Source organism: Actinoplanes sp. NPDC051537, from assembly GCF_055586105.1.
In genome coordinates, this window is record NZ_JBVJIU010000007.1 from 57377 (window position 1) to 111196 (window position 53820).

General features: G+C 73.7%; 59 protein-coding genes and 2 pseudogenes (2 of these 61 only partly in view). 30 read left to right on the top strand and 31 right to left on the bottom strand.

From position 1 onward, the window contains the following. Positions 1-238, bottom strand: partial view of a YciI family protein gene (locus ACZ6TB_RS17955; protein WP_465555622.1) — the 5' end (the start) only. Its footprint begins 287 nt before the window's first position; the window shows 238 of its 525 coding nt (coding positions 1-238); it begins with the start codon at positions 236-238; its stop codon lies beyond the left edge, outside the window. A 25-nt stretch (positions 239-263) separates the two neighbouring features. Beyond that, positions 264-1322, bottom strand: coding sequence for a hypothetical protein (locus tag ACZ6TB_RS17960; protein WP_465555623.1), 1059 nt, complete (start codon positions 1320-1322; stop codon positions 264-266). Positions 1323-1359: 37 nt separating this feature from the next. Between ACZ6TB_RS17960 and ACZ6TB_RS17965 the strand changes: the two genes are divergently transcribed. Together ACZ6TB_RS17965 and ACZ6TB_RS17970 are read left to right on the top strand one after the other, a co-directional pair. Beyond that, positions 1360-1884: a pyridoxamine 5'-phosphate oxidase family protein gene (locus ACZ6TB_RS17965; RefSeq protein WP_465555624.1), complete on the top strand. Its 525-nt coding sequence runs from the start codon at positions 1360-1362 to the stop codon at positions 1882-1884. Between the two features lie 31 nt (positions 1885-1915). Further along, positions 1916-2167 (top strand): hypothetical protein, encoded by a 252-nt coding sequence (locus tag ACZ6TB_RS17970; protein ID WP_465555625.1) that lies wholly within the window; start codon positions 1916-1918, stop codon positions 2165-2167. Here the strand turns inward: ACZ6TB_RS17970 and ACZ6TB_RS17975 are convergent. Next, on the bottom strand, positions 2157-2774 hold the full coding sequence (locus ACZ6TB_RS17975) for a TetR family transcriptional regulator (protein ID WP_465555626.1): 618 nt from the start codon (positions 2772-2774) through the stop codon (positions 2157-2159). The two genes, ACZ6TB_RS17970 and ACZ6TB_RS17975, sit on opposite strands and share 11 nt — an antisense overlap. 61 nt (positions 2775-2835) lie before the next feature. Between ACZ6TB_RS17975 and ACZ6TB_RS17980 the strand changes: the two genes are divergently transcribed. Then, positions 2836-3729, top strand: coding sequence for an oxidoreductase (locus tag ACZ6TB_RS17980; RefSeq protein ID WP_465555627.1), 894 nt, complete (start codon positions 2836-2838; stop codon positions 3727-3729). Here the strand turns inward: ACZ6TB_RS17980 and ACZ6TB_RS17985 are convergent. After that, the gene (locus ACZ6TB_RS17985) at positions 3716-4687 is read right to left on the bottom strand and encodes an aldo/keto reductase (protein WP_465555628.1); all 972 of its coding nucleotides are present in this window, start codon (positions 4685-4687) and stop codon (positions 3716-3718) included. The genes ACZ6TB_RS17980 and ACZ6TB_RS17985 overlap by 14 nt on opposite strands. A gap of 79 nt (positions 4688-4766) precedes the next feature. Between ACZ6TB_RS17985 and ACZ6TB_RS17990 the strand changes: the two genes are divergently transcribed. Beyond that, positions 4767-5648, top strand: a complete 882-nt coding sequence (locus ACZ6TB_RS17990; RefSeq protein ID WP_465555629.1) for a LysR family transcriptional regulator — start codon at positions 4767-4769, stop codon at positions 5646-5648. Here ACZ6TB_RS17990 and ACZ6TB_RS17995 read toward each other — a convergent pair. Together ACZ6TB_RS17995 and ACZ6TB_RS18000 are read right to left on the bottom strand one after the other, a co-directional pair. Beyond that, complete coding sequence (locus tag ACZ6TB_RS17995) at positions 5614-6282, bottom strand: Type 1 glutamine amidotransferase-like domain-containing protein (RefSeq protein ID WP_465555630.1); 669 nt, start codon at positions 6280-6282, stop codon at positions 5614-5616. The two genes, ACZ6TB_RS17990 and ACZ6TB_RS17995, sit on opposite strands and share 35 nt — an antisense overlap. 21 nt (positions 6283-6303) lie before the next feature. Next, a complete protein-coding gene (locus ACZ6TB_RS18000) occupies positions 6304-6762 on the bottom strand; it encodes an SRPBCC family protein (RefSeq protein ID WP_465555631.1) in 459 nt (152 codons plus the stop codon). Between the two features lie 103 nt (positions 6763-6865). Here ACZ6TB_RS18000 and ACZ6TB_RS18005 point away from each other — a divergent pair, with 103 nt between their 5' ends. The 3 genes from ACZ6TB_RS18005 to ACZ6TB_RS18015 all read left to right on the top strand — a co-directional run bounded on the left by ACZ6TB_RS18005 (position 6866) and on the right by ACZ6TB_RS18015 (position 8085). Next, positions 6866-7300 (top strand): hypothetical protein, encoded by a 435-nt coding sequence (locus ACZ6TB_RS18005; protein WP_465555632.1) that lies wholly within the window; start codon positions 6866-6868, stop codon positions 7298-7300. An 81-nt stretch (positions 7301-7381) separates the two neighbouring features. After that, positions 7382-7867, top strand: a complete 486-nt coding sequence (locus ACZ6TB_RS18010) for a DUF2975 domain-containing protein (protein WP_465555633.1) — start codon at positions 7382-7384, stop codon at positions 7865-7867. After that, on the top strand, positions 7867-8085 hold the full coding sequence (locus ACZ6TB_RS18015) for a helix-turn-helix domain-containing protein (RefSeq protein ID WP_465555634.1): 219 nt from the start codon (positions 7867-7869) through the stop codon (positions 8083-8085). Before ACZ6TB_RS18010 ends, ACZ6TB_RS18015 begins: the two co-directional genes overlap by 1 nt. Here ACZ6TB_RS18015 and ACZ6TB_RS18020 read toward each other — a convergent pair. Next, a complete protein-coding gene (locus ACZ6TB_RS18020; RefSeq protein ID WP_465555635.1) occupies positions 8070-8972 on the bottom strand; it encodes a phosphotransferase in 903 nt (300 codons plus the stop codon). The genes ACZ6TB_RS18015 and ACZ6TB_RS18020 overlap by 16 nt on opposite strands. A 65-nt stretch (positions 8973-9037) precedes the next feature. Between ACZ6TB_RS18020 and ACZ6TB_RS18025 the strand changes: the two genes are divergently transcribed. Then, the gene (locus ACZ6TB_RS18025) at positions 9038-9481 is read left to right on the top strand and encodes a hypothetical protein (protein WP_465555636.1); all 444 of its coding nucleotides are present in this window, start codon (positions 9038-9040) and stop codon (positions 9479-9481) included. On the opposite strand, the gene ACZ6TB_RS18030 is transcribed toward ACZ6TB_RS18025, so the two are convergent. The 4 genes from ACZ6TB_RS18030 to ACZ6TB_RS18045 all read right to left on the bottom strand — a co-directional run bounded on the left by ACZ6TB_RS18030 (position 9478) and on the right by ACZ6TB_RS18045 (position 12715). Beyond that, the gene (locus tag ACZ6TB_RS18030) at positions 9478-10263 is read right to left on the bottom strand and encodes a universal stress protein (protein ID WP_465555637.1); all 786 of its coding nucleotides are present in this window, start codon (positions 10261-10263) and stop codon (positions 9478-9480) included. The genes ACZ6TB_RS18025 and ACZ6TB_RS18030 overlap by 4 nt on opposite strands. 66 nt (positions 10264-10329) lie before the next feature. Beyond that, positions 10330-10983 (bottom strand): isochorismatase family protein, encoded by a 654-nt coding sequence (locus ACZ6TB_RS18035; RefSeq protein WP_465555638.1) that lies wholly within the window; start codon positions 10981-10983, stop codon positions 10330-10332. Positions 10984-10988: 5 nt separating this feature from the next. Continuing rightward, positions 10989-12035: an acyl-CoA dehydrogenase family protein gene (locus ACZ6TB_RS18040; protein WP_465555639.1), complete on the bottom strand. Its 1047-nt coding sequence runs from the start codon at positions 12033-12035 to the stop codon at positions 10989-10991. After that, positions 12032-12715 carry an alpha/beta hydrolase gene (locus tag ACZ6TB_RS18045; RefSeq protein WP_465555640.1) on the bottom strand — a complete coding sequence of 228 codons (684 nt, stop codon included), beginning with the start codon at positions 12713-12715 and terminating at the stop codon, positions 12032-12034. The genes ACZ6TB_RS18040 and ACZ6TB_RS18045 overlap by 4 nt, the downstream gene beginning before the upstream one ends. A 121-nt stretch (positions 12716-12836) precedes the next feature. On the opposite strand from ACZ6TB_RS18045, the gene ACZ6TB_RS18050 reads away from it, so the two are divergent. The 6 genes from ACZ6TB_RS18050 to ACZ6TB_RS18075 all read left to right on the top strand — a co-directional run bounded on the left by ACZ6TB_RS18050 (position 12837) and on the right by ACZ6TB_RS18075 (position 18616). Continuing rightward, a complete protein-coding gene (locus tag ACZ6TB_RS18050) occupies positions 12837-13706 on the top strand; it encodes a class I SAM-dependent methyltransferase (RefSeq protein ID WP_465555641.1) in 870 nt (289 codons plus the stop codon). After that, positions 13706-14287, top strand: a complete 582-nt coding sequence (locus tag ACZ6TB_RS18055) for a TetR/AcrR family transcriptional regulator (protein ID WP_465555642.1) — start codon at positions 13706-13708, stop codon at positions 14285-14287. The genes ACZ6TB_RS18050 and ACZ6TB_RS18055 overlap by 1 nt, the downstream gene beginning before the upstream one ends. 247 nt (positions 14288-14534) lie before the next feature. Then, positions 14535-14735 (top strand): hypothetical protein, encoded by a 201-nt coding sequence (locus ACZ6TB_RS18060; protein WP_465555643.1) that lies wholly within the window; start codon positions 14535-14537, stop codon positions 14733-14735. Positions 14736-15051: 316 nt separating this feature from the next. Further along, a complete protein-coding gene (locus ACZ6TB_RS18065; protein ID WP_465555644.1) occupies positions 15052-17124 on the top strand; it encodes a sensor histidine kinase in 2073 nt (690 codons plus the stop codon). Further along, complete coding sequence (locus tag ACZ6TB_RS18070) at positions 17121-17777, top strand: response regulator (protein WP_465555645.1); 657 nt, start codon at positions 17121-17123, stop codon at positions 17775-17777. Before ACZ6TB_RS18065 ends, ACZ6TB_RS18070 begins: the two co-directional genes overlap by 4 nt. Next, positions 17774-18616, top strand: a complete 843-nt coding sequence (locus ACZ6TB_RS18075; RefSeq protein ID WP_465555646.1) for a glutamate ABC transporter substrate-binding protein — start codon at positions 17774-17776, stop codon at positions 18614-18616. The genes ACZ6TB_RS18070 and ACZ6TB_RS18075 overlap by 4 nt, the downstream gene beginning before the upstream one ends. A 3-nt stretch (positions 18617-18619) precedes the next feature. Here the strand turns inward: ACZ6TB_RS18075 and ACZ6TB_RS18080 are convergent, their stop codons facing one another. Further along, positions 18620-18874: an Lrp/AsnC ligand binding domain-containing protein gene (locus ACZ6TB_RS18080; RefSeq protein WP_465555647.1), complete on the bottom strand. Its 255-nt coding sequence runs from the start codon at positions 18872-18874 to the stop codon at positions 18620-18622. 93 nt (positions 18875-18967) lie between these two features. On the opposite strand from ACZ6TB_RS18080, the gene ACZ6TB_RS18085 reads away from it, so the two are divergent. Continuing rightward, complete coding sequence (locus tag ACZ6TB_RS18085; protein ID WP_465555648.1) at positions 18968-19558, top strand: LysE family translocator; 591 nt, start codon at positions 18968-18970, stop codon at positions 19556-19558. Between the two features lie 11 nt (positions 19559-19569). Here the strand turns inward: ACZ6TB_RS18085 and ACZ6TB_RS18090 are convergent, their stop codons facing one another. The 4 genes from ACZ6TB_RS18090 to ACZ6TB_RS18105 all read right to left on the bottom strand — a co-directional run bounded on the left by ACZ6TB_RS18090 (position 19570) and on the right by ACZ6TB_RS18105 (position 22079). After that, positions 19570-19782: a hypothetical protein gene (locus tag ACZ6TB_RS18090; RefSeq protein WP_465555649.1), complete on the bottom strand. Its 213-nt coding sequence runs from the start codon at positions 19780-19782 to the stop codon at positions 19570-19572. Beyond that, positions 19754-19996: a hypothetical protein gene (locus ACZ6TB_RS18095; RefSeq protein ID WP_465555650.1), complete on the bottom strand. Its 243-nt coding sequence runs from the start codon at positions 19994-19996 to the stop codon at positions 19754-19756. Before ACZ6TB_RS18095 ends, ACZ6TB_RS18090 begins: the two co-directional genes overlap by 29 nt. Before the next feature lie 105 nt (positions 19997-20101). Beyond that, entirely contained in the window at positions 20102-20893 is a 792-nt protein-coding gene (locus ACZ6TB_RS18100) for a DUF4142 domain-containing protein (protein WP_465555651.1), read from the bottom strand. Positions 20894-20906: 13 nt separating this feature from the next. After that, positions 20907-22079 carry an MFS transporter gene (locus ACZ6TB_RS18105; protein ID WP_465555652.1) on the bottom strand — a complete coding sequence of 391 codons (1173 nt, stop codon included), beginning with the start codon at positions 22077-22079 and terminating at the stop codon, positions 20907-20909. Positions 22080-22154: 75 nt separating this feature from the next. Between ACZ6TB_RS18105 and ACZ6TB_RS18110 the strand changes: the two genes are divergently transcribed. Both ACZ6TB_RS18110 and ACZ6TB_RS18115 read left to right on the top strand, forming a co-directional pair. Then, positions 22155-22721 (top strand): CGNR zinc finger domain-containing protein, encoded by a 567-nt coding sequence (locus ACZ6TB_RS18110; RefSeq protein ID WP_465555653.1) that lies wholly within the window; start codon positions 22155-22157, stop codon positions 22719-22721. Beyond that, positions 22721-23566, top strand: coding sequence for a phosphotransferase (locus tag ACZ6TB_RS18115; protein ID WP_465555654.1), 846 nt, complete (start codon positions 22721-22723; stop codon positions 23564-23566). Before ACZ6TB_RS18110 ends, ACZ6TB_RS18115 begins: the two co-directional genes overlap by 1 nt. On the opposite strand, the gene ACZ6TB_RS18120 is transcribed toward ACZ6TB_RS18115, so the two are convergent. Further along, a complete protein-coding gene (locus ACZ6TB_RS18120; protein WP_465555655.1) occupies positions 23544-25553 on the bottom strand; it encodes a response regulator in 2010 nt (669 codons plus the stop codon). The two genes, ACZ6TB_RS18115 and ACZ6TB_RS18120, sit on opposite strands and share 23 nt — an antisense overlap. Before the next feature lie 77 nt (positions 25554-25630). Here ACZ6TB_RS18120 and ACZ6TB_RS18125 point away from each other — a divergent pair, with 77 nt between their 5' ends. Further along, positions 25631-29362, top strand: a complete 3732-nt coding sequence (locus ACZ6TB_RS18125) for a PAS domain S-box protein (protein ID WP_465555656.1) — start codon at positions 25631-25633, stop codon at positions 29360-29362. Positions 29363-29372: 10 nt separating this feature from the next. On the opposite strand, the gene ACZ6TB_RS18130 is transcribed toward ACZ6TB_RS18125, so the two are convergent. Next, a complete protein-coding gene (locus ACZ6TB_RS18130; RefSeq protein WP_465555657.1) occupies positions 29373-29576 on the bottom strand; it encodes a hypothetical protein in 204 nt (67 codons plus the stop codon). 137 nt (positions 29577-29713) lie between these two features. Between ACZ6TB_RS18130 and ACZ6TB_RS18135 the strand changes: the two genes are divergently transcribed. The 5 genes from ACZ6TB_RS18135 to ACZ6TB_RS18155 all read left to right on the top strand — a co-directional run bounded on the left by ACZ6TB_RS18135 (position 29714) and on the right by ACZ6TB_RS18155 (position 34293). After that, positions 29714-30238 (top strand): PadR family transcriptional regulator, encoded by a 525-nt coding sequence (locus tag ACZ6TB_RS18135; RefSeq protein WP_465555658.1) that lies wholly within the window; start codon positions 29714-29716, stop codon positions 30236-30238. Then, a complete protein-coding gene (locus tag ACZ6TB_RS18140) occupies positions 30235-30912 on the top strand; it encodes an ABC transporter ATP-binding protein (protein WP_465555659.1) in 678 nt (225 codons plus the stop codon). The genes ACZ6TB_RS18135 and ACZ6TB_RS18140 overlap by 4 nt, the downstream gene beginning before the upstream one ends. Then, positions 30909-33101 carry an FtsX-like permease family protein gene (locus ACZ6TB_RS18145; RefSeq protein WP_465555660.1) on the top strand — a complete coding sequence of 731 codons (2193 nt, stop codon included), beginning with the start codon at positions 30909-30911 and terminating at the stop codon, positions 33099-33101. Before ACZ6TB_RS18140 ends, ACZ6TB_RS18145 begins: the two co-directional genes overlap by 4 nt. Before the next feature lie 60 nt (positions 33102-33161). Beyond that, the gene (locus tag ACZ6TB_RS18150; protein WP_465555661.1) at positions 33162-34010 is read left to right on the top strand and encodes a tetratricopeptide repeat protein; all 849 of its coding nucleotides are present in this window, start codon (positions 33162-33164) and stop codon (positions 34008-34010) included. A gap of 94 nt (positions 34011-34104) precedes the next feature. Beyond that, positions 34105-34293: a hypothetical protein gene (locus ACZ6TB_RS18155; RefSeq protein WP_465555662.1), complete on the top strand. Its 189-nt coding sequence runs from the start codon at positions 34105-34107 to the stop codon at positions 34291-34293. Here the strand turns inward: ACZ6TB_RS18155 and ACZ6TB_RS18160 are convergent. Further along, positions 34284-34706 (bottom strand): MarR family winged helix-turn-helix transcriptional regulator, encoded by a 423-nt coding sequence (locus ACZ6TB_RS18160; protein WP_465555663.1) that lies wholly within the window; start codon positions 34704-34706, stop codon positions 34284-34286. The genes ACZ6TB_RS18155 and ACZ6TB_RS18160 overlap by 10 nt on opposite strands. Before the next feature lie 76 nt (positions 34707-34782). Here ACZ6TB_RS18160 and ACZ6TB_RS18165 point away from each other — a divergent pair, with 76 nt between their 5' ends. Both ACZ6TB_RS18165 and ACZ6TB_RS18170 read left to right on the top strand, forming a co-directional pair. Further along, positions 34783-36549 carry an ABC transporter ATP-binding protein gene (locus ACZ6TB_RS18165; RefSeq protein WP_465555664.1) on the top strand — a complete coding sequence of 589 codons (1767 nt, stop codon included), beginning with the start codon at positions 34783-34785 and terminating at the stop codon, positions 36547-36549. A gap of 692 nt (positions 36550-37241) precedes the next feature. Then, positions 37242-37877, top strand: coding sequence for a hypothetical protein (locus ACZ6TB_RS18170; RefSeq protein ID WP_465555665.1), 636 nt, complete (start codon positions 37242-37244; stop codon positions 37875-37877). A gap of 37 nt (positions 37878-37914) precedes the next feature. On the opposite strand, the gene ACZ6TB_RS18175 is transcribed toward ACZ6TB_RS18170, so the two are convergent. Beyond that, complete coding sequence (locus tag ACZ6TB_RS18175) at positions 37915-38253, bottom strand: VOC family protein (protein ID WP_465555666.1); 339 nt, start codon at positions 38251-38253, stop codon at positions 37915-37917. An 85-nt stretch (positions 38254-38338) separates the two neighbouring features. On the opposite strand from ACZ6TB_RS18175, the gene ACZ6TB_RS18180 reads away from it, so the two are divergent. Further along, positions 38339-38695 carry a YciI family protein gene (locus ACZ6TB_RS18180; RefSeq protein WP_465555667.1) on the top strand — a complete coding sequence of 119 codons (357 nt, stop codon included), beginning with the start codon at positions 38339-38341 and terminating at the stop codon, positions 38693-38695. Next, complete coding sequence (locus ACZ6TB_RS18185) at positions 38692-39927, top strand: RNA polymerase sigma factor (protein WP_465555668.1); 1236 nt, start codon at positions 38692-38694, stop codon at positions 39925-39927. The genes ACZ6TB_RS18180 and ACZ6TB_RS18185 overlap by 4 nt, the downstream gene beginning before the upstream one ends. Here the strand turns inward: ACZ6TB_RS18185 and ACZ6TB_RS18190 are convergent. Continuing rightward, the gene (locus ACZ6TB_RS18190; protein WP_465555669.1) at positions 39909-40538 is read right to left on the bottom strand and encodes a nitroreductase family protein; all 630 of its coding nucleotides are present in this window, start codon (positions 40536-40538) and stop codon (positions 39909-39911) included. The two genes, ACZ6TB_RS18185 and ACZ6TB_RS18190, sit on opposite strands and share 19 nt — an antisense overlap. 10 nt (positions 40539-40548) lie before the next feature. Further along, a complete protein-coding gene (locus tag ACZ6TB_RS18195) occupies positions 40549-41388 on the bottom strand; it encodes a LysR family transcriptional regulator (RefSeq protein ID WP_465555670.1) in 840 nt (279 codons plus the stop codon). A gap of 46 nt (positions 41389-41434) precedes the next feature. Here ACZ6TB_RS18195 and ACZ6TB_RS18200 point away from each other — a divergent pair, with 46 nt between their 5' ends. Further along, positions 41435-42313: an EamA family transporter gene (locus ACZ6TB_RS18200; protein WP_465555671.1), complete on the top strand. Its 879-nt coding sequence runs from the start codon at positions 41435-41437 to the stop codon at positions 42311-42313. Continuing rightward, the gene (locus ACZ6TB_RS18205) at positions 42310-43269 is read left to right on the top strand and encodes a hypothetical protein (RefSeq protein ID WP_465555672.1); all 960 of its coding nucleotides are present in this window, start codon (positions 42310-42312) and stop codon (positions 43267-43269) included. Before ACZ6TB_RS18200 ends, ACZ6TB_RS18205 begins: the two co-directional genes overlap by 4 nt. On the opposite strand, the gene ACZ6TB_RS18210 is transcribed toward ACZ6TB_RS18205, so the two are convergent. From ACZ6TB_RS18210 to ACZ6TB_RS18235, 6 genes and pseudogenes are all read right to left on the bottom strand, one after another. Continuing rightward, positions 43247-44689 (bottom strand): diguanylate cyclase domain-containing protein, encoded by a 1443-nt coding sequence (locus ACZ6TB_RS18210; protein WP_465555673.1) that lies wholly within the window; start codon positions 44687-44689, stop codon positions 43247-43249. The two genes, ACZ6TB_RS18205 and ACZ6TB_RS18210, sit on opposite strands and share 23 nt — an antisense overlap. 39 nt (positions 44690-44728) lie before the next feature. Next, the gene (locus ACZ6TB_RS18215; RefSeq protein ID WP_465555674.1) at positions 44729-45394 is read right to left on the bottom strand and encodes a response regulator; all 666 of its coding nucleotides are present in this window, start codon (positions 45392-45394) and stop codon (positions 44729-44731) included. Beyond that, positions 45391-46488 (bottom strand): annotated as a pseudogene (locus tag ACZ6TB_RS18220) (sensor histidine kinase); the annotation flags it as partial. The pseudogene ACZ6TB_RS18220 and the gene ACZ6TB_RS18215, both read right to left, overlap by 4 nt. Further along, positions 46478-48964 (bottom strand): DEAD/DEAH box helicase, encoded by a 2487-nt coding sequence (locus ACZ6TB_RS18225; RefSeq protein WP_465555675.1) that lies wholly within the window; start codon positions 48962-48964, stop codon positions 46478-46480. The gene ACZ6TB_RS18225 and the pseudogene ACZ6TB_RS18220, both read right to left, overlap by 11 nt. A gap of 11 nt (positions 48965-48975) precedes the next feature. Beyond that, the gene (locus tag ACZ6TB_RS18230; RefSeq protein WP_465555676.1) at positions 48976-49626 is read right to left on the bottom strand and encodes a nucleotidyl transferase AbiEii/AbiGii toxin family protein; all 651 of its coding nucleotides are present in this window, start codon (positions 49624-49626) and stop codon (positions 48976-48978) included. Positions 49627-49847: 221 nt separating this feature from the next. Beyond that, positions 49848-50207 carry a hypothetical protein gene (locus ACZ6TB_RS18235; protein WP_465555677.1) on the bottom strand — a complete coding sequence of 120 codons (360 nt, stop codon included), beginning with the start codon at positions 50205-50207 and terminating at the stop codon, positions 49848-49850. Positions 50208-50367: 160 nt separating this feature from the next. On the opposite strand from ACZ6TB_RS18235, the gene ACZ6TB_RS18240 reads away from it, so the two are divergent. Next, positions 50368-52056 (top strand): VWA domain-containing protein, encoded by a 1689-nt coding sequence (locus ACZ6TB_RS18240; protein WP_465555678.1) that lies wholly within the window; start codon positions 50368-50370, stop codon positions 52054-52056. 175 nt (positions 52057-52231) lie between these two features. On the opposite strand, the gene ACZ6TB_RS18245 is transcribed toward ACZ6TB_RS18240, so the two are convergent. The 3 genes and pseudogenes from ACZ6TB_RS18245 to ACZ6TB_RS18255 all read right to left on the bottom strand — a co-directional run. Further along, on the bottom strand, positions 52232-52681 hold the full coding sequence (locus tag ACZ6TB_RS18245) for a GNAT family N-acetyltransferase (RefSeq protein WP_465555679.1): 450 nt from the start codon (positions 52679-52681) through the stop codon (positions 52232-52234). A 94-nt stretch (positions 52682-52775) separates the two neighbouring features. Then, positions 52776-53522, bottom strand: a pseudogene (locus tag ACZ6TB_RS18250) (nucleotidyltransferase domain-containing protein); the annotation flags it as partial. Next, a protein-coding gene (locus ACZ6TB_RS18255; RefSeq protein ID WP_465555680.1) for a nucleotidyltransferase domain-containing protein crosses the window boundary here: on the bottom strand, positions 53519-53820 show its final stretch. Its footprint extends 373 nt past the window's final position; only the last 302 of its 675 coding nucleotides appear in the window; the start codon falls outside the window, past its right edge; the stop codon is at positions 53519-53521. The pseudogene ACZ6TB_RS18250 and the gene ACZ6TB_RS18255, both read right to left, overlap by 4 nt.

The following is a 53820-nucleotide window of genomic DNA, read 5'->3' on the forward strand; positions in this document are numbered from 1 at the left end:
CGTAGATGCCGGCACGGTAGTTCGGCTCCTCGAACGCGAACCGGCGGGCGGCCTCGGCGTCCGGCAGGTCCACGATGTGCACGCTGCCGGTCGGCGCGGAACGGTCGGGGGTCAGCGTGGGACCACGGGCGATCATCCGGTCGGCGTACGCGTCCATGAAGCGCCAGTGCTCCTCGACGAGCTTCCACCGCAGATCGAGGGTGCCGGGGCGGTCACGGCACCAGAAGAAGTACTCCATGCCGGTGATTGTCGCGGACCGCCGCTCAGCGCCGGCGGACCGCCACCACGACGCCGATCGCGGCCGCCGCGAGGATCAGCACCAGCCCGGTGACGATCGCGCCGAGCGGCAGGTCGCGGCGGCCGGCCAGGGGCACCGCGGCGGCGGGGTTGCGCTTGGTGGCGGAGGGGGAGAGGGACGGGGAGGGAGCGGCCGGCCGGCTGGTGGGCTTCGGTGCGGACGGCAGGGCGTACCGGAGAAGGGAAGGTTTGGCGCCCTCGGAGACGGTCAGCAGGGCGGTTCCGTCCGTCGTGTAGGCGACCGACTCGCCCTGCGGCTCGTCCGGCAGGGGGATCGTCCGCGGCCTGCCCCGGGTGATGGCCCCGACCAGGTCGTCGTTCTCGACATCGAATTCAAAGGCGTCCGCATACGTACGCAGGACAGCGCGCCGGCCGTCCGGGCTCACCGATCCACCGGTGATCAGCAGGTGGCCGGCGAAGGAGAACGGGTTCGGCGTGCTCGTGACCGGCAGCGTCACCGAGCCGGCCCGGCGCAACGGCGTGGTCTTGCCCGCCTTGAGCGCGGCCCCCGGCACGTACACGTTGCCCTCGGCCAGCCCCTTGGTGACGATGACCGGCGTGCCGCTCGCCGTGATCAGCAGCGCCTCGGCGTCGTGCGCGCCGTCGGGGTAGGAGAGCCGGTAGAGCACCGGCCCGCGCGCGCCGGGGGCCAGCCGCCAGAGGCCGATCGTGTCCCGGTTGCGCCCGTTGTCGCCGATGTCGCCGACCCAGATCGTCCCGTCCCGGCCGAGCCCGAGGTCCTCGGTGTCCCGCGGCCGCGACGGGTACGGGACCGTCCGGGTGACCGCGCAGCGCCGGTCGAGGAAGAAGATCCTCCGGTCGGCGGCGATGTCCGAGCCGTCGTTGACGGTCACGTAGCCGTCGCCGGTCGCCGCCAGGCCGGAGAGCTCGGTCATCCGCTTGTCGCCGATCGTGCAGACCCTCGCCGCGGCCTTCTCGTCGGCCATCGCCGGAGTGCCGAGGACGACCGGCACGGTGGCGCCGGCCAGGATCGCGACGAGGGCCGTCACCACACGCAAAGTCATCCCGTCCATTAAAGCGTGGCGGGACTACGTTGTGTTCATGCTGGAGAACGCCGAAGAGATCGCCGCGTTACAGCGCCTGCTCGAACGGTCGCATGCGGGGGCGACGAACCACCTGCGCAGAATCGTGCACGCCGGACGGACCCTCACCGCCGAGGATCTGGTCGGCCTGCTCACCGGCATGAAGGTGCTCAGCGTCGCCACCGTGACGGCCCGCGGCGAACCGCGGGTCAGCGCGCTGGACGGGCACTTCCTCCACGCCACCTGGACCTTCAGCACCTCGGGCACCGCCGCCAAGGCCCGCCACCTGGAACGCCGCCCGGCGGTGAGCGTCGCCCACATCGACGGCGAGGAGCTGGGGGTGTTCAGCCACGGCCGCGCCGAGCGGATCAACCCCGGCGACGACGACTGGAAGGAAACCCTCGAGCACTGGACGGCCCACTACGACAGCTCGCCGCTGAGCTGGGGTGAGGACGTCCGGCTGTACCGCCTGGATCCACACTGGATGGTCGGTTACGCGTCCGACCGCCTGGAGATCCTTTCGCGCCGGGGTCTGACGCTGTAATCTCCGCTCCCAGTTGATCAGGGGAGCGGCGATGCTCGATGAAAGTCCCGGCGTCCGGGTGGCGGGCCGCCGCCCGGTCGCGCGGCGGTTCCGCCCGCGCGTCTACCAGGTCGCGTCCGTGCTCTTCCTGATCGCCGCCGTCCAGGTCGTCATCGTGCTGGCCGTCGACGGCGCCGAGAACCCGCTCTGGCTCTGGCTGACCGCCCCGCCGGCGCTCGGCGGGACCGGGATCGCCCTGGCCTACAAGGCGATCCCGTGGGAGCACGTCACCTTCAACGCCTGAGCGCCGGGGACAGCTGCCGGAACGCCCGGTCGAGCAGCGCCCCCGCGTCCTCGGCGCCGTCGCTCTCCGCCCAGCGCCGCACGACCACATGCAGCGCGTTCAGCGCCAGCCCCGCGGCCAGCGACGTGAACAGCTCGTCGCCGGGGTAGCGCGCGGCCAGCTGCGCGGCCAGATCGTCCTGCCACTGCTGCTGCCGTTCCAGGAACCGGGCCAGCAGCGGCGGCGTCACCATCACCATCTGCACCACCCGCAGCGCCTTCTCGGCATGGCCGCCGTACCTGCCCTCGGTCTCCGGCGGCCCGGCGCAGTCGGCGATGGCCGCCGCCACCGCGTGCCGCAGCGCCACGGCCGGCGTCTCGCCCGCGGGGCGGGCCGCGAGCTCGGCGCACATCACCTCGCCGATGCTCGCCAGCAGCTGGACGACCACGTCCTCCTTGGACGCGAAGTAGCGGAAGAACGTGCGCCGGGAGACACCGGCGGCGGCCGCGATCTCGTCGACCGTGGTGGCGTCGAAGCCCTTGATGGCGAGGGTCTGCAGCGCGGCCTCGGTCAGCTCGTCGACCACGAGCTGCCGCTTGCGATCCGCGAGCGTGGGAGTGGGCCTCATCTCGCCGATGGTACGGCATGCCGCCGTTGACACTCAGTGCCACGCGCAGCATGATGTGCCTATGACGACGCGCTGGAACACGCCTTCCCTCGCCGGACGCACCGCCGTGGTCACCGGCGCCACCAGCGGGCTGGGTCTCGAGGTGACACGCGCGCTGGCCGCCGCCGGCGCCCGGGTGATCCTGGCCGTCCGCGACCCGGGGCGCGGCGCCGCGGTCCGCGACGCCCTGCCCGGCCTCGATCTCTCCGGCCACGACCACGAGGTACGGCGTCTCGACCTGTCCGACCTCGACTCGGTGCGCGCGTTCGCGGCCGCCGTCGAGGGCCCGGTCGACGTGCTGGTCAACAACGCCGGGGTGATGGCGATCCCGTACGCCCGCAGCGCCCAGGGCTACGAGATGCAGTTCGCGGTCAACCACCTGGCCCACTTCGCCCTGACGCTCCTGCTGCTGCCCCGTCTCGAGGCCGCCCCCGTCGCCCGCGTCGTGACGGTCACGTCGGTGCTGGCCAAGAAGGGCCGCCTCGCGGAGCCGGACCCGTACGACCCGAAGGCCGCCTACAACCGGTCCAAGCTGGCCAACGCCGTCTTCGGCCTCGAGCTGCACCGCCGCCTGACCGCCGCCGGCAGCTCGGTGAGCAGCATCCTGGCCCACCCCGGCTACTCGCGGACGAACCTTCAGTCGAACGGGCCGACCGGCCTGAACCGGTTCTTCCTCACCAAGATCGGCAACCCGCTGATCGCCCAGGACCCCGCGCGGGGCGCGTTGCCGCTGCTCTACGCCGCGACCGACCCGGCCGCCCGGGGCGGTGAGCTGATCGGCCCGGACGGGCCGGGCGAGCTGCGGGGTCAGCCGGCGGTGCTCGAGCCGGCCCCGGCCGCCCTCGATCCGGCGGCCGGGCGGCAGTTGTGGGAGCTCTCCGAGAAGATGACCGGGGTGTCGCTCACGACCGCGTAGTGCCGCGGGCCGCGAACGAGCGCCGGTCGCCCCGCCACGCGTCCCGGGGCGCGGCCGCCTCCAGCGCGGCCAGGTCGGCGGGGGAGAGCTCGACGGCGGCGGCCCCGGCGTTCTCGGCGACCCGGGAACGGTTGCGGGTGCCGGGGATCGGGACGACGTCCGGGCCCTGCGCGAGCAGCCACGCCAAGGCCAGCTGCCCGGGCGTGATGCCGTGCTGCGCGGCCACCTCGCCGACGGCGGTGGCCAGGGCCAGGTTGCCCGCGAGCGCCTCGCCGGCGAACCGCGGGTCCGAGGCGCGGAAGTCGCCGGGCTCGAACGGCCCGGTCGGCAGCTTCCCGGTCAGCAGGCCACGGCCGAGCGGGCTGTACGGGACCACGCCCGCCCCGGCGGCGCGGGCGGCCGGGACCACCTCGTCCTCGGGCTCCCGCCAGGACAGCGACCACTCGAACTCGATCGCCGCGATCGGATGCACCGCCGCGGCGGCCCGGATCTGGGCGGGGCCGACCTCGGACAGACCGAGATGGCGAACCTTTCCGGCCTTCACGAGGTCGGCCATCGCGCCGACCGAGTCCTCGATCGGGACGGCCGGGTCGACCCGATGCAGGTAGTACAGGTCGATCACGTCGACGCCCAGTCTCCGCAGCGACGCCTCGCAGTAGTCCCCGATGCGCGACGGGTGCGCGTCGAGGCGTACGCCCTCGTCGCCCCGGACGATGCCGAACTTCGTCGCGAGGGTGACCTCCGCGCGCCGCCCCTCGATCGCCCGGCCCACCAGCCGTTCGTTGTGCCCCGAGCCGTAGCTCATCGCCGTGTCGAGCAGGGTCACGCCCGCGTCCAGCGCCGCGTGGATCGCCGCCACCGACTCGTCCTCGTCGGCCGGTCCGTAGGCCTGGGACAGCCCCATGCAGCCGAACCCGACCGCCGAGCACGTCAGTCCACCGAGATTCCGTAGCTCCATGCGACCCAGCCTCGCCCGCCGGTACGGCGGAAGCCAACAGCGATTGGCGTACGGATTAATCGCCGTGCACGATGAATGAGTGGAATTACGTCAGCTCACCACGTTCGAGGCCGTCGCCCGCCACGGCGGCTTCACCCGGGCCGCCGAGCATCTGCACCTGGCGCAGTCGGCGGTCTCGGCCCAGATCCGCGCGCTGGAGGCGGAGCTCGGCGTCGCGCTGTTCGCCCGCACCACCCGCCGCGTGACCCTGACCCAGGCCGGCGAGCTGCTGCTGTCGCGCGCCCGCCGCATCGGCGCCGAGCTCGACGGCGCCCGCTCCGACCTGACCGAGCTGACGTCCGTCCTGCGCGGACGCGTCACGCTCGGCGCGACGGCCGTGCTCGGCCCGTTCGACCTGCCCGCGGCCCTGGCGTCGTTCAGCGACAGCTACCCCGGCGTCGAGCTGTCCCTGCGCTCGGACCTGGTCGCGGGCCTGCTGGCGGCCCTCGACGAGGGCGAGACCGACCTGGTCGTCGGCCCGCTGCACGCCGATCTGCCGCCGCGCTTCACCGCGCGCCGCCTGGCCGAGGAGCACCTGGTCCTGGCCCTCCCGCCCGGCCACCGCCCGGTGTCGTCGCTCGCCGACCTGCGCGACGAGCCGTTCGTCTGCCTGCCGGCCGGCAGCGGCCTGCACCGGATCCTGCTCGCCGCCGCGACCGGCTTCACCCCGCGGGTCCCGTTCGAGACCCACAGCGCCGCCAGCATCCGCGACCTCGTCTCGGCCGGCCTCGGCGTCGCCCTGCTGGCCCGCTCGGCCGCCACCCGCCCCGGCCCGCCGATCGAGGTGGTCGCGCCCCGGCCGGCGATCCCGCACCCGCCGATCGCCGTGCTGCACCGCCGCGACCGCCCGCCGACGGCCGCGGCCCGCGCCTGCCGCGCCCACCTGATCAGCGCAGCAGTTTCCAGCCGCCCTCGGAGATGACCTCGATCTCGCCGTCGACGACCTTGATCGCGGTGTCGTCGTCGATCGCGTAGGCCGGCCCGTCGATGCCCGTCGCCCACCGCTCGGCCTCGGCCATGCGGTTGTCCGGCATCTCCGGGTGGTCGACGTGCGGGAAGATCGAGAAGCCGACGAGGCCGAGCGTGCTGTCGCCCCCGGTGGGTGACCGCCAGTGGGTGAAGTCGTCGCCGATGGCCGGGGTCATCACCAAGCTCCCGGCGCTCAGTCCCACCCAGACCTGGTCGCCGAGCGACGGCAGCAGGTCGGCCAGACCGGACTGCCGCATCCAGTAGGCCAGGTAGAGCGTGTCGCCGCCGTTGACCAGCAGCACGTCGGTCTCGCGCACCCAGGGCTCCCATCGCTCCCGGCCGAGGCTGGGCAGCGCGGTCAGCTCCAGCAGACCCATGGACCTCCACCCGAGCTCGATCATCGGGCAGCGGGGCTCGGCGCCGCTGACGAAGCGCCACGCCGTCGTCGGGTCGGTGTGCGGATGCCCGTAGGTGGCGGTGGGGATGCAGAGAGCGTCGCACTGGTCGATCGGCTTGCCGAGCATGCCGACCAGCGCGTCGTGGATGCTCGGGTTCTTGATCCCGGCGGAGGTGAGCAGAAGCTTCATCGTGTCCTTCCCTTTTGCTGATCAGCCGGCCGCCAGCACCTCGGCGAGCCGGTCCAGTTGCGGCTCGATGCCCTTGCGCCGCTGCTCCGGGACGTCGAGCCCGTCCAGGTAGACACCGTGGTCGGTCAGCACGAGCCGGGTGCCGACGCCGTCCGGGAACAGCTCGACGGTCTGCACCGAGACCGAGATCCGCCGCCCCGCCTGGGACATCTCGTAGTCGATGACGATCCGCCGGTCCGGCACGATGTCGTGGTAGCGGGCCGCGTACCGGTAGGGCTCCCCGCCCACCGGCCCGGCGGCGCTGACCTCCAGGCCGCCCTCCCGGAAGTCGAAGGTGCGCTCGCCGTGGGCGACCCAGTGCGCGGGGGCGGCGGGAAACCACTTCGCCTTGGCTGCCGGGTCCGAGAAGGCCCGGAACACCCGCGCCGGCGTAGCGCCGAAGCGCCGCTCGAGAACAAGCGTGTCGTGCACGACGCTCATGGATTCCCCCGTCGGTTAAGCACCTTGTTAAGTATTGCGATGTGCGCCGCCCTGTCAACCGGAACATCGCGGGCTCCGGCCCGGTGACGCCTAGCGTGACGCCATGGGTTTGGCGCGTGTGCGGCTTGGCTCGGGCCGGGAGATCGAGTTGACCGAGCTGCATCTGAGCTCCACCTACCGAGGCCTGATCGAGGGGTATCCGTTCGCGTGGATGAACGAGCGGATCGTGCAGCAGCTGGGCGGAAAGGCGAGCCGGCTCTTTCCGCACTGCCCGGTCCACGTAGTCGAACCGGTCGCGCGCGAGGAACCGGGCGACGCGCCGTTGCCGTTCGGGCCGGCGCAGTGGCTTCCCTCGGTGACTTGTTACGGGTTGTTCGTGTCTGCTCCGGTCGACTCCGCACTTCCGCGGGGCATGTACAACTCCTGGCTCGCGGTGGTGTGGCTCCAGGACGCGACGACGGTGCCCGGCGAGCAGGGGACCCCGGCAGCCCTCTCGGACCTGCGGTGGGTCGAGTTGGCCGAAGACCGCGAGGTATGACATGTCCGGTTGTGTGGCCTCCTTGCGTCGTCTATCGAAACTCGATAGATTCCCATCGCCAATCGATCGAGGGGATGGGTCATGGGGAAGCTGACGGTGCACGCGCTGCGCGCCGTGCTCGCGGTGGTGCTCGCCGGCACCGTGGTGATACAGGCCGGGCTCGTGTGGGCGCTGGCCACCGACCCGGAGGGCGGGTCGCTGCCGCTCACGCCGCTGCGCGTGATCACCATCGTGGGCATGGTGTCGGTCCAGGTCGCCGTGGTCTGTGTCGGGCGGCTGGTGGCGATGGTGCGGCGCGGGACGGTCTTCTCGCACGCCGCCTTCCGGTACGTCGACATCGTGATCGGCTCGATCGTGGCGGCCGCCCTGGTGTGGTTCGCCGTCACCGCGGTCAACGCGCCGGGCCAGCGGGACGATCCGGGCGTCACCGTCATCATGGCCGGCATCGGCCTCGCCATCCTGGGGGTGGCGCTCGTCGTGCTGGTGCTGCGCATGCTGCTCGCCCAGGCCGTCGCGCGCGACGTGGAGGCGACGCACCTGCGGGCCGAGCTGGACGAGGTGATCTGATGCCGATCGCCGTCGACATCGACGTGATGCTCGCCCGGCGGAAGATGTCCGTCGGCGAGCTCGCGGAGCGCGTCGGGATCACGCCCGCCAACCTTGCGGTGCTCAAGAACGGCCGCGCCAAGGCGGTCCGCTTCGCGACCCTCGCCGCCCTCTGCGAGGCGCTCGACTGCCAGCCGGGCGACCTGCTGCGCTGGGAGAAGGATCAGGCGGTCGCCTGAGAATCGGCGAGGCCGGCCCGCAGGTGGCGGAGCGCCGCCTCGGCGTCGCCGCCCGCGGTGTGCGGGCGGCGCAGGTCCCGGGTGTAGGCGGCGATGTCGGCCAGGTTCCACATCAGCCGGTAGAACGCCAGCGCGCCGGGGTCGGGCGGGTGGCCGGTCGCGGCGGCGTACCGGGCCAGCGACCCGGGATCGTCGAGGAACCACAGGTCGCGCTCGGGTGGGGCCTGCCGCACGGTGTCCCAGTCGATCAGGCGCGGGCCGTCCGGCGTACGCAAGATGTTGCCCGGGTGTGGCTCGCCGTGCGTCACGACCGCCGGCGCGTCCGCGATGAGGGCGCCCAGGCGGTCGAGGGTGGCCAGCCTCGCCGCGATCGTCGCGGCGTGCGAGCGCAGCAGCGCGCGGGCCGGCGCGGCGTACGGCCCGCCGGCCCACGGACGATCGGTCTCCAGTTCCGACCGGCCGGCCAGGCGCAGGTCGGGCGGGGGAGCGAGCGCGGCCGGCGCGCGATGCAGCGCGGCGAGCATGTCGATCACGGCGTCCGCGCCGGCGCCGGGCGGATGCCGCCCGAACTCGCCCGCCACCCCGTCCACCAGCGGAAACACGGCCAGGTTCCAGGGTGGTGCGAGCAGCCGCAGGGGCGAGCCGTCGCGATCGGGGAGCGGGGCGACCACGAACGGCAGCCGCAGCGACAGCGCGGTGCGGAGGGCGTGGGCGAGCGGAGCGAACGAAGCGTCGGTCACGGTCAGGAACCACGTGCCGTCCGCGTCCCAGTGGTAGCCGCCCGCGCCGACCGGGAGATAGCGGATCGAGCGCGCCGATATGTCCCAGCCGCCGGCGAGTGCCGCGGCCAGGGAAGCGGTCGTGATCCCGGCCGGTTCGTCCCGCACAGCAAGGCATCTTCTCATCTGCGCCGGGCGAGGACACGCGGCGGCACACCGGGGATGCTGCCCTCATGAGACGTCTGCCGGCCGCGTTGCTGGTCCTCGCGCTCGCCGGGTGCGGCGGGGACGACGACCGCACGGCGATGCCGCAAAAGACGATCAAGGACCAGGTTCAGCTGTACGCCGGGATCACGCTCGCCGCCTCGGGGGTGGCCGCCTTCGCCCGGGCCGCCACCAACGTCACCGGCTGCCCGGAGGACAACGGCCGCCTGTCCGATCCGGACGAGACGTTCTACGTGCAGGGTCTTTACGATCTGCCGGTCCCCGACGGGCAGGGCGAGGCGACGCTCACCAAGGTCCGCGACGAGTGGCGGCGCGACGGCTACACGCTGGGCTCGGCGGCGACGACCGGGGTGCACGCGACCACGCCCGACGGTTACACCCTCGACCTGACCCAGGGTGGGACCCCGGCGCTGCGGCTGGCGATCGCGTCGCAGTGCTTCGCGACGGCCTAGCGGGCGATCAGCACCGGGCAGTCGGCCCGGCGCAGCAGCTTCGAGCCGACCGCGCCGAGCAGCACCCCCTCGTAGCCGTGCCGGCGCGGGCCGACCACCACCAGCTGGGCCTGCTCGCACCGGTCGACCAGCACCTGGTCGGGGCGGCCCGAGACGTACTCGTGCTCGGCGTGCACCCGCGGAAACTTCTGCCGCCAGGGGTCGAGGCGCCCGTCCAGCTCGGTGCCGAGGGCCTCCTTCGCCGCCGCGCGGCGGTCGCGGCCCTCGCTTGCCGCGGTGACGGCGAGGACCGGCGCGCCCCGCATCGCGGCCTCCTCGAACGCCCGCCGGACGATCGCCTCCGCCTCGGCGCCGTCGTCGATGCCGACCACCACCGGGCCGGTGTCGCAGTCGGGGCGGCCGCGGACGACCACCACCGACGTGCGGGCCTGGGTGGCGACCTGGCTGCCGACCGAGCCGGCGGGCTGGCCGGGGACGCTGCCGCGGGCGCGGTCGCCGACCACGAGCAGGGCGGCCTCCTCGGCCGCGTGCAGCAGCATGGGAGCCGCGTACCCGGGGTGGGCGATGCCGCGTACATCGATGCCGGGCGCCACCGACCGTGCCTGCCCCACCGCCTCGTGCACGATGGACGCCGCGCCGGTGTCGCCCTGCTGGCCCGGCGCCCGCCGCTGATAGGCCGTGACGACCCGCAGCTCCGCGTCGCGAAGCTTGGCCTCGGCCGCCGCCCATCGGACCGCCGCGATCGAGCTCGGCGAGCCGTCCGCGCCAACCACTATCCGCATACGAAGCATGTGCCGCCTCCAGGGTTGCGCTTCCAGCGTTACGCGCAATCCGGGGAGTTGGCAACGCTAATCCTGGAGCAGTCCGATCACCTCGTCGGTGGTGCGCACATCGCCGTACGTGCGGTAGATCGTGTAGAGGGTCGCGTTGTGGTCCTCGTCGCGCCGGGCCGCGTTCGCGTCGGCCAGCATGATGACCCGGTAGCCGAGCGTGCCGGCGTCGCGGGCGGACGCCTCGCAGCACACGTTGGTGACCGTCCCGGTGATCAGCACGGTGTCGATGCCGCGCTCGCTCAGCAGGCCGGGCAGGGGTGACCGGCCGGGGAAGAACGCGCTGGTGGCGAACTTCTCGACGAGCAGGTCGGCGTCGTCCACCGCGAACTCGTGCCACAGCCGCTCGCGCAGGTCGCCCTCGCCGCCGCTGAGCCGGAACGCCTCGGCGTGGCCGGGCCCGAAGAACTCCTCGGCCACCGCGGACGGCTCGCCGGCGCCGGGCAGCACCCAGACGACCAGGCCGCCGGCCTCGCGCGTCGCGGTGGCGAGCCGGGCGATGTTGGGGACGATGCCGCGGACGTACGCGTTCTCCTCGGCGAAGAACGGGACCATGTCGACCACGATCAGCGCCGTCCGCCCGGGGCTGATCGTGACGTACGCGTGCCGCCGCCCCCGCCGTTCCTCCTGCCGCCGGTATTCCCTGTCCTCGATCCGCCACGCATGTTTCATGGCGGTCACTCTCGCAGGGCGGCGGTCCCGATCGCCAGCAGCGACACGTCCTCCTGCGGCGCGTGCACGAGCGCGCTCTGCACGTCCCGGAAGTGCCGTTCGAGCGGGTTTCCGCGGCTCAGGCCCGGGTTGCCGAGCAGCCGCACGGCGAGGGTGACGGCCGCGACCGCGTGCCGGTTGACGATCACCCGGGCCGGCAGCGGGTCCTCGGCGGTCAGCAGCAGGTGCTCGGCGGTGCTGAGCAGCGTCTCGATCTCGCCGGCCGCGGCCCGGAAACGGTCGGTGGTGGCGACCGGGCGGCCCAGGTTGGCGGGGACCCGCTCGCGCGCGAAGCGGTGGAAATAGGCCTGGGCGGCGCGGGCCACGCCGAGGTAGATGGCGGCGAGGGGGAGATGCAGCGCGGCGCTGTCGGCCTGACCTTCCCAGAAATGGTCGTACGGGATGAGCACCTCGGAGAACACGACATCATGGCTGCCGCTGGCCCGCAGCCCGAGCGGGTCCCAGGTCCGGACGATCTCGATGCCCGGCGACCCGGCCGGCACCACGAACGTGCCGATCCGCGGCTCGGGCTCGTCGGTGGCCGCCCAGACCAGGAAGTAGGCCAGTCCCTCGGCGCCGGTGACGAACCGCTTGTGCCCGGTCAGCGCCCAGCCGTCGCCGGTGCGGCGGGCGGTGCTGGCCGGGCGGCCGCCCCGGGACGGCGAGCCGAGCTCGGGCTCGACCCGGCAGATGTTGAGCAGGGTCGGCCGCGCCGCCGACTCGTCGAGGATCCGGCGGTAGAGCGGCTCGGGCCAGACCGGCCGGTGGGCCTGGAGCAGGTGCGGCAGCTGCGTCATCGAGGCGATCAGCGCCACCGACGGGTCGCCGCGGCCGAGGTCGCGCAGGATGCCGGCGAGCTCGGCCGGCCGCACCGCCGGGCCGCCGTACCGCTCGGCGACGGTGACGGTGAGCAGGCCGGCCTCGTGCACCAGGCGGATGCCGTCGTGGGGGAACGCCCCGGTCTCGTCGTGGTGCGCGGCGTGTGCCGCCAGGGCCTCGACGAGCTCGATCACCGCGCGACCGTGGCGATCTCGGGGAGGTCCGGGCCGAGTCGCAGGCGCTCCAGGAACAGCACGACGGTGGCGGCGACCGTACGGTGGCTGAGGTCGTTGAGCACGTCGTGCCGGCCGCCGGAGATCGTCACGAGCGGGCCGGGGTAGCGCGACCGGGCCTGGTCGAGCGGGCTGATCGGGTCGGCGTCGCCGTGGATCCCCAGGGTCGGGAGCGCGATGTCGCCGGTCACCTCGATCGGGATCGGGGCGGCGAACAGGGCGCCGGGCGTGGCGGCGCCGGCGCCGAGAACGCGGCGGTGCGCGGGGCAGGCCGTGCGGGCCTCGATCTCCTCGTCCCAGCTTCGGGTCTCGGCGCCGGCGACCGGCAGGCCGGCCAGCACCAGCGCGTCCAGGCCGGGGGCCCGGCGGGCGGCGAGGGCCAGCGCGAACAGGGCGCCGGTGTCCGCGCCCGCCACCACGTGCGGGGCCGGCAGGTCGTCGTCGACCAGCAGCTTCCCGGCCTCGGCCAGGCTGCCGCCGAGATCGGCGGTCACGTCCGGCAGCACCCGCACCCGGTAGCCGTCGGCGGCGATCCGGCGGCCGAACCGGGCGTAGGCGGCGGCGCTCTCGCCGCGCCCGGCCGCGACCAGAACGGTGCCGCGCGGGGCGATGCCGGTCGGTTCGTCGTACGCGTCAATCATGGTCAGCAGCATCGCGCCGGGTCGCGGCCGGTGTCCAACGACGATCCCCGATCGGAACCGATCACACCCGCTGATGGGTCGCCTCTAGAAAAATGGACGCTCATTCATTATTCTCGGCGGCATGCAGAACCGGGCCAGCCGCACCGCCGAGCAGGTCGCGCTCTTCCGGGCGCTCGAGACCGCCCGCGGGCGCGATCGGGTGTTCGACGATCCGCTGGCCGTGCGCTTCCTGCGCGGCGGCTACCGGTTGCTGGCCCGGGCCGCCCGGGTGCGGCCGGTCGGGCTGCGGCTGTCGCGCTACATCGACCACCGCTGGCCCGGGCCGCGGCCCTCGGCGGTGGCCCGCACCCGGCTCATCGACGACCTGGTGGTGGCGGCGCTCGAGCGGGGCGCGCGGCAGGTGCTGCTGCTCGGGGCGGGCTACGACTCGCGGGCCTACCGGCTGCCCGGCATCGCGCGGGTGCCGGTCTTCGAGGCCGACCATCCGGCCACCCAGGCGGTGAAACGGCGGCTGCTGCGCGGCGCCGTGCGCCCGGATCGGCGGGGGCACGTCCACTTCCTACCGGTCGACCTGCTGGTTGAAGATCTTGGTGGGGCGTTGCGGCGGGCCGGATTCGCCGTGCTCGAGCCGACCGTGGTGGTGTGGGAGGGTGTGACGAACTACCTGACCGAGCCGGCCGTCGACGCGACCCTGCGGGAGCTGGCGGCGCTCACGGCCACCGGGAGCACGCTCATCTTCACGTACGTCGACCGCCGCGTCCTGTCCGGAGCCATCGACGCCGGGGCGTGGCCGCACGCCGTGCGCCGGCAGGGCGAGCCGTGGACGTTCGGGTTCCTCCCGGCCGAGCTGCCCGCCTACGCCGCCGCCCGCGGCCTGCGGCTCACGCTCGACATGTCCACCCGGGAGGCGGCCGACCGCTACCTGCACCCCCTCGGCCGGGACGAGGACGCGGCGACGTTCTACCGGGTCGCCACGGCGGAGATCCGGTAGTGCCCAAGGTCAGCGACGCCCACCTCGCCGCCCGCCGCCGGCAGATCCTCGACGCGGCCGCCGCCTGCTTCGCCCGCGACGGCTTCCACCGCACGTCGATGCAGGACATCGTCCGCGAGTCCGGCATCAGCGCGGGCCTGGTCTACCGCTACTTCGCCGGCAAGGACGACGTGATCGCCGCCATCGTCGACGAGTGGCACGACCAGCGCCTGGTCTTCTCCAGCGGCCCGGTGGCCGGCCGCGCCGCGGCCTACCTCGACTACCTGCGGGCGGTCGGCGACCCCGCGTCGGCCGCCCGGTCGCGGCTGGGCGTGCAGATCTGGGCCGAGGCGGTGCGCAACCCGCGCATCCGCGCCCTGTCCCGCCGCAACGTCGACGACCCCCGGGCCGCGGTCGCCGCCGTCCTGGCCGCGGCGCCGCTGCCGCCCGGGGCCGACCCGTCGTCGCTGGCCCGCGTCCTGATCGCCATCTACCAGGGCCTGCTGCTGCAGACCACGTGGGACGAGGAGCTGGACAACGAGGCGTACGTGTCGACGGTCGCCGCCCTGCTCGACGCCATCATCCCGGCCGGCCCGGCGTGACGGGCGCCGTGCCCCGCTCGGCGACCGGTGGACGGACGCCCGCCCGGTGGCCCGTGCCGGCCGCGGCGACGAGGGCCACACGAAGGCCGCGTCCTCGACGCACGTGACGAGCTCGGCGACGGCCTCGACCGGCCCGATCTGATGCAGCCCGGCGCGGATCTCGAGCGCCTCCAGCCGGGCCCGGACGGTCTGCGCGGCCGCCACGTGCTCGTCGAGCCGGTGCGACCTCAGCAACTGGGTGGCGATCGTGGTCGCCAGCGAGCACAGCGCCGCCGCCGCGCACAGCAGCCGCCAGGCCGGCGACGCCAGCCCGAAGACTCCGGTCAGCCACGTCGCGAACGACTGCCCGCCGAACGCCGGCGCCGCCGTCAGGAACGTGGCGGCCGCGGCGGCGACGAGGCTCACGTTGCTCAGCAGCCGCCGCCGCGCGCCGGCCGACCGCAGGTAGGCGTCGGTGCGCTCCCGTCGCTCCCGGATGGTGGCCAGCAGATCGACGGGCCCGGCGGGCGCGCGATTGAGGTTGTCCATCAGATCACCTGCGCTCCTTCGATCGGTCCGGTCGGTTCCGGTTGCCCACGACCGTGCGCCGCTCGGCCGGGTGGGCGCATGAGCCGGGCGTCCCGCGCGGGGCGGGCATCGCGCCCGGGCGGCGGCGGGCGGCGGGCGGCGGGCGGGGTCACCGTCCCGGGTGGACCGGGACGATTGCCCGTCCGGGCGGGACATTCGCACTGGAAGGCGGCCCGGGGCGGGCACAGACTGACGGGGTGAGGTTCGCCCGGTTCGGTGCGGCTGCGGCGGCGACGTCCTCGGTCGTCGTGGTCGCCGTCGCGTGGCGGAAGATCGTCCGGCCGAGCGAGGAGACCTGGTTCTTCGCGCCCGAGCCGTTCACCGGGCCCGCGTTCGTGCTGGCCTGCGGCGTGCTCGCCCTCGTCTGGGCGATCACCGGCGCGGTGCTGGCCTCGGTGCGCCCGCGCAACGCGGTCGGCTGGCTGGTTCTCGGGGTGGGCGTGTCCCAGGCGTGGGCGGTGTGCCTCACCGCCTACAGCGGCTACGGCCTGCTGGGCAGCTCGCCGTCGTGGGGCGCGTACTTCGGGCCCGCGCTCTACCTGCCCGGCTGGCTCGTCCCGCCGACCCTGCTCCTGGCCCTCTACCCGGACGGGCGGCTGCCCGGCGCGTGGTGGCGCTGGCCGGTCGGCGCGGCCACCCTGTCGATCGTCGTCCTGATGCTCTGCATCCCGTTCCCGGTCGTCGACCCGGTCGCGACCTCGGGCTGGGGCATGGTGCCCCGATTCCCGGAGCGGCTGGCCGACGTCCTGGTGCCCGGCCCGCGCGTCTACGACCTCGGCGTCTTCCTGTCGACCGACCTGCAGGCCACGATCCCCGCGCTGCCGGCGGCGTGGGCACAGTGGAGCCGGATCAGCTCCTGGGTGTTCACCCCGCTGCTGGTGGTCTCGATGATCGTGATCTGGGTCGGCACCGTCCTGCGGCTGTTCCGCGCCTCCTTCCCCCGCCGCCAGCAGCTGGCCCTGCTGATCTGCGTGGTGATGCCGTTCCTGGCGGCGTCGTTCTTCGTCACCGCCGGTTTCGCCAACGTCCTGATGCTGCTGCCGCTGCTGCTGGTGCCGATCGCGGTGGCGGTCGGCGTCCTGCGCTACCGGCTGTTCGGCATCGAGACCGTGCTGCGGCGCGGCCTCGTCTACGGCATGTACACCGCGGTCGTCGTCGCCGCGTACCTGGGCGTCACCTTCGCCGCCGGGGCCGTCGTCAACACCGCGCTGGACAGCCGGCCGCTCCCCGGCGTGATCGCCGCCGCGGCGGTGGCGGTCGCGCTCGCGCCGGCCCGCGACCGGTTGCAGGGCGCCGCCGACCGCCTGCTGTACGGTCAGCGCCGCGACCCGATCCAGGCGCTGACCTCGCTGGGCGAGCGGGTCGCGGGGACCGGCCAGGGCGACCCGCTGGACGCGGCGCTGGCCGGCGTCATGGCCGCCGTGCGCGCGCCGGGCGCCTGCCTGATCGGGGTCGACGGCCGGCGGCTGGCCGGGGTCGGCGCCGAGGACGACGCGGCCACCACCACCGACCTGCCGCTGCGGTTCGGCGGGGCGGCGCTCGGCGAGGTGCGGGTGCTGCCACGCCGGCCCGGCGAGATCTACACCGCGGCCGACGTACGCCTGCTGGGTGTGCTCGCCCTGCAGGTGGCGCTCGTGGTCCGCGCCTATCAGCTCACCGAGCAGCTGGAGGCCGAACGGGACCGGGTCGTCACCGCCGCCGAGGCCGAGCGCGACCGGCTCCGCGCCGACATGCACGACGGTCTCGGGCCGTCCCTGTCCGGCATCGGTCTCGGGCTGGAGGCGCTGGCCGACACCGACCGCAGCCCGCTGCTGCGCCGCATCCAGGACGAGGTGGCGGTCGCGCTGGCCGAGGTCCGCCGCATCCTCGACGACCTGCGCCCGGCCGCGCTCGACACCATGACGCTGTCCGAGGCGATCCGCCGGCACGCCGCGACGATGTCGTCCAAGGTGCCGGTGTCGCTGAACGCGTCCGTCCTGCCCGTCCTGCCGGCCGACGTGGAGAACGCCGCCTACCGGATCACCACCGAGGCGCTCACCAACGTCGCCCGGCACGCCGGCGCCCGGCACGTGCGGGTGAGCGTCGGCGTGCCGCACGGCGCGCTGCGCATCGTCGTCGCCGACGACGGGCACGGCACCCGGTCGGCGGTCGCCGGCATCGGGCTGACCTCCATGCGCCGGCGGGCCGAGAGCCTGGGCGGACGGCTGGAGATCAGCTCGGGAAGCACCGGCACCACCATCGTCGCCACCCTGCCGCTGGAGCCGTCATGACCCATCCCGTCCGGGTCGTCCTCGCCGACGACCATCCGATGTTCCGTTACGGGCTCATCTCCGCCATCGCCGGCAACGCGGAGATCGAGATCGTCGGCGAGGCGGCCGGCGGCCGGGAGCTGCTGGCCCTGGTCGACGACGCCGCGCCGGACGTCGTGATCACCGACCTCACCATGCCCGGCCTGGACGGCGCCGAGGCCACCCGCGCGATCCTCGCCCGCCACCCGGACGTCAAGGTGCTCGTGCTGACCATGCACGACGAGAACCAGGCGCTGATCGGCGCGCTGCGGGCCGGGGCCCGCGGCTACCTGCTGAAGGGCGCGGACCGGACGGAGATCACCCGGGCGATCCTCGCGGTGGCGGCGGGCGAGTCGGTGTACGGCACCGGCGTCGCCCACCGGATCAGCGACTTCTTCATCGGCGCCGACCAGGACCGGGCCGCGACCGTGTTCCCGGAGCTGACCGACCGGGAACGGCAGGTGCTCAAGCTGGTCGCCGGGGGAAGCGGCAACCACGAGATCGCCCGCCGGCTCGCGCTCTCCGAGAAGACGGTGCGCAACCACGTCTCGGCGATCCTGTTCAAGCTGCACGTGAGCGACCGGGCCGCCGCCGTGGCCAAGGCCCGCGACGCCGGCCTCGGTGACCCGCGATGAGACCGCTCGTGGCCGTCGTCCTGGCCGGCGCCCTGCTGGCCGGCGCCGCCTGCCGCCACCCGGAGCCGGTCGCGTTCGCCGCCGGCACCACCATGCACCGGCTCCAGCAGAGCGGGCGGATCCGGATCGGGGTGAAGGCCGACCAGCCCAGCCTCGGGTTCCTCAACCCGGCGACCAACCACTACGAGGGGTTCGACGTCGAGATCGCCACCGTCGTCGCCGCCGAGCTCGGCCTGAGCCGCCGGCAGATCACGTTCGTCACCACGACCTCCGGGGTCCGCGAGGACTACCTGGTCCAGGGCCGCGTCGACATCGTCGTGGCGTCGTACTCGATGAACGACAGCCGCCGGGAGGTGATCGGGCAGGCCGGCCCGTACTTCCGGACCGGGCAGCAGCTGCTGGTCCGGCGGGCCGACCGCGACGTCATCACCGGGCCGGAGCGGATCGGCGAGGGCCGGGTGTGCTCGGCCGCCGGCTCGACCTCGATCGTGAAGTGGCGGCAGCTGTACGGGACGGCCCCGGTCGCCGAGCCGAACTACACCCGGTGCGTGCAGCGCCTGCTGACCCGATCGGTCGACGGCGTCACCACCGACGGCGTGGTCCTGCTCGGGTACGTCGCGCAGCTGCCGACGAAGCTGGCCGTGGTCGGGCCCGAGTTCTCCGACGACGCGTACGGGATCGGCTATCCCCGGGGTGACCGGGCGTTCTGCGAGTTCCTCACCGGCGTGATCAAGCAGGCCGAGGAGGACGGGCGCTGGAACAAGGCCTTCCAGGAGACGCTCGGTCAGGCCGGGGCGCACGCCCCCGCCAAGCCGCCGATCGAGCCCTGCCGCGATTAGCGCTCATCCCGGCAGCGGGCGGTCGCGCACCACCTGCTTCATCACCAGGGTGGACGTCAGCCGGCGCACGCCCGGGAGGGTGGCCAGCCGCTCGTCGTAAAGGCGCTGGAACGCCGGCAGGTCGGCGCTGACCACACGCAGAAGGTAGTCGGGGTCGCCGAACAGGCGCTGGGCCTGCACCACGTGCGGGATCTGTTCGAGGGCCCGCTCGAAGGCCGCCACCGTCTCGCGGTCGCCGCGTTCCATCGTGGCGAACACCAGCGCCTCGAAGCCGAGGCCGAGCGCCTCCGGGTCGACGACGGCGCGGTAGCCGCGGATGGCCCCCGAGCGTTCGAGGTCGCGCAGCCGGCGGTGGCGTTCGCGTTCTGGGCCATGTCGGCGTTGCTGGTCCTGGTGCCCGGGGCGGATTGGGCGTACGTGATCGGCGTCGGTCTCCGCGGCCGGGCGGTGTGGCCCGCCGTCTCCGGGATCCTGCTGGGTTACCTGGCCCTGACCGTCGTCGTGGCCGCCGGGGTCGCGGCCGTGGTCTCCCGCAGTCCCGTGGTCCTGACCGCCCTGACCGTCCTCGGCGCCGCCTACCTGATCGGGCTGGGCGCCGGCGTCCTGGCCCACCCGCCGGCGGTGACGACCGCGCCCGTCCCCGCCGGCCACGTCCTGCTCAAGGGCCTGGGCGTGAGCGGCCTGAACCCCAAGGGCCTGCTGCTGTTCCTGGCCCTGCTCCCGCAGTTCACCGACCCGTCCGGCGCCTGGCCCGAGGCCGCCCAGATCGGCCTGCTGGGCACGCTGCACACGGCGAACTGCGGGCTGGGCTACCTCGCGGTGGGCGCGCTGTCCCGTTCCCTGCTACGCAGACACCCGGCCGCGACCCGCGTGACGAGCCGGGTCTCCGGCATCGCGATGATCGTCCTCGGCGTGGCCCTGCTGGCCGAGCACCGGCTCTGACGCCGAGCGATCTATCCGAGCTCAGGTCGGGCGGAGAACTGCCTGAGCGCGGCGATCTGCGATTCGGAGGGAATCAGGCCCGGATTGGTGGCTTTCGGGTAGATCTCGGCCGTCCGCCATTGCTCGCCTGCGGCCGGTCCGGTGAAGACAAGGTAGTAGTCCAGCTCGTCGGAGACCGCGACGTCCAGCAGGCCCTCACGCTTGAGATACCACTTGACGTTCACCGGCCCTGCCCGCGAGCTCGCCGGCCGTGAAGCGCCCATCAAGTGCCTTGGCCGTCGCCGCCTGTTCCGGCTCGATGTCGAAGACCTGAGCAGCGATCCACTCGCCGAGATGACCCGAGGCCATTGGTCGACGGATGGTCGCGGCGATGTCGCGATCGATGTCGTTGCGCCGTCGCAGAAGAGCTGCGATCTCGGCGATTTCGTTGTCGCGCATGGTGCGAGCTTTCGCCGTGGGGAGCGCGGCAGGCTCAGCTTTTCGGACGAGCGGCAGAGTCCTCCTGTCCGATCCCGCTCAAGCACACCTTCCCGGCCAGGCCCCTCACCGGCGGCGAGAGCGCCCTCGCCCCCGGCCGCCGCCGGCGAAGCGCATCGTCGCCAGGACGCCGACGATCAGGCCGCCGATCAAGGCCAGCGCCACCAGTGGCGTGGAGACGCCGGACGTCTGGCGCGACGTCTGGGCGGCCGCCACCGTGGCCGGCTTGCTGCCCGAGGCGTCGGGGGCCGGGGCCGTCGGCAGGCCCTGGAAGTCGACGATGCCGCTCGACTCGAGCAACGTCAGGTGGGTCATCACGAACTGGTTCGCCTGCTGGGCCAGCTTGCGCACGGTGTCGTTGCGGGTGCTGGTCCGGATCGTCGCGATCGCGGGGAAGATCTTGCCGTGGGCGGCGCGCAGGCGGTCGATGTAGATCTGGTCGAAGTCGGCGCCGGTGGCGTCGCGCATCTCGCCCAGCCACTTCTGCTGGTCGCTGTTCGGCTTGCCGGGCAGCTCGATCTTCAGTTTCTTGGCCGCCGTGCGGGTCAGCGCGTCCAGCACCACGTGCTGCCCGGAGATCGCCTTGCCGATCTCGCGGATGCGCGGGTCCTCCGAGCGCTCCTGGGCCATCTGGCCGGCCGGGATCTCCCACAGCCCGGCGAGCCGCACCTTCACCACGAAGTCGCGGTCGGCGGCCGACAGCGTGCCCTTGCCGGTGTCGCTGAGCAGGCCGTTCGGCGGGGACGGCACGCCCGGCTCGGCCCGCGCCGCCTGCGGATCGAGCAGGAGCAGCGCCAGCGAGGCGAGCACCGGGCCCCAGAGTCGGCGCCACAGTCGGCTCGGAACGTCGGCATGCATGCGAACCCCTCCCTCACGGTGTCGGCATGGAGTACGCAGCATCGACGCGATCGGATGAACGTTTTCGTTCCGAAACAACGCTGACCAGCGCCAGCCCCGAGATCAACCCGGCCACCAGCGCCGACGCCCGGAGATCGCCGCCGTGCAGCAGGCCGCTGCCGATCAGCGCGCCGGTGGTGATGCCGACGTTGAACGCCGTCGAGGTGCCCGCCGACGCCATGTCGGTGTCGCCCGGCGCGACCTCGAGGACCCGCCGGGCCAGCACGGCGGTCATCCCGGAGAGCGCGAAGCCGGCGACCGCGAACGCCGCCACCGCGACCGGCGGCGATCCGCCGAACACGAACAGCACGGTCAGGGCCAGCGCCTGGCCCGCGACCAGCACGGCCATGGCGTGCCACAGCCGCGCGGCGGGGACGAACCCGACCGCGAAGACGCCGGCCAGCCCGGCGATGCCGCGCAGCAGCAGGATCGGGCCGATCGCGCCCTCGCCGACCCCGGTGACGTCGGTCAGGAACGGGTTGACGCAGGTGAACGCCGTGAACGCGCCGGTGACCAGGACGGCCACGGTGACGACCAGCAGCCGGTAGCGGCGGGGATCGGGGTCGGTGCCCCGGTCGGTGTCGCTCGCGCCGGGCGGCGCGTCCGGCATCAGCGTCAGGATCACCAGCGAGACGACGAGACTCAGGCCGGCCAGCACCAGGAACGGGATCCGCCAGTTCGCCTGCTGCCCGAGCCAGGTGCCGCCCGGGACGCCGAGCAGCGGGCCGGTGGAGCTTCCGGCGTACAGGATGGAGATCGCCTTTCCGCGTTGCCGCGGCGCGAAGAGAGCGGCGGCGGCCGGCGTGACGACGGCCCAGAACAGCGCCTGGCTGAGCGCGATGGCCACCCGGCCGGCGAGCAGGGTGCCGTAGTTCGGGGCGAGGGCCGACATCGCGGTGGCGACGGTCGAGATCATCAGCAGCGCGCCGAGCAACCGCCGGCGCGAGAACCGGTGGGTGGCCCGGGTGAGCGGGACGGTCGCGATCACCACCATCAGCCCGTACGCGGTGACCAGTAGCCCGATCGCGCCGGTGCTCGTGTGCAGGGCCGCCGCGATCTGGGGCAGCAGCCCGATCGGCAGGGTCTCGGTGGTGACGTAGAGAAACGTCGAGACGGCCAGTGCCGCCAGGATGGTCCAGGCTCGCATCGTGCTTCCCCCTTGACGGTGTCTTGGTGGTAGCTAGTGGCCACGCTACCACCTTCACCGCGCTATGGTGGAAGCATGGCGCTGCCCGAGTTCCACATCGTCGGCGGCCACCCGGCGCTCGACCTGGTCAACACGGTGGCCCCGCGCGTCCCGTCGGGTCCGCACGAGGACTACCTGGAGTCGCCCGAGGCGGTCGTCGAGTGGGCCCGCCGAGCCGGCGTGACCTCCCCGTCCGAGACCCCCGTCGCGTCGCAGGAGTCGTTGGCCGACGTCCGTTCCCTGCGCGCGCTCACCGAGGACGCCCTGGCCGGCCGCCGCCTCGACGCCGTGATCGCCCGCTGGTCGGCCGCGATCGCCCGCTCGTCCCTGACCCGGGCCCCCGACGGCACCGTCACCCTGCTCGTCGGCGCCGACCCCGGCACGATGATCGCCGACCGCCTGGCCGACGCCCTGGTCGGCCTGCTCCGCCACGCCGACCTCTCCCGCCTGCACGCGTGCCCGCTCGACGAGGGCGGCTGCGGCTGGCTCTTCCTCGACCGCAGCCGCAACCAGTCCCGCAAGTGGTGCACGATGGACGACTGCGGCACCCACGCCAAGTCCCGCCGCCTGACCGAGCGCCGCCGCGCCCGCAAGGGCGCCTGATGGCCCGGCGGGAGCGGTATTGGCAGCGGTTCGGGCTGGGCGAGCCGGCCGGGCCGCCGGTGGCCGTGGACGGCGGCCTGTCCAACGAGCTGTGGCGGGTCGGGACCGCGACCGGCGTCTTCGCGGTCAAGCGCATGGTGGTCAACGCCGACCGGCCGGACTTCCGGGACAACGTCGAGGCGGCGTACGCGATCGAGCGGCGCGCGTGGGCGGCGGGCGTGCCGATGCCGGAGCCGGTGCCGGACCCGGCGACCGGCCGCGCGCTGGCCATGGTGGACGGCTCGTTCTACCGGGTGCACCGGTGGGTCGAGGGCACCCCGGCGGCCGGGACCGCGGGCGAGGCGGCGGCTCTGCTGAAGGCCATCCACGCGGCGGGCCGCCCGCGTACCGGAAAGGCGCCGGAAAGAGCCTGGGCCGGTGAGCGGTGGGGTCTCGCCGCGCTCCGCGAGATCACCGCGGGCGGGCCCGCCGAGATGACGATCGTGGACAGTCACCACGACCTCGACCGCAAGAACGTGCTGCGGACCGGCGACGGGGTGCTGATGGCGCTCGACTGGGACGCGGCCGGGCCCCTCGCGGCCGTGCACGAGGCCGTGGCCCTGGCCTTCGAGTGGTCGGACGGGGATCCGGCGGTCTTCGCGGCGACGGCGCGGGCGTGCGGCGGCGACATTCCGGCCGAGCCGTGGATCTTCGCCGGTCTGGTCGCGGGGGAGGGCGGCTGGCTCGACCACAACGCCGCGCACGGGCGGGACGACGAGGTCGAGCGGTCGGTGGCGACCTTGCGCAGGCTGGACGCGATGAGGGACGACCTGCTCGACGCCCTCAGCCGGTCAGGGCGGCCTTGAGGGCGCCGGTCAGCTCGGCGCTGCTGAACGGCTTGGCCAGGATCGTGCGGCCCGGCTCCAGGGACCGGCCGTCGTCGTCGATCAGCGCCTCGGCGTACCCGGAGATGAAGATGACCTTGGTGTCGGGCCGCGCGGTCAGGAACCGGTGGGCCAGCTGGCGGCCGTCCATGCCGGGCATCACCACGTCGGTGACCAGGCAGTGGATCGGGTCGCCGTGCTGCTCGGCCACCTTCAGCGCCTCGGCGCCGCCGGCCGCGGTCAGCACCCGGTAACCGGCCTTGGCGATGAACCGGGCGGTCACCTCGCGCAGGTCCTGCTCGTCGTCGACCAGCAGCACGGTGAGGTCGCCGCTGGGCTGGAGCGCCGGGCGCGGCGGCGCCTGCTGCGGCGCGACCGGCGTCGAGGCCGCGGGCAGGCAGATCAGCGCGGTCGTGCCGGCGCCCGGCGACGAGGTCAGGGTGAGGTCGCCGCCGGCCTGGGTCACCACGCCGTGGGCGGTCGCCAGGCCGAGGCCGGCCGTGCGGCTGCCGGCCTTGGTCGAGAAGAACGGCTCGAACGCCCGCGCCAGCACCTCGGGCGGCATGCCGCGGCCGTCGTCGGTCACGCTGATCGTGGCGCGGCCGTCGGCGGACCGGCCGGTGGTCACCGCGATCGTTCCGCCGTCCGGCATGGCGTCGCGCGCATTGTGGACGAGCAGGAGCAGCAACCGCTCGAGCAGGCGCGGGTCGATCGTGACCGCCGGCGCCGCGCCCGGCCGCAGGTCGAGCTTGATCCCGGGCCCGGCCGCCGCGGCCAGGGCGGTCGCCGCCTCGGTCAGGAAGGCGTCGACGTCGACGGTCGTGGGCTGGCTGATCTCGCGCCGGCCGAAGGCGAGCAGCTGCTCGGTCAGCTTGGTCGCCCGTTCCCCGCCCTTGGTCACCTGGCCCAGGTCGTCCAGCAGCGCCGCGCCGACCGCGGGCGCCAGCCGTCCCTCGTCCATCTCCTCGGTGATCTGCTCGATCGCCAGGTGCAGGAAGCCGAGCATCGCGCCGAGCAGGTTGTTGAAGTCGTGCGCCATCCCGCCCGCCATCCGGCGCAGGCTGTCCAGCCGCTCGGCGTCGCGCCGCCGGGCCTCGGCCTGCCGCTGGCGCACCTCGCGCCCGGCCCGCTCCTCGGCCGCCACCACGTCGGTCACGTCGTCGACCATCACCACCGCGCCGGCCAGCTCGGCCTCGGCGTCGCTGATCGGCCGCAGGTGCACGCGCAGCCAGCGCTCGTCGCCGCCGGCGCGCACCAGGCAGTGCCGGTACCGGTGCTCGACCGCCTCGTCGGGACGGGCCCGGACGGCCTCCAGGGCCTCGGCGTGGGTGCCCGGCTCGAGGCAGGTCAGCCAGCCGCGCTCGAGCAGCCGGTCGGCGGCGAGCCCGGTGATCTCGGAAAGGCGGGGATTGGCGTACGTCGCATAGCCGTCGGCGTCGACCAGAACGATCCCGACCGGGGAGGACGCCGCCATCGCCTCGAACCGCCGCTCGGTGTGCCGCAGCGCCCGCACCTTCTCGACGAGCTTGGCGTTGATGGCGCGCGCGTGCACGGCGGCGAACTCGTCGGCCGGCCGCGGGGCGATCTCGACCGGCCCGTTGCGCAGCGCCACGTCCACGGCGTCGAGCAGCTCGCGCGGGTCGGCGCTGCGCAGCACCACCTGGGAGACGCCGCACGCCTCGGCGATCGGCCGTGTCTCGGGCTCGAGGTAGTTCGCGGTGTAGAAGATGAACGGGGCGTGCGCGGCCCGCTCGTCGGGCGCCGAGCGCAGCCGGTGGACGAGCTCGAGGCCGTCGATGCCGGGCATCAGCACGTCGGAGACGACCACGTCGGGGTGGCGGCTCTGGGCCAGCGCGAGCGCGTCGGCACCGTCGCAGGCCTCGATCACCTCGTGCCCGCGATAGCCGAGCAGCATGGCCATGAGCTCCCGGTTGGCCGCCACGTCGTCCACGACGAGCACCGTCGCCACCGCATCCCTCCTCAGGTAGTTGTCGTCAGTACAAAATTACCGCCACAAATAACCGAAGAAGGTGATATTCCGGATATATGTCGTCGTCTCCGGCGGCCGGGGAGCGGCCGGCGTTCCGGCTCGCCTCGGTCCTGTCCCAGGTTTTCGGGCTGCTGACCGCGACGGCCGGGGCGGCGCTGCTGCCGACCGGCCTGACGATCACCGGGGCGCCGCTCATCCTGCTCGGCGCCGGCATCGTCGCCCACGCCCGGACCCGGGCCCGCCTGCGGCGCCGGCTGGTCCTGCTGCCGGCGGCGGCCGCGCCGCTCGTGGTCGTGTCGCTGTTCGACGCCCGGCTCGGCTCCGGGCTGCTGCCGGGCGTCCTGATCATGCTGCTGGTCGCCGCCGACGTCGCCGCCATCGTGCTGGTGAGCGTGGCCGCCGGGCGGCGCGCGGCCCGGCACGCGCAGATGGAGACGATCCTGCGGCACACCCCGAGCGCGTTCTTCATCAAGGGGCTGGACGGCGGCTACCGGATGGCGAGCGCGGCCTTCGAGCAGCTGTACGGGATCGTGCCCGGCACCGCCGCGGGGCGGCTCGACCGGGAGGTGCACACCCCGGACCGGCTGGCCGAGATCGCCCGCCGGGACCGGCTCGTGGTCGCGGCCGGGGAGCCGCTGGTCTTCGAGGACGAGATGACCGGGGAACACGGCGTCCGGACGTTCGTGACCACGATGTTCGCGCTGCGGGAGGACGGCGGCGACGCGTACGCCGTCTGCGGGGTGACCAACGAGATCACCCAGTTGCGGATCGCCGAGGGCAAGTTCAAGGCCCTGCTCGACGCCTCGCCGGAGGCGATGCTCTGCGTCGACGCGGGCGGCACGATCCTGCTCGCCAACGCCCGCGCCGTGCAGGTCTTCCGCTACCGCCGCGAAGAGCTGGTCGGCATGCCGGTGGAGACGCTCGTCCCGGCGGCGCTGCGGGAGGCGCACGTCCGGCACCGCGAGGAGTACCTGGCCGCGCCGACGCCACGGCCGATGGGCGAGGGGATGCAGCTGACCGCCCTCTGCGGGGACGGCACCGAGTGCCCGGTCGAGATCAGCCTGTCCGCGGTCGAGGGCGAGGGCGGCACGGTCGTCTTCGCCACCGTGCAGGACATCACCGACCGGCTCGCCGAGGCCCAGTCCGACGCCCAGCTCGCCGGGATCGTGGCCGCCTCGAGCGACGCGATCGTGAGCAAGACGCTCGACGGCACGATCCTGACCTGGAACCCGGGCGCCGCGCGGCTCTACGGCTACACGGCGGCCGAGATGATCGGCCGGGACGTCACGGTGATCCTGCCGCACGACCGGCCGGACGAGGAGAAGCGGCTGCTGGCCCGGGTCCGGGCCGGCGAGCTGATCAAGCACCACGAGACGCGGCGGGTGCGCCAGGACGGCACCACCATCTACGTCTCGCTGAGCATGGCCCCGATCCGCGACCCGGACGGCACGATCGTGGGCGCCTCGACGATCTCGCACGACATCACCGCCGAGGTCGAGGCCGAGCGGCGGCTGCGGTTCGAGCGCGAGCAGTTCCAGATGATCATGACGGCGGCCAGCGACCCGTTCATCAGCATGGACTACCGCGGGCTGATCACCGAGTGGAACCGGCAGGCGGCCCAGGTCTTCGGCTGGACCCGGGAGCAGGTGCTCGGGCAGCACGTGGTCGACACGATCCTGCCCCGGCGGTACGCGGCCGCGCTCGACAAGGTCCTCGAGGGACGGTGGGACCGGCTGCTGGACCGGCCGACCGAGATGGCCGCGCTGCGCGCCGACGGGACCGAGCTGCCGATCGAGCTGACCATGTGGCGGATCCGGCGCGACGGCCCGTCCACCTTCCACGCCTTCGCGCGCGACATCACCGTACGGCGGCAGACCGAGCAGGCCCTGGCCCAGGCGCGGGACCAGGCGGTCGAGACGGCGCGCCTGAAGTCGCAGTTCCTGGCGGCGATGAGCCACGAGATCCGCACCCCGATGAACGGCGTGATCGGCCTGAGTGGACTGCTGCTGCACACCGACATGGCCGAGACCCAGCGGCGGTACGCGCAGGGCATCAACAACGCCGGCGTCGCGCTGCTCGGGGTGATCAACGACGTGCTCGACTTCTCCAAGCTGGAGGCGGGCAAGGTCGTCCTCGAACGGGCCAACTTCGAGATCTGGCGGCTGCTCGACGAGGTGGTGGGCCTCGTCGCCGACGCGTCCGGGGCCAAGGAGCTGACCGTCTCGTCCCGGTGCGACCCGCGGCTCACCGCGCCGGTCAGCGGCGACCCGGGCAAGCTGCGGCAGGTGCTGCTCAACCTGGCCGGCAACGCGGTCAAGTTCACCGCCCGCGGCACGGTGGCGGTCACCGCCCGGCCGGCGCCCGGCGACTTCCCGGCCGGCAGCGTCCCGGTGCGGTTCGAGGTCTCCGACACCGGCATCGGCATCGACCCCGACCAGCAGGCGAGCCTGTTCGAGCCGTTCACCCAGGCCGACGCCGGCACCACCCGGCGGTTCGGCGGCACCGGGCTGGGCCTGGCGATCAGCCGCGAGCTGGTCGGCGTGCTCGGCGGCGAGATCGGCCTGACCAGCGAGGCCGGGCAGGGCAGCACGTTCTGGTTCACGGTGCCGCTGTGGCCGGCCGTGGACGGCGCCGAGTCGCCGCACCGGCACGCGCTCGGCGGCCTGCGGGTGCTGCTGGTGACGGGCGACGACACGCTGCCGCTGGCCGACCAGATGGCGTCCTGGGTGGCCGAGGTGGCGACCGTGCACGACGAGACCGCCGCGGCCGGCGAGCTGGTCCGGGCCGCGCGGGCCGGGCGGCCGTACGACGTGGCCGTGCTGGAGAGTCCCGGCCTGCCGGCGGTCATCGGCGCCGACCCGGCCGTCCCCGCCCTCAAGAAGGTGCTGGTCGCGTCCGCGCCGGGCCGCACGCCGCCGGCCGGCTTCGACGCCGTCCTCACCCGGCCGGTCCGGCAGTCGCAGCTCTACGACGCGATGGTCCGTCTCGTCGCCGGGCCGGTCGAGGATCGGGCCCGCACCACCGGCGCGGGCTCGCCGCCGGTGCGGGGACACGTGCTGCTGGTCGAGGACAACGACATCAACCAGACCGTGGCGCTGGGCATCCTCGCCAACCTCGGATACAGCGCCGACGTGGCCGCCAACGGGCGCGAGGCGGTCGAGCGGGCCGCCTCCCGGGACTACCAGGTCATCTTCATGGACTGCCTGATGCCGGAGATGGACGGCTACGAGGCCACGGTCGCGATCCGGCGCGCCGAGGCGGGCGGCCGGCACGTCCCGATCATCGCGATGACCGCGGGCGCGATGCCCGAGGACCGGGACCGGTGCCTGGGCGCGGGGATGGACGACCACCTGGCCAAGCCGCTGATGCCGGCCGACGTGGGCGCGGCCCTCGACAAGTGGGCCCCGGTCCCGGCGAGCGTGCGCGACCAGATCAAGGAGCGTCTCGATCTGCTGCGCGGGGCGGGCGCGGCGCTGGGCCCGGCCGAGCTGGCGGGACTGCTGCGGCGGCTGAGCGCGCACGCGCCCGGCCACGTCGAGCAGATCAGCCAGGCCGTCGCCATGGACGACGCCGACCGGCTGCGCGAGCAGGCCCACCAGCTCAAGGGGGTGGCGGCCAATTTGGGCGTACGGGATCTGGCCGCTCTCTGCGACCGCCTGGAGGAGGCCGCCCGGGCCGGCGACATGGAGGCCGCCGTCGAGCCGTTGTCCCAGCTCGGCCCCTGCACCCGGGAGATGCTCGCGGCCGTCGACACGATCCTCGGCGGCCTCCCGGTGTCGATCGCCTAGAGAGGCCCGCCTAGACCGTCACGTCCACGAGGTGGCGCGGGTAGACGATGTCGCGCCGGCTCTCGCGCAGCGCCGCCTTGTCCGACGCGATCTTCCGGTCGTCGGCGCCGGCCTGGACGTCGGCGGCCAGCCGGCCCGAGTCGATCCTCAGGTGGATGCCGGCGATGTGCTTGGCCCATGCGGCGCCGTCGGTGCCACCGATTCGCATGCTCATCCTGGTGCTCCTTCCGCTACTGACTTGCAACCGCCTGATTCGGTTGCGAGCCGGTTGTGGTTGAGGAATCTCGCCGGAAACTTTCTACAACCCGAGGGTATATACGCGGTGTATACCCCGGGGGTATGGTGTGCGGCATGAGCGTTCCTCTGACACTGCTGGGGCTCCTCGAGCGGCAGCCCAGCCACGGATACGACCTCAAGCGCGACTACGACCTCTACTTCGGGCACGGCCGGTCGCTGCCGTTCGGGCAGGTGTATTCCACGCTCGCCCGGCTCGCCCGGGACGGCAAGGTGGTGATGGACGAGGTCACCCCGGGGGAGGGGCCGGAGCGGAAGCGGTACGTGATCACCGAGCTCGGCGCCACCGAGGTCGGCGCCTGGATCGCCGAGCCGGTCGCGGCCGAGCCGCACCTGCAGACCGTGCTGTTCGCCAAGGTGGTGCTGGCCCTCATGCTCGGCCGCCCGGCCGAGGAGTACCTCGACGCCCAGCGCGCCGCCCACCTGGCCCGCATGCGCGAGCTCACCGAGGTCAAGCGCGCCGGCGACCTGGTCGACGGGCTGCTCGCCGACCACGGCCTGTTCCACCTCGAGGCCGACCTGCGGTGGATCGACACCACCGTGGCCCGGCTCGACCAGCTGCGGGCGACGGTGAAGCCGTGAGCCCGGCACTGGAGGCGCGCGGGGTCGCGCTGTCGTTCGGTGAGACGCCGGCGCTGCGCGGGGCCGACGTCACGATCGACGCGGGGGAGATCGTGGCGGTGATGGGGCCGAGCGGCTCCGGCAAGTCGACGCTGCTGCACTGCCTGGCCGGCATCCTCACGCCCGACGCCGGCTCGGTGCAGGTGCTCGGTCAGCGGATCGACACGCTGAGCGAGGCCGCCCGCAGCGAGCTGCGGCGCGACCGGTTCGGGTTCGTCTTCCAGTTCGGCCAGCTGGTGCCCGAGCTGACCGCCGAGGAGAACGTGGCGCTCCCGCTGCTGCTCGGTGGCCTGCGCCGCGACCCGGCCCTGGCCAAGGCCCGCGAGTGGTTCGGCCGGCTCGGCCTCGACGGTCTCGAGCGGCGGCGCTCGGGGGAGCTGTCCGGCGGGCAGGCGCAGCGGGTCGCCCTCGCCCGGGCGCTGGTCGGCGAGCCGGCCGTGCTGTTCGCCGACGAGCCGACCGGCGCGCTCGACTCGCTCACCGGCGAGCAGGTGATGGACCTGCTGGTGGCCGCGGCCCGGGAGCGGGGCACCACCGTCGTGCTGGTCACCCACGAGGCGCGGATCGCCGCGTACGCCGATCGCGAGGTCATGGTCCGCGACGGCCGGGTCACCACCCCCGCGGTGGCGTCGTGATCCGCCTCGGCCTGCGGCTGGCCGTGGCCGGCGGGCGCGACGCGACCGGGCGGCTCGTGCTGATCGGCGGCGCGGTCGCGGTGGCGGTCACGCTGGTGCTCGCCGCCCTCGCCGGACTCGGTGCGGTCACGTCGCAGAACCTGCGGTACGCGTGGCTGAACAGCTCGGTCACCGCGGCCGCCACCGGCCCCGCCCACGCCGACCCGGTGGACTGGGCGATCCGCGAGGACTTCTTCCACGGCGAGCGGATGGCCCGCGTGGACGTGGCGGTCAGCGGCCCCGACGCGCCGGTTCCGCCGGGGATGACCGCCCTGCCCGGCCCCGGCGAGTTCTACGTCTCGCCCGCCCTCGCCGCGCTGCTCGCGACCACCCCGGCCGAGCAGCTCGGCGACCGCTGGCCGGGCCGGCAGGCCGGCATCATCGGCGACGCGGGGCTGCCCTCACCCGATTCGCTCATCGTCGTCGTCGGCCGGACGCCATCGGAGCTCGCCGCCATCGGCGGCGCGGTACGGATCGACCGGCTGGTCAGCATCGACCCGAGCAAGTGCCACGGCTGCCTGGTCGGCATCGGGAGCGAGGGCCTGAGCCTGGTCCTCGGCGTGGTCGCGGCCGCCCTGCTCTTCCCGCTGCTGATCTTCATCGGGACGGCGACCCGGCTCGCGGCGGCCCGGCGCGAGCAGCGGTTCGCGGCGATGCGGCTGGTCGGCGCCACCCCGCGGCAGGTCGCCACCCTGGCCACGGTCGAGTCGACCGCCGCCGCGGCGGCCGGCACGCTGCTCGGGTTCGGCCTGTTCCTGGCCTTGCGGCCGCTGATGACCCCCATCACCTACACCGGCGAGCGGTTCTTCCTGAGCGACCTCACGCTGACCCTGGCCGACGTGCTCGTCGTCGCCGTCGGGGTGCCGCTGGGCGCGGCGGTGGCGGCCCGGTTCGCGCTGCGCCGGGTGCGGATCTCCCCGCTCGGTGTGGCCCGCCGGGTCACCCCGCGACCGCCGCGCGCCTGGCGCCTGATTCCGGTGCTGGCCGGCCTGGCCGAGCTGGCGTTCTTCGTCGGCCACCGCCCCGGCACCGCCAACGGGCAGCTCGCGGCCTACCTGGGCGGCATCGTCGTGGTCATGCTCGGGCTGGTGCTGGCCGGGCCGTACCTGACCATGGCCGGCGCCCGCCTCCTGGCCCTCCGCGCCCGCCGCCCGGCCACGCTGATCGCCGCCCGGCGGCTCGCCGACGACCCGCGGGCCGGGTTCCGCTCGGTCAGCGGGCTGATGCTCGCGCTGTTCGTCACCAGCGTCGCGACCGGCGTGATCACGTCGATCGTGGCCTACCGCGGCGACCGGCCGGCCGGCACCGCCGTCCACGACAACCTGTCGGTCAGCTGGTTCCCCGGCGACGGGCCGCGGCCGGCCTCCGCGTCGCCGCCGGCCGGCCTGACCACGACGCCGGGGGTGGAGAAGGTGGTGGCCGTCCGGCTCACCGACGCCGAGCCCGGGCATCTCAACGGGCTGGTCAGCTGCGCCGACATCGCCGGGCGGCCCGAGCTCGGCACGTGCGCGCCGGGCGCGGCGGTCGCCTGGGCCTACGCCGACCTGAGCGGGCCCGACCCGGCGGCGCCGGTCTGGGAGGCGGCGCCGGTCACCACGGCCGAACTGGCCGGCAAGCCGCTGCTGTCGGTGGTCGTGATCACCGACGGCCGGCCGGCGAGCATCGAGCGGGCCCGCACCCAGCTCGAGACGGCCTACCCGGGCGGCCGGTTCCCGTCGACCGAGGCCGAGTGGCGCAGCGACTTCGCCCGTACGCTGGTGCGCTTCCAGCGCCTCGCCGACGTGGTGATCGTGGCCAGCCTGGTGATCGCCGGGTGCAGCCTCGCGGTCGCCCTCACCGGCGGCATCAACGAGCGGAAACGGCCGTTCGCGCTGCTCCGCCTGGCCGGGGTGCGTCTGGCCGAGCTGCGCCGGGTGATCACGGTGGAGAGCGCGGTGCCGCTGCTGGCCGTCTCGGTCGTCGCGGTGGCGGCCGGCTTCCTGGCCGCCGGGCTGTTCCTGCGCTCGCAGTTCCACTACGACCTGAAGCCGCCGCCCGGGTCGTACTACGTGCTGGTGGCGGCCGGCCTCGCCGTGTCCCTCGGACTGATCGCGTCGACGATGCCGCTGCTGCGCCGGGTCACCGGACCGGAGACCGCCCGCAACGAGTGACAACCGCACCGCACCCGGCGGCTTCCGCAAGTCGCCGGGTGCGCGGCCGAATGTGCCGGGGTGCGAACCGACATGCTCCTCGGCCGGGCCGACGACCTGCTGCACAGCGGCCGGGCCGGGCAGGCCGCCACGCTGCTCGCTCCCGTCGTCGGCGAGGAGCCCGGCAACGTCGACGCCTGGCTGCTGCTGGCCCGCGCCCACCTGGCGTTGCGCCACCCCGGCGAGGCCCTCGACGCGGCCCGGCAGGCGCTGCGCCTCGAGCCGCGCGGCCTCGAGGCCCTCTACTGGGTGAGCGCCGCCTATACCGCCACCGGCCGGCACGACCTGGCCGTCTCGGCCGCGGCCACCGCGTGCGCCGAGGACCCCGGCAACCCGCGCCTCGCCGAGCGGCACGGCCGCGCCCTGCTGGCCGCGGGCCGCCTCGCCGAGGCCGAGCGCGTGCTGATCGCCGGCGCCGAGTTCGCCCACTACGACGCCGACCTCCAGGTCGCGCTCGGCGTCGCCCTGTTCGCCGCGGGCCGACCGCTGAGCGCCCGCGAGGCGTACGGCCGGGCGCTCACCCTCGACCCCGGCCACGAGCGGGCCACTCTCGAACTGCGCCGGCTGACCACCGCCGAGCAGCAGATCGTCGACGCCGCGTCGCTGGTCCGGGTGACCGACCAGTTCGCCGAGTCGCTGCGCATCCCGGCCGGCGGCCGCCACCCCGAGCCCGACGGCCGCGGGGCGCTCGCCCATCTCACGACGGTCGCCTTCGCCGTCTGCCTGGCGGCGCTGCTGATCCTCGGCGTGCTCGACCGGGTCACCGCGCTCGAGGTGCCGCGCCTGCTCACGTTCGCCCTGTTGTGCGCCTCCGGTTCGGCCGCGTGCGCCACCGCGCTGATCCGCCATACGAGCGCCTCCCGCCGCTGAGGCCGGTCCCGTATCCCCGTCGGCATCCGAGATCGCGCGCTGACCCTGGGCGCCACCTCTCGGCGTTCCCCGGCCAGGTGCGGGACGCCTCGCCGTGGGTGGCGGCGGCCGGGATCCTCGGCTTCGCCGTCGTCAACGCGGCGGCGTCCTCCAGACCGGGCTGACCACCACCTGGGGCGTCCGCCCGGCGCTGGTGATCGAGTCGGTCGCGTCCGGCTTTCCGGTCCTCGCCCACGTGGCCGCCGACGCCACGATCGGCCTCCTGATCTGCCTTCAGGCCTGATCCGGGGCGGCGCTCAGCTTTCGCAGCAGCCGGGCGAGATCGTCGCGTTCTGCCGGGGAGAGCGCCGCGAAGAACTGCTCGCCCTCGGCCTGCCGGGCGGCCCGGATCGCCTTCGCCGTCTCGGCGCCGGCCACGGTGAGGGACAACAGCGTGGCCCGGCGGTCGTCGGGGTCGGGGTGCCGCGCCGCCAGGCCGAGACCGGTCAGGTCGTCGGCCACCTCGGTCGCCGTACGGGGAGCGATGCGCAAGTGATCGGCCAGGGTGCTCAGCCGCACCGCGCCGTGCCGGGCCACCACGCTCAGCGCGCGGGCGAGCGAGGGCGACAGATCCCAGGGCTCGAGCGCCACCCGGGTGCGGTGCCGCAGCCGGCGGGCCACCGACCAGAACGCCTCGGACAGCGTCTCCTCGTCCACCGGAATACGGTAGCAGCAACTGCCGTTGTAACCTCATGATGAGGTAACCTCAGTATTCCGAGCTTGGGAGGCGCACTTGGCGCGCGACACCAGAAAACCCACGCAGGCCGAGAAGGCCCAGGCGCGCGACGTCTCGCTGCGCCGCATCGGCGGGCTGTTCACCGACCACCTCCGGTCGCTGTCCGTCGTCGTACTGATCATCGTGGCTTCGTCGATCATCGGCATGGCCAGCCCGTTCCTGTTGCGCGCCGTCATCGACGACGCGTTGCCGCACGCCGACCTGCGCCTGCTGGTCTGGCTGGTGATCGGCATGGTCGCCGTCGCCGCCGTGACCGCCGCCCTCGGCGTCGTGCAGACCTGGATCTCCACCGCCGTCGGCCAGCGGGTCATGCACCGGCTGCGCACGGACGTCTTCACCCACCTCCAGCGGCAGTCGATCGGCTTCTTCACCCGCACCCGTACGGGCGAGGTGCAGTCCCGCATCACGAACGACATCGGCGGCATGGAAGCCGTCGTGACCTCGACCGCGACCTCGATCGCGGCCAACCTCACCACCGCGGTCGCCACGATCGTGGCGATGGCCGCCCTCTCCTGGCAGCTCAGCCTCGTCTCGCTGGTGGTGCTGCCGCCGGCGATCTACCTGTCCCGGCGGGTCGCCCGCATGCGCCGCGAGATCACCGCGCAGCGGCAGCGGGAGCTCGCCGACCTGAACGTGACGATCGAGGAGGGCCTGTCGATCAGCGGCGTGCAGCTGGCCAAGACCATGGGCACGGCGCCCGCGCTGATCGACCGCTTCTCGGCCTCGTCGAGCCGCCTGATCGACCTCGAGCTGCGCTCCGAGCTGGCCGGCCGCTGGCGGATGGCGTCGATGAGCATCGTGTTCGCGGCCATCCCGGCGATCATCTACCTGGCCGCGGGGATGCCGTTCACCGCCGGCCGGCTGAGCATCGGCACGCTGGTGGCGTTCACCGCGCTCCAGGCCGGGCTGTTCCGGCCGCTGCTCGGCCTGCTCAACGTCGGGGTCCAGCTGACCAGCTCGCTCGCGCTGTTCGCGCGCATCTTCGAGTACCTCGACCTCCCGGTGGAGATCGAGGAGCCGGCGACGCCCGTGCGCATTCCGGCGCCGCGCGGCCACCTGCGCTTCGAGGAGGTGACTTTCGCGTACGCCGGGAGCACCGCGGCCGCGGTCGCCGGGGTGACCCTGGACGTGCCCGCCGGGACGTCCCTGGCCCTGGTCGGCGAGACCGGCTCGGGCAAGAGCACGATCGCCGCGCTGATCAGCCGCCTCTACGACCCGACGGCGGGCCGCATCACGATCGACGGCGTCGACCTGCGCGACCTGTCGCTGGCCGACCTGTCGGCGATCGTCGGCGTGGTCAGCCAGGAGACGTACCTGCTGCACACCACCGTCCGGGAGAACTTGCGCTACGCCCGCCCCGGCGCCACCGACGAGCAGATCGAGGCCGCGGCCCGGGCCGCCCAGATCCACGACGTGATCGCGGGCCTGCCCGACGGCTACGACACGATGGTCGGCTCGCGCGGCCACCGCTTCTCCGGCGGCGAGAAGCAGCGCATGGCCATCGCCCGCACCCTGCTGCGCGACCCGCGCATCCTGGTCCTGGACGAGGCGACCAGCGCCCTGGACAACGAGACCGAGCGCGCCGTGCAGCGGGCGTTCGACGAGCTGGCCCGCGGCCGCACGACGGTGACGATCGCCCACCGGTTGTCCACGATCCGCGACGCCGACCAGATCGTGGTCGTCGACCACGGCCGCGTTTTGGAGTCGGGCACGCACGACGCCCCGGTGGGAGCGGGCGGGCGGTACGCCGCGCTGTCCGCGTGACGCCGTGCCGGCTGCGTGTCGCCGTGCCGGCTGCGTGTCGCCGTGCCGGCTGCGTGTCGCCGTGCCGGCTGCGTGTCGCCGTGCCGGCCGCGTGTCGCCGGGGTCGGCTGCGTGACGCCGGGGTCGGCTGCGTGACGCTGGGCCGGCCGCGTGACGCTGGGCCGGCCGCGTGACGCCGCGCTCGTCCCGCGGACCGTGCCCGGCCCGCCCGCCGCGTCGATGTGTGGACAGCACGCCAAATTTGTCGTAGGCGGGCCGTATCGTCGCCCCACCCAGTGCCGGGGTGGGGTCGAACAGGGCGAAATCGCGGGCCGATCCATTGCGCCGGCCCCGCATCGACCGACCGCGCCGGCCCCGCATCGGCCAACCGCGCCGGCCCCGCATTGCCCGACCGCGCCGGCCCCGCATCGGCCAACCGCGCCGGCCCCGCATTGCCCGACCGCGCCGGCCCCGCATCGGCCAACCGCGCCGGCCCCGCATCGGCCGACCGCGCTGCCGCGGCCGAGGTGAAGGAGCCCCGGTGGCGCGACCCGCCGCACCCCCTCTCAAGAAGCCGCGCGTAGAGGTGAGCAGAGCAAGGGCACCGCGGCTTGAGGGTTTGCGCCGGGAAAGTGGGGCTCGCCGATCCCTCATCCCGGCGCCGCGCCGGCCGATACCGCTGGGCGATCCCTCCAAGCGAAAGGACGCCACGGATGGCACAGTCCGCGCGTGAAATGCCCGTCCGGGGTGACGGGTGGCGACCCACCGACCCGGTCCTCGAGGCCATCATCAAGCGCTGCGTCGCCGACGCCGAGGCGGGCGCCGCCCGCGACGGCACCCGCGAGTACATGGCCGGCGCGATGATCCTCGGGGTGCTCGGTGTGATGCTGCTGATGGCCGGCAAGCCGGCCCAGGTCGCGATCGTCGTGCCCGCGCTGCTGTTCGGCGCCGGCGCGCTCTACATGGTGCTCAAGTCGAGGCCGGAGCCGGTCGAGCGGGGCCGGGCCCTCGCGCCGATGGGCGGCGCGGGCCGGCTGCCGGCCGGGTACCTGGTGCACCCGGGCGCGTGGGCCGGCGGCATGGGCGAGCACGTCGCCTTCATCCCCGAGTCGCAGATGCGCGCGGCCGCCGACATGTGCCGCACGTTCCCCGGCTCGGTCGACGACCTGCTGCAGTTCACCGGCACGATCGCCGCCCAGTTCCCGGCGCCCCGGCACCACCTGACGCCGGCCGACGTCGCGCACCGCAGCCGCGACCTGGTCCGGGTCGGCCTCCCGGTGATCCAGAGCTTCAACGAGAAGTACCCGCCGGCGGCGATCGAGCCGCCGAAGAAGGGCAAGAAGAAGTGAGCCACGCCGGCGTCCGGGGATCCGGGCGCCGGCTTTCTCATGACTCCACGCAGAACTCGTTGCCCTCCGGGTCCTGCATGACCACGAGCTCTCCCTGGTCGTCGAACACCGTCGCGCCGAGCGCCCGCAACCGGTCGACCTCGGCCGGCACGCCGCCCTCGGGCGCGCGCAGGTCGAAGTGCATCCGCAGCTTGGCGGTGCGCGGCTCGGGCACCCGCTGGAACCACATGCTCGGGCCGCCCCAGCCGGGCGCCTCCACGAACGCCTTCTCCGCCGTCGAGTCCTCCTCGACCTCGCCGCCGAGCGCCGCGGCCCAGAACCGGGCGACCACGAGCGCGTCGGCACAGTCGAAGGTGACCGATTTGATGTACGTCACCGGGCCAGAATATGGGTGGCCTGTCGATTCCGCCGCGGTGTCGAACGTCGGTGCGGTGAAAAGCCAACCAGGAAGGGTGTACGAGATGGCGAAGTACATGCTGCTCATCTACGGCGACGACAAGCAGTGGGAGGCGATGACCGGAGAGGAGTGGGCCGCGCACGGCGCCGCGCACGGCGAGTTCAACCGGGCCGGCGGCGACCGCGTCCTCGGCGGCGACCAGCTCACCGGGGCGCCGGACGCGACCACGATGCGGGCCGGGTCGGACGGCGGCGTGGTGCTGACCGACGGCCCGTTCCTGGAGACCAAGGAGGCCCTCGGCGGCTACTACCTGGTCGAGGCGGCCGACCTGGACGAGGTCGTCAAGCTGGTGGCCCTGCTGCCCGAGGTGAAGGCCGGCCACAGCGGCGTCGAGATCCGCCCGGTGGTCGAGCGGGGATGACCGAGGACGTCGTCGCGGCGGTGGCGTCGGCCCACCGCCGCGACTGGGCGCAGGTGCTGGCCACCACCGCCCAGCTCACCCGCGACCTGGACCTGGCCGAGGAGTGCGCGCAGGAGGCCTTCGCCGCCGCCCTCAAGACCTGGCCCGGGTCCGGGGTGCCGGCGCGACCCGGGGCCTGGCTCACCCAGGTGGCCCGCAACAAGGCCCGCGACGAGCTGCGCCGGCATGCCGTCCTCCGCCGGGCGCTGCCGCTGCTGGTCACCGAAACACGAGGCGACGAAACACAATGCGACGACCGGTTGCGGCTCATCTTCACCTGCTGCCACCCGGCCCTGGCCCGCGAGGCGCAGGCAGCGCTCACCCTGCGCCTGGTCTGCGGCCTCACCACGGCCGAGGTGGCCCGCGCGTTCCTGGTCCCCGAGCCGACCATGGCCGCCCGCATCACCCGGGCCAAGAAGAAGATCGCCGCCGCCCGCATCCCGTACCGGGCGCCGGCCCCCGACGAGCTGGCCGGCCGCCTCGGCGTCGTCCTCGAGGTCGTCCAGCTCATCTTCACGACCGGGCACACCGCGCCGGCCGGCCCGCACCTGATCCGGCACGACCTGCTCGACCGGGCCCTCGACCTCGGCCGCCTGCTGCACCGCCTGATGCCGACCGAGCCCGACGTGGCCGCCCAGCTCGCCCTCATGCTGCTGAACGACGCCCGCTCGGCGACCCGCCAGGCGCCCGACGGCCGCCTGCTGCTGCTGGCCGACCAGGACCGCGCCCGCTGGGACGCCGCGAAGATCCGTGAGGGCGTCGCCCTGCTCACCGAGTCCCTGCGCCGGGGCCGGCCCAGCCGCTACTCGCTGCAGGCCGCCATCGCCGCCCAGCACGCCGAGGCACCCACTTGGGCGGCCACCGACTGGCCGGCGGTCGCCGACCTCTACGACCGCCTGCTCGCCCTCTGGCCGACCGCGGTCGTCCGGCTCAACCGGGCCGCCGCGATCGGCATGCGCGACGGCCCCGCGGCCGGCCTCGACGCGCTCGCCCCGCTGCTGGCCGAGCCGGCGCTGGCGACCTACCCGTACCTGGCCGCCGCCCGCGCCGACTTCCTGCGCCGGCTGGGCCGCCGCGCCGAGGCCGCCGTCGCGTACACCGAGGCGATCGCCCTCACCGACAACGACCCCGAGCGCCGCTTCCTGATCGCGCGCAGGGAAGAGGTGGACGGCGATCAGGAGTACCGGTCGTAGAAGACGACCTCGTCCAGGGGCTTGCGCTTCGGCTCGGCCCAGCGCCCCTTGCTCGGGTACCCGAGCGGCACCAGCGCCATGGTGAGCGCGTCCTCGGGGAGGCCGAGCAGCGTGCGCACCTCCGCCTCGTGTCCGGAGTAGAGGGTGGTGATGACCGACCCGATGCCGTAGGCGCGCGCCGCCAGCATCAGCTGCTGCACCGCGCCGTAGATCGAGGCGCCCAGCCGCGGGTTCGCCGACTTGGCCGCGCCCAGCAGCACCGGGAAGACCCAGACCGGGGCCTCCTCGAGGTGCGCCGCCAGGTGGTCGCCGGCCCGGAAGTTGGCCGGGCCCATGCCGTCGGCCGACTCGGGCTGGGACCGCATGTGCTCGCGGAGCTTGCCGTAGCTGCCCTCCCACCCCTCGCGGTAGAAGCCGGCGATCTGTTTCTTGACCTCAGGGTCGCGCAGCACGATCCAGGCCCAGCGCTGCGTGTTGCCGCCGTTGGGGCCGCGGATCGCGGCATCGAGGATCGCGCGGATGACATCGTCGCCGATCGGCTCGGGCGACAGGTAACGCCGGGCGGGCGTGGAGTGCAGAGCCTCCAGCACCGGAATCTCCAATTCGGGCATGGCCATCAGCCTAAGCGAGGAGCGAGAGCACCAGCGCGAGCGGCGGCCATCCCGCCCGCCCGCGCCGGGTGACCGCGTACGCCCGCAGCAGAACCGGCGGTGCCGACAGCGGCAGCAGGGCGAGCGTCGGCGGAACGGCCATGTCCGCGGGCAGCAGCGCCACCCCGAGCCCGGCCTCGATGAGGTCCACCACCAGGTTCAGGCTGTCGCAGCGGTGCGCCACCCGCACCGAGCCGCCGTTGAGCGCCGCGAGCGTCCGCGCCACGTCCTCGTCCGCCGTGTTCCGCGAGTTGACGATCCAGTCCGCCGCCCACGCCGCGGACAGCGACATCCCGGCCGGCGTCGCGAGGCTCCACGGCATCGTCCACAGCGCCCGCGTCTCGTAGCGGGCCGCGAACGACAGCGGCGCCAGGTTGTAGTCGTAGATCAGCGCCAGGTCCACGTCGTCGGCGTCGAGCAGCGCGAACGCCTCGGCCGGCTCGTGCTCGCGGATCGACAGCCGGACCCCGGCCGGCAGCCCGCGCTGCAGCGGCAGCAGCGCCCGCCGGACCGCGGTCGCGAACCCGGCGACCTTGACCGAGCCGGCCGGCGACGACGTCGGGGAGAGGTCGAGCTCGGCCGCCTCGACCGCGGCGAGAATGGTGACGCCGTGCGCGGCCAGCCGGCGACCGGCCGGGGTCAGCCGCACCCGGCGTCCCTCGGGCTCGACGAGCGCGGCCCCCACGTCCCGGGCCAGGATCGCGAGCTGCTGCGACACGGTCGAGGTGGTGAGCCCCATCTCCTCGGCGACCCCGCGCATCGACCCCAGCCGGTCGAGCGCGACGAGTAACCGCAGCCTGCGCGTCTCCACGGGGGAATTGTTCGTCAAAACCGAACGGTATGTCCAGCATCGGCACGTGGACGCGAACAATCGGCGCGACTTCAATGGCCTCATGCATCAGGTACGCACGGGGACCGCCATGGCCGTCGCCGCCATGCTCACGGTCCAGGCCGGCATCGCCGCCTCGGTCGGGCTGATCGGCACGATCGGCGCCGAGGGCGCGGCCTGGCTGCGCCTGTGCTGGGCCGGCCTGCTGCTGATCGTCCTGGTCCGGCCGCGGCTGCGCGAGTTCAACGCCCGGGCCCTGGGCGCCACGGCGCTGCTCGGCGTGGCCACCGCCGGCGCCACGATCCTGTTCATGGCCGCCGTCGGCCGGCTGCCGCTCGGCACGGCCAGCGCCATCGAGTTCCTCGGCCCGCTCGCCGTCGCGGCGGCCCGGGTCCGCAAGCCGCTCTGGCCGGTGCTGGCCGCCCTCGGCGTGGTGCTGCTGACCTCGCCGTGGGCGGGCGGGGTCGACCCGCTCGGCGTCGTCTTCGCGCTCGGCGCGGCGGTCTGCTGGGGCGCCTACATCGTGCTCACCCAGCGGGTCGGCGACGCCGTCTCCGGCCTGCAGGGGCTGGCCGTCTCGATGCCGGTGGCGGCCCTGGTCGCGACGTTCACCGTGTCCCCGCACGTGTTCGCCGCGCTCACCGGCGGCCAGATCCTGCTCGGCCTGCTGCTGGGGGCGATGATGATGATCGCGTACGGCTGGGAGATGCTCGCCCTGCGACGCCTCACCACCGGAGCCTTCGGCACGCTGATGGCCCTCGAGCCCGCCTTCGCCCTGCTGATCGGCGCGATCGGGCTGCACCAGATCCCCGACGCGCTCGGCGTGGCCGGCATCGCCCTGGTGGTGGCGGCCGGCGTCGGGGCGACCCGCACGGGAGCGCGCACCCCGGTAGCATCCCCGGCGTGAGAAGATCGATCGCCGCCATTGTCCTGCTCCTGGCGCTGGGCGCCTGCACGGACGGCGGCGATGCGGCGACGGCCCCGCAGTGGGAGACGCCGGCCCCGAAACCGACGGCCAAGGTTCTCCCGGCCGGCCTGGTCGTGCTGGCCACCAAGAACAACAAACGCGAGCTGCGGGTGTACGACGTGAAGACCGGCGACCGGCTGCGATCGGTGACGGTGCCGGAGGCCGCCGACATTCTGGCGTTCAGCGAGGACTACGCGTTCGCCGCCCAGCTCGACCGGTCGGGCGGCCGGCTGGTGCTCTTCCGGGCGGCCGGAAAGACGTACGAAGCGACGGGCGAGCTGAACGCCGACGCGCTGGGCGCCCCCGGGCTGAGCATGGCCGGCGCCGGCTTCATCCCGGGCACGACGACGCTGGCCGTCACGGTCGACGGCGGCGACGGAGGACCGCACCACACGATCACGGTCGACCCGGCCGATCCCGGCACGCTCGGCCGGTTCGGGGGCGAGGCCGGCTCCTGGGACTCCACCGGCGACCCGGCCGTCGAGCCGGACGTGATCGACGTTGCCGGAGCCGGGCACGTCACCGTGCGCCGCACGAGCCGCGAGCTGGTCGGCGCGACCGTGGCCGGCAAGCCGGACGCGAACGGGCGGGCGCCGCTGCTCTACAACTGCCGGGGCCCGCGCCAGCTGGCCCGGCTCACCCTGCCCTGCTACGGCATGGGCCGGAAGGCCGAGATCGTCGCGCTCGCCGCCGACGGCCCCACCGGCCACCTCACCAAGATCGCGGAGATGCCGGGCAAGGTGTTCACCGACCTCGTGGTGTCGCCGGACGGGAAGCAGATCATCGCCCGGCGCGCCGACGGCTACTACCTGGTCCCGGCGGCGGGCGGGACGCCGAAGCGGATCTTCCCGGCGATCGGCGACGCCGACGAGATCAGCGTGCTGACCTGGCGCTGACCGGCGCCTTCTCGCTGTACATGGCCGCGTCGGCGGCGGCCAGCAGCGCGTCGGCGGACCGGCTCGGAAGCGCGGAGGCCGCCGCCACGCCCACGCTCACTCCCACCGTCAGGACGTTGCCCTCGTGGTGGACGGGGGCGGCGGCCATCTCCCGCAGCCGGGCGGCGAACTCGCGGGCCGCCTCCGCGTCGGCGATCTCGGTGGCCAGGACGACGAACTCGTCCCCGCCGAGGCGGGCGGTCACGTCGGCCGGTCGCACGCCGGCCCGCAGCCGCCGGGCGAACTCCTGCAGGATGACGTCGCCGGCCGCGTGGCCGTACCGGTCATTGATCGGTTTGAAGCCGTTGAGGTCCAGGTAGAAGACCACGGGGCCGTAGCCGGCCGGGGCGTGCCGCAGCGCGTGGTCGAGCCCGGCCAGCAGCGCCTTGCGGTTGGACAGCCCGGTCAGGGTGTCGTGCTCGGCCTGATAGTGCAGCTCGGCCCGGACCCGCTCCTGCTCGCGCACCACGAAGACGAAGCGCACCAGGATCAGCGAGGTCAGCAGCGTGATCGAGGTGAGCAGCGAGACCCGGCTGAGCACGCTGCCGAACGAGTGCAGGCCGGCCACGGTCGGCAGCACCACCAGCGCGATGCCGAGGAAGACCACCCGGGCCGGGTGCAGGCGCTGCTCGGAGGGCGACGGCTGGGCCATCCGGGTCGCGTCGCGGTGCGCCACGGCCGCCGCGAGCAGGCTGTTGGCCAGCAGCAGCAGGCCGTCGAAGCGGTCGGCCTGCCCGGAGCGGGACAGGTCGGGGAACAGCGCGGGCAGCAGCGAGATGCTGATGTCGCCGATCAGCGTGAGCACGAGCGCGGCGACCAGGTAGCCGATCGGGCCGCGCTTGGAGCCGGGCGCGAGCACCAGGATCGCGGTGGCCGCGAAGATCAGCACGTCGCCCATCGGGTAGAGCGCGCCGAGCGCGGTGGCCAGCGACATGCTCTGGTGCTCGGCCGCGGGCAGGATGAGGAACTGCCAGAACAGCCAGGCCACCACGATCGTCATGGCGAACGCGTCGAGCAGGCCCTCGCGCAGCCGGCCGGGCGCCCGCAGCACGGTGAGCCGCACGAGTCCGCCGACCAGCAGCGGATAGCCGGAGAGCCACAGCACGTCGGAGGGGGAGACGTCACCGAGCGTGAAGAAGTGGCTGAGCACGTCGTACAGCACGTCGCCGCTGAGCCAGACGGTCAGCGCGGCGGTGATCATCCCGTACCCCCGCACGCTCGGCCCGGTCATGCTCCGCAGGCGGAACCAGGCGATGGCGGTGAAGGCGGCAAATCCGATGAGGTACGCGACGTGCGCGACCGTGGTGCCGGGGGCGACCACCGAGGGCAGGCCGGCCGCGACGGCGAAGGCGGGAACGACAGCAGCCGGGATCTGTCTCATGCGGGTGCCTATCGGTCCGCGCCGGGCGCGCGTGAGACTTCAGGGCTGGTAGCGGTACCCCATGCCGGGCTCGGTCAGCAGGTGGCGCGGGCGGGTCGGGTCGTCCTCGAGCTTGCGTCGCAGCCGGGCCATGTACTGCCGTAGATAGTTCGTCTCGGTGCCGTACTGCGGCCCCCACACGTCGTGCAGCAGCTGGCGCTGGGTGATCAGCTTGCCCGGGTTGCGCAGCAGGTGCTCGAGGAGTTGCCACTCGGTCGGGGTGAGGCGCTGGTCGGGCGTGATCGTGTGGCCGGCGAGGTCGATGGTGTACCGGCCGACGATGGCCGTGGGGGAGGCGTCCTGCGGGTGCACGCGGCGGGTCACCGCCCGGATGCGGGCCAGCAGCTCGTCGACGCCGAACGGCTTGGTCACGTAGTCGTCGGCGCCGGCGTCGAGGGCGGCCACCTTGTCGGTGCCCTCGGCGCGCCCGGAGAGCACGATGATCGGCACGGCCGTCCAGCCGCGCAGGCCGCGGATCACGTCGGCGCCGTCCATGTCCGGCAGCCCGAGGTCGAGCACGACGAGGTCGGGCGGGTGGGTGGCGGCCACGCGCAGGGCGCCGGCGCCGTCCGGGGCCACGTCGACCTCGTATGCGCGGGCACGCAGGTTGATCCGCAGTGCCCGCACGATCTGCGGGTCGTCGTCGACGACGAGGATGCGGGTCAACTCCTACCCTCCGTCCGGGCGGCCGGAAGCGCGGCCGCGGGCAGCGACAAGATCATCGTAAGGCCCCCGCCCGGAGTGGTGGCGGGCCGCAGCGTACCGCCCATGGCCTCGGCCAGCCCGCGGGAGAGGGCCAGCCCGAGCCCGACCCCGGTGTGCGTGTCCCGGTCGCCGAGCCGCTGGAACGGCCGGAACACCAGATCCCACTTGTCCTCGGGGATGCCCGGCCCGTGGTCGATCACCCGCAGCTCGACCGTCGCCCCGGCGGCGGCGCCGGTGATCGCGGGCGGCCGGTCGGGCGGGCTGAACCGCAGCGCGTTCCCGGCGACGTTGACGATCACCCGGTCGAGCAGGCCGGGGTCGGCCCGCACGGCCGGCAGCTCGTCGGGCAGCCGGACCGCGAACCGGCGCCCGGGCGGTCCGAGCTCGTCGAGGGCGCGCGGCACCACCTCCTCGAGGCCGACGTCGGCCGGCGTCATCCCGAGCGCGCCGGCCTGCAGGCGGCTCATGTCGAGCAGGTTCGCGACCAGGCCGGCGAGCCGGTCGAGCGACTCCTCGGCGGTGGCCAGCAGCTCGGCGCGGTCCTTCTCGTCGAACTCGACGTCGGGGCTGCGCAGGCCGGCGACGGCGGCCTTGGCCGAGGCGAGCGGCGTACGCAGATCGTGCCCCACCGCCCGGAGCAGTTCCGTGCGCACCCGGTCGCCCTCGGCCGCGACCGCCAGGATCCGCGCCTGGCGGGTGCGCCGGGCGGCGAGGTCGACGACCCACGAGACGGCCATGGCGATCACGACGAAGGACACGAGCGCCAGCAGGTTCGACCAGGTGCCGATCGCGAGGGTGTGCAGCGGCGGCACGAACCAGTAGTTGAGCAGGAGGAACCCGCCGACGGCGGCGAGCAGGGCCGGCCACCGCCCGCCGACCAGCGCCACCGCGACCACGGCGGCCAGGAACAGCGGGATGTTGCCGGTGAGCGCCAGCCCGCTCGCGTGGGCGACCACGGTGAGCAGCGGGAGGCCGGCGATCGCGAGGGCGAACCCGGCCAGGCGGCGCCGCCGGGAGAGCGGCGGTCCCACTAGAGCGGCCCCACTAGTGCGGCCCCACCGCCGTGACCACGACCGCGGCGGCCCCGGCCTCGTCGGAGGCGGCGAGATCGACGGTGGCGTCGATGCCCCAGTCGTGGTCGCCGTCGGGGTCCTCGAAGACCTGCCGGACGTTCCAGGCGGTGCCGGTGACCTCGATCTGCAGCAGCGCGGGACCACGGGCGGCCGGGCCGGTGCCGATCTCGTCGTACTCGTCGAAGTACGGCTCCATCGCGTCCTGCCAGCGGTCGGCCGACCAGCCGGCCTCGCCGTCCAGCTCGCCGAGCTCGTCCCACCGGCGCAGGGCGGCCAGCTCGACCCGCCGGAACAGGGCGTTGCGCACCAGCACCCGGAACGCGCGGGCGTTGCGGGTGACCGCCGGCGGCTTGTCGTCGAGGCGTACCTCCTCGGGCAGCGCGCCCGGGTTGCGCAGCCGCTCCCACTCGTCGAGCAGGCTGGAGTCGACCTGGCGGACGAGCTCGCCGAGCCACTCGATGAGGTCGGTGAGCTCCTCGGTGCGGGCGTCCTCGGGGACGGTCTGCCGCAGCGCCCGGTACGCGTCCGCGAGGTACCGCAGGACCAGGCCCTCGGAGCGGGACAGGCCGTAGAACGACACGTACTCGGTGAAGGTCATCGCCCGCTCGTACATGTCGCGGACCACGCTCTTGGGCTTGATCTCGTAGTCGGCGACCCACGGGTGGCCCCGCCGGTACGTCTCGTAGGCGCCCTCGAGCAGCTCCAGCAGCGGCCGCGGGTGGGTGACGTCCTCGAGCAGCTCCATCCGCTGCTCGTACTCGATGCCCTCGGCCTTCATGGCGCCGACCGCCTCGCCGCGGGCCTTGGTGCGCTGCGCGGAGAGCACCTGCCGCGGGTCCTCGAGGGTGGCCTCGATGACCGAGACGACGTCGAGCGGGTAGTCGGGCGCCTCCCGGTCGAGCAGCTCCAGGCACGCGAGGGCGAAGGGGGAGAGGGCCTGGTTGAGCGCGAAGTCGAGCTGGAGGTCCTCGACCAGGCGATAGACCCCTTCGTCCGTACGCTCGATGACGCCCCCGGCCATGAGGGCGCGCGCGATGGCGATCGCCCGCCGGATGTGCCGCCGCTGGGCGGCCGGCTCCTCGTGGTTGTCGGTGAGCAGGTGACGCATCGCCGCGAACGGGTCGCCGCCGCGCGCGATGACGTTCAGCAGCATCGCGTGCGACACCTGGAACGAGCTGGTCAGCGGCTCGGGATCGGCGCCGACCAGACGGTCGAAGGTGGGCTGGCCCCAGCCGATCGAACCCTCGGGCGGCTTCTTGCGTACGACCTTGCGCCGCTTCTTCGGATCGTCGCCGGCCTTGGCCAGGGCCCGCTCGTTGTCGATGACGTGCTCGGGCGCCTGCACCAGCACCGTGCCCAGCGTGTCGAACCCGGCCCGGCCGGCCCGCCCGGCGATCTGGTGGAACTCGCGGGCCTTGAGCAGCCGGGTCTTGATGCCGTCGTACTTGGACAGACCGGTGAACAGCACGGTGCGGATCGGCACGTTGATGCCGACGCCGAGCGTGTCGGTGCCGCAGATGACCTTGAGCAGGCCGGCCTGGGCCAGGGTCTCGACCAGCCGGCGGTACTTCGGGAGCATGCCCGCGTGGTGCACGCCGATGCCGTGCCGCACCAGCCGGGACAGCGTGCGGCCGAAGCCGGCGGTGAACCGGAAGTTGCCGATGGCGACGGCGATCGCGTCCTTCTCGGCCCGGGTCGCCATGTTGACGCTCATCAGGGCCTGGGCACGCTCGAGGGCGGCGGCCTGGGTGAAGTGCACGATGTAGATCGGCGCCTGGTGGGTCTGCAGGAGCTCCTCGATCGTCTCGTGCAGGGGCGTCGTCGCGTACGAGAAGATGAGCGGAACCGGACGCTCGACGCTGCTCACCTCCGCGGTCTGCCGCCCGGTGCGGCGCGAGAGGTCGTCGACGAAGCGGGTGGTGTCGCCGAGGGTGGCGGACATCAGCAGGAACTGGGCCTGGGGCAGCTCGATCAGCGGCACCTGCCAGGCCCAGCCGCGGTCGGGCTCGGCGTAGAAGTGGAACTCGTCCATGATCACCTGGCCGACGTCGGCGGCCCGGCCCTCGCGCAGGGCGAGGTTGGCGAGGACCTCGGCGGTGCAGCAGATGATCGGCGCGTCCGGGTTGACGCTGGCGTCGCCGGTGAGCATGCCGACGTTGTGCGCCCCGAAGGCCGCGCAGAGGGCGAAGAACTTCTCGCTGACCAGCGCCTTGATCGGCGCGGTGTAGAAGGTGGTGCGCCCGTCGGCGAGGGCGATGAAGTGGGCGCCGGTCGCGACCAGGCTCTTGCCCGAGCCGGTGGGGGTGTTGAGGATGACGTTGGCCCCCGTGGCCAGCTCGATGAGGGCCTCTTCCTGGTGGGTGTAGAGGGCGAGGCCCTGCTCGGTGGCCCACTTCTGGAAGGCGTCGAAGACCGCGTCGGGCTCATTCGTGCCGGGCAGGCGGTCAGTCAGCGTCACGATTGCTGACCCTATCTTTCCGCCTGTCGCGGCCACGCAGCGAGTCTCTCCCGTAATTCCGTGATCTGCGGCGCGTCCAGCCCATAGAGGGCGAACCGGGCGTCATCGAGCCGGTCGAGGTAGCGCCCGGCGTCGGCGACGTCCTCCGGGTCGAGCGCCGGATCGACGGCGCGGGCGAGCTCCAGCACCCGGTCGAGGGGGTACCGCTCGAGCGCGGCGGCGACGTCGATGTAGTCCCGCACCTCCCGCCGGTTCACCAGCGCCGCCACCTTGGTGGCGACGAGATCGTCGAGGTGCATGACCGGCCCGAGGTCCATGACGACGGGCGCGCGGTGCCGGTCGAGGCGGCAGAGCGTGAGCCGCAGCGCCCGGCCGTCCTTGGTGATCAGGAATTCGCGCAGGTCCTCGTCCATCCCCTCGAACAGCTCGTCCCCTTCCTCCCGAACCACCCGATAGCCGGCGCCGCGCAGCGCGGTGCTGACCTCATCGGCGGCGGCGGCGACCCCGCCCTCGGTGTCGGTGAAGAGGTCGACGTCCTCGGTGGGGCGGTCGACCAGGCCGTTGACCAGCCAGGCCACGCCGCCCCCGAGGACGAAGCCGTGCTTCTCGGCCACGCGCAGGGCTTCGCGGGCGACGTCGCGGAAAAAGGCGTCGCTGGTCACCGCGTTTCGCTCGGCTCGCCGATGTGTGCTTCGTTGCTCACGCGCACGTCCGGGCCTGCGGGCTCATCGCTCTGCTTACCCATACGCGCGTCCGGGCCGCGGCCTCATCGCTCTGCTTACCCATACGCGCCCCCGGGCCGCGGGCCTCGCCGCTCTGCTTACCCATACGCGCCCGCCGGGGCCGCGGCCTCATCGCTCTGCTTACCCATACGCCGCTTCCGTCAGTGGCGCTCGGCCGCCGCGGCCGCGTGCCGCAGCCGGGGGTGGCGGGTCTCCCACGCCGCGCGGACCGCGCGCGGCAGGTTGAGCTGCGGCCACACGCGGATCAGCGTGGGACCGTCGAGGTAGGCGCGCAGCTCGCCGACGCGGATGGCCTCGCGGAGGACGTTCTCGTACATCCAGGCGAGCATCGTCGGCTCGGCCAGGTCGAAGGTGCCGCGCGGTCCCCACCACAGCCGCAGGGGAAGCTCGACCAGGCCCTCGGTCGGCCCGGCCAGCTCGCCGAGGGTGCCCGCGACCAGGACCGGCCGGTGCGGCCGGGCAAGGTGGACGACCGGTGCGTCGCGCGTCGGGGCGGGCATGCCGATCAGCGTAAACCGACAACCCGCGCGAACTCCATCTACCTAGGTTCCTAGGATGCCGTACGGCGAGTGGGCTACTCCGCGGTAATGTGCAGTATCAGTGACATTTTCCACCCGTCCAGGCGTGGATCTTTCCGCACCGACGGATCAAGATGTCCCGATGCCAGGCCGTCATCGTCAACTCCGGCGCACCGGGCTCGTCGTCACCGCCGCGGCGGCTGCCGTGATCGTGGTCGCGGGCGGCGCATGGGCCGGATATCACGAGCTTTCGACCAACGACTGCGCTTCGACCGTACGGCTGCGGATCGCCGCCGCCCCCGAGATCGCGCCCGCCGTGCAGGCCGTCGCCGACGGCTGGTCCAAGACGGACGCCGCGCGGGTCGGGACCGCCTGCGTCTCGGCCGCCGTGACCGCCGCCGACCCGACCGCCATGGTCGCCGCGATCGGCAAGCAGCACGGGGTGAACCTGGTCGGCGCCGTCTCGAAGCCGGTGGACGCGACCGGCGTCGACGCCTGGATCCCCGACTCGGGGACGTGGCTGCTGCGGCTCGCGTCGGAGGCGTCCGGGTTCCAGCCGACGCCGCTCGGGTCGGTCGCGTCGAGCCCGATCGTGCTGGCCGTGCCGTCGCCGGCGGCCGCCAAGCTCGGCTCGGTCACGATGAACGACCTGGTCAAGAAGATCGCCACGGACAAGTCGCTGCGGCCGGGCATCGTCGACCCGGGCCGGGACGCGACGGGCCTGACCGGCCTGCTCGCGGTGGCCGCGGCGGCGGGCACGGACGCGTCGGCGGCGACCCTGAAGGTCGGCGCGATGCGGGCGCTGTCGGCGAACAGTTCGAGCATCCGCGGCGACCTGCTGCAGAAGTTCCCGAGCTCGGCGGTGGGCGTGGCCCCGCTGTCCGAGGCAGACGTGATCGCCTACAACGCGGCGAACCGGGGCGGAGCGCTGGCGGCGCTCTATCCGCGGTCGGTGGCGCTGGACTACCCGTTCGCGGTGATGCCCGGCGTCGACCCGCAGAAGGAGCAGGCCGCGGCCGCGCTGCGGAAGGCGCTCGCCACGCCGGCCTTCGACGATCAATTGGCCAAGGCGGGCGTACGCGGCCCGGATGGCACGCCCGGAGCTGCTTTCGCGGCACCGGCCGGAGCTCCCGCGAAGGTCGCGCCCCCGCCCGCCGCCGACCCGAAGGCGGTGACCGCCGCGATCGGCCAGCTCCTCGGCAGCTGGACGGCGATCACCCAGCCCGGCCGGATGCTGGCGGTGTTCGACGTGTCGTTCTCGATGAACGCGAAGGTGCCGACCGCCGGCGGCCTCACCCGGGCCGAGGTGACCCGAGCCGTCGCGAGGCAGGGCCTGGCGCTGCTGGACAACCGGTGGTCGGTAGGCAACTGGACCTTCTCCACGAACATGGTCGGCACCAGGCCGTGGGTGGAGAACCTGCCGATCTCGTCCTGCGCCACCTACCGGGCCGACATGCTCAAGGCCATCGACAAGATCAAGCCCAAGCCCGGCGGTGACACCGGTTTGTTCGACACCGCGCTGGCGGCGTACCAGCGCGTGCAGCAGGGCTGGCAGCCCGGCGTGTCGAACTCGGTGGTCATCTACACCGACGGCAAGAACGACAACCCCGGCGGCCTGACCATCGACCAGCTGGTGGCCAAGATGACCAAGCTGCGCGACCCGAAGCGCCCCGTCCGCATGATCATTATCGGCATGGGCACCGCGATCGACCGCGACGAGCTCGAGGCCATCACCAAGGCCGCGGGCTCGGGCGGCGTCTTCATCGCCACCGACCCCGCCAAGATCGGCGACATCTTCCTGGAGGCAATCGCCAGCCGCAAGGGCGCATAGCCCCGCGGGCGCTCGCCGCTGCGCGGGCGCTTGCCGCTGCGCGGGCGCTTGCCGCTGCGCGGGCGCTTGCCGCCGTGTCGGATGCCGAGCCGCCTGGCGCTCGCTGCCGCGCGGATGCCCGGCCGACACGCGGGCGCCGACCTGCTCCATGCACGCCGAGCTGGCGCGCAAGCGCCTAGCTGTTCAGCGAGCGCGCCAGGATCCGCCGCCCCTCGTCCGCGAACCCCCTCGCCCGATATATCGCGAAAAGATGCGCCACATCCTGCCCGTTGGGCGCGATCACGATCTCGAGCTGAGCCGCACCGATCCCCGCCGCCCAGCGAGCGCTGTCCTCGATCAGCTCCCCGGCCAGCCCGCGCCGCCGCGCGGCCGGCGCCACGTAGAGGTCTTCCAGCTCGGCGATGAGCCCGTTCTCGAGCCCGTACGACGACGTCGAGATCGCGAACGCCACCACGATGCCGTCCCGTTCGACCACCGTCGCGTGGGCCGCGTCGCTGACCAGCAGGTGCGCGAGGTGGGCGGCCAGCCGCTCCCGGGGCGTGACGAACCCGTCCTCGGCGTAGAAGTCGACGGCCAGCGCGAGGATCGCTCGGAGGTCGTCCGGTGTGGCCACGCGCAGCGTCATTTCGGGCCTCCAGGAACGGGGGACCACCCCCACCCGTTGACTGGGTGGGGGTGGATTCAAGCAACCGGGTACGACATTTTCCCGGGATATCCACAGTGGCGAGTCTCGTCCGGACCACCAGGTCGTGCAGCGCGGCGACCGCCTCGGGCGACGCCGCCTCCGGGAGCCGCGAAGAATCGCGCGCCGACTCCAGCAAAGCCCGCAACCGTGGCACCTCGGCCGACATCACCGAGGCGAACTCCGGCGGCAGCACCGCATGCTCGGCCGACCGCTTGGCCGCGATCATCTCCGGCACATACGGCAGCCCGTCCCCGAGGACCCCGAGGTCCGTCTCCAGCGTGCCCGTGCGCATCAGCCGCTCGCCGGTCAGCAGCACGCGCAACGCGTACAGCGCCGGCTTCAACTCCCCGGTCCGCGCGAACAGCCTCTCCTGACCCGCGGCGAACCCGAGATAGTGATGGGCATGTCCGCGGGTGAGCAGCCCCGGCGCAAGCGCGACCAGCTCCTCGTGGACGGGCGTGGCGACCACCACGAGCGGCGAGAGCAGCTGCTCCAGGACGTAACCGTTCCGGCTGTTCAGCAAGCGGGCGAACTTGGCCAGATCGTGACTCACGACGTCGAGCTCGACCCCGTCGCGCACCCCACCCGACTGCAGCGTTTCCGGACCGACGCGCAACCCCAGCACCTCGGCCGCCGGCAACAGGTGGCTCGCGCGCACATCCAGGTCGGAGTCGACCGAGGCGAACCCGTACAGGTGAGCGCCGCTCACGGTCGCGAAGATCAACGGGTAGGGGAGGGATCGGGCGACCTGAGCGGTCCACGAAGGCACCTCGATGGTCACGGCAACCCCTTCTCCCGTACGGACGACAGCAGTTGATCTATTTTGCTGGTGTCCGGGCCTGGGGGCAGCCGAGTTTCCGCCGTGGCCGCCGCCAGGTCGTGTTGCAGTTCGGAAGCCCAGGCGGTCACCTCCGGCCAGGGCAGCGAACCCGACTTGACCGCCAGGAGCCGGTCCCGGTGCGGGCGGACGTCGACCAGCACCTCGCCGGCGCGCAGCACGTGCGCGCCCGCCATCAGCAGCCTGATCATGTGCATGGCCTGTTTGTGGTTCGTTTCGCCGGTGCGGTCCCGGCGCGCCT

Coding starts and splice junctions, on each gene's coding strand:
- ACZ6TB_RS18075 (WP_465555646.1), top strand. CDS start 17,774: ATGAGACCGCTCGTGGCCGTCGTCCTGGCCGGCGCCCTGCTGGCCGGC.
- ACZ6TB_RS18045 (WP_465555640.1), bottom strand. CDS start 12,715: ATGATTGACGCGTACGACGAACCGACCGGCATCGCCCCGCGCGGCACC.
- ACZ6TB_RS18050 (WP_465555641.1), top strand. CDS start 12,837: ATGCAGAACCGGGCCAGCCGCACCGCCGAGCAGGTCGCGCTCTTCCGG.
- ACZ6TB_RS17995 (WP_465555630.1), bottom strand. CDS start 6,282: ATGAAGCTTCTGCTCACCTCCGCCGGGATCAAGAACCCGAGCATCCAC.
- ACZ6TB_RS18185 (WP_465555668.1), top strand. CDS start 38,692: ATGACCGAGGACGTCGTCGCGGCGGTGGCGTCGGCCCACCGCCGCGAC.
- ACZ6TB_RS18180 (WP_465555667.1), top strand. CDS start 38,339: ATGGCGAAGTACATGCTGCTCATCTACGGCGACGACAAGCAGTGGGAG.
- ACZ6TB_RS18100 (WP_465555651.1), bottom strand. CDS start 20,893: ATGCATGCCGACGTTCCGAGCCGACTGTGGCGCCGACTCTGGGGCCCG.
- ACZ6TB_RS18035 (WP_465555638.1), bottom strand. CDS start 10,983: ATGAAACATGCGTGGCGGATCGAGGACAGGGAATACCGGCGGCAGGAG.
- ACZ6TB_RS18235 (WP_465555677.1), bottom strand. CDS start 50,207: ATGCCCGCCCCGACGCGCGACGCACCGGTCGTCCACCTTGCCCGGCCG.
- ACZ6TB_RS18110 (WP_465555653.1), top strand. CDS start 22,155: ATGGCGCTGCCCGAGTTCCACATCGTCGGCGGCCACCCGGCGCTCGAC.
- ACZ6TB_RS18095 (WP_465555650.1), bottom strand. CDS start 19,996: ATGCGCGACAACGAAATCGCCGAGATCGCAGCTCTTCTGCGACGGCGC.
- ACZ6TB_RS17985 (WP_465555628.1), bottom strand. CDS start 4,687: ATGGAGCTACGGAATCTCGGTGGACTGACGTGCTCGGCGGTCGGGTTC.
- ACZ6TB_RS17975 (WP_465555626.1), bottom strand. CDS start 2,774: ATGAGGCCCACTCCCACGCTCGCGGATCGCAAGCGGCAGCTCGTGGTC.
- ACZ6TB_RS18115 (WP_465555654.1), top strand. CDS start 22,721: ATGGCCCGGCGGGAGCGGTATTGGCAGCGGTTCGGGCTGGGCGAGCCG.
- ACZ6TB_RS18240 (WP_465555678.1), top strand. CDS start 50,368: ATGCCAGGCCGTCATCGTCAACTCCGGCGCACCGGGCTCGTCGTCACC.
- ACZ6TB_RS18010 (WP_465555633.1), top strand. CDS start 7,382: ATGGGGAAGCTGACGGTGCACGCGCTGCGCGCCGTGCTCGCGGTGGTG.
- ACZ6TB_RS18190 (WP_465555669.1), bottom strand. CDS start 40,538: ATGCCCGAATTGGAGATTCCGGTGCTGGAGGCTCTGCACTCCACGCCC.
- ACZ6TB_RS18025 (WP_465555636.1), top strand. CDS start 9,038: ATGAGACGTCTGCCGGCCGCGTTGCTGGTCCTCGCGCTCGCCGGGTGC.
- ACZ6TB_RS17980 (WP_465555627.1), top strand. CDS start 2,836: ATGACGACGCGCTGGAACACGCCTTCCCTCGCCGGACGCACCGCCGTG.
- ACZ6TB_RS18030 (WP_465555637.1), bottom strand. CDS start 10,263: ATGCGGATAGTGGTTGGCGCGGACGGCTCGCCGAGCTCGATCGCGGCG.
- ACZ6TB_RS18135 (WP_465555658.1), top strand. CDS start 29,714: ATGAGCGTTCCTCTGACACTGCTGGGGCTCCTCGAGCGGCAGCCCAGC.
- ACZ6TB_RS18245 (WP_465555679.1), bottom strand. CDS start 52,681: ATGACGCTGCGCGTGGCCACACCGGACGACCTCCGAGCGATCCTCGCG.
- ACZ6TB_RS18210 (WP_465555673.1), bottom strand. CDS start 44,689: ATGAGACAGATCCCGGCTGCTGTCGTTCCCGCCTTCGCCGTCGCGGCC.
- ACZ6TB_RS18015 (WP_465555634.1), top strand. CDS start 7,867: ATGCCGATCGCCGTCGACATCGACGTGATGCTCGCCCGGCGGAAGATG.
- ACZ6TB_RS17965 (WP_465555624.1), top strand. CDS start 1,360: ATGCTGGAGAACGCCGAAGAGATCGCCGCGTTACAGCGCCTGCTCGAA.
- ACZ6TB_RS17970 (WP_465555625.1), top strand. CDS start 1,916: ATGCTCGATGAAAGTCCCGGCGTCCGGGTGGCGGGCCGCCGCCCGGTC.
- ACZ6TB_RS18130 (WP_465555657.1), bottom strand. CDS start 29,576: ATGAGCATGCGAATCGGTGGCACCGACGGCGCCGCATGGGCCAAGCAC.
- ACZ6TB_RS18170 (WP_465555665.1), top strand. CDS start 37,242: ATGGCACAGTCCGCGCGTGAAATGCCCGTCCGGGGTGACGGGTGGCGA.
- ACZ6TB_RS18105 (WP_465555652.1), bottom strand. CDS start 22,079: ATGCGAGCCTGGACCATCCTGGCGGCACTGGCCGTCTCGACGTTTCTC.
- ACZ6TB_RS18000 (WP_465555631.1), bottom strand. CDS start 6,762: ATGAGCGTCGTGCACGACACGCTTGTTCTCGAGCGGCGCTTCGGCGCT.
- ACZ6TB_RS18125 (WP_465555656.1), top strand. CDS start 25,631: ATGTCGTCGTCTCCGGCGGCCGGGGAGCGGCCGGCGTTCCGGCTCGCC.
- ACZ6TB_RS18005 (WP_465555632.1), top strand. CDS start 6,866: ATGGGTTTGGCGCGTGTGCGGCTTGGCTCGGGCCGGGAGATCGAGTTG.
- ACZ6TB_RS17960 (WP_465555623.1), bottom strand. CDS start 1,322: ATGACTTTGCGTGTGGTGACGGCCCTCGTCGCGATCCTGGCCGGCGCC.
- ACZ6TB_RS18070 (WP_465555645.1), top strand. CDS start 17,121: ATGACCCATCCCGTCCGGGTCGTCCTCGCCGACGACCATCCGATGTTC.